Annotated in this window: 48 protein-coding genes, 3 tRNA genes and 1 pseudogene; 22 read left to right on the top strand and 30 right to left on the bottom strand. The window is 44.9% G+C overall.

From position 1 onward, the window contains the following. The first annotated feature begins 28 nt into the window (after positions 1 to 28). The 4 genes from A6D97_RS16810 (at position 29) to A6D97_RS16795 (ending at position 2,831) form a co-directional block, all read left to right on the top strand. Positions 29 to 256: a YejL family protein gene (locus A6D97_RS16810; RefSeq protein WP_004734063.1), complete on the top strand. Its 228-nt coding sequence runs from the start codon at positions 29 to 31 to the stop codon at positions 254 to 256. 28 nt (positions 257 to 284) lie between these two features. Continuing rightward, entirely contained in the window at positions 285 to 2,093 is a 1,809-nt protein-coding gene (locus tag A6D97_RS16805; protein ID WP_065584411.1) for a DUF3413 domain-containing protein, read from the top strand. A gap of 138 nt (positions 2,094 to 2,231) precedes the next feature. Beyond that, positions 2,232 to 2,322, top strand: a tRNA-Ser gene (locus A6D97_RS16800). Between the two features lie 418 nt (positions 2,323 to 2,740). After that, a tRNA-Ser gene (locus A6D97_RS16795) sits at positions 2,741 to 2,831 on the top strand. A 75-nt stretch (positions 2,832 to 2,906) separates the two neighbouring features. Here the strand turns inward: A6D97_RS16795 and A6D97_RS16790 are convergent. Both A6D97_RS16790 and A6D97_RS16785 read right to left on the bottom strand, forming a co-directional pair. Beyond that, positions 2,907 to 5,033 (bottom strand): methyl-accepting chemotaxis protein, encoded by a 2,127-nt coding sequence (locus A6D97_RS16790; RefSeq protein WP_065584858.1) that lies wholly within the window; start codon positions 5,031 to 5,033, stop codon positions 2,907 to 2,909. Positions 5,034 to 5,226: 193 nt separating this feature from the next. After that, the gene (locus tag A6D97_RS16785) at positions 5,227 to 6,147 is read right to left on the bottom strand and encodes a histone deacetylase (protein WP_065584857.1); all 921 of its coding nucleotides are present in this window, start codon (positions 6,145 to 6,147) and stop codon (positions 5,227 to 5,229) included. A gap of 262 nt (positions 6,148 to 6,409) precedes the next feature. On the opposite strand from A6D97_RS16785, the gene A6D97_RS16780 reads away from it, so the two are divergent. Together A6D97_RS16780 and A6D97_RS16775 are read left to right on the top strand one after the other, a co-directional pair. After that, positions 6,410 to 7,096 carry an SDR family oxidoreductase gene (locus tag A6D97_RS16780; RefSeq protein WP_017059372.1) on the top strand — a complete coding sequence of 229 codons (687 nt, stop codon included), beginning with the start codon at positions 6,410 to 6,412 and terminating at the stop codon, positions 7,094 to 7,096. Positions 7,097 to 7,103: 7 nt separating this feature from the next. Further along, positions 7,104 to 8,105 carry a DUF3080 domain-containing protein gene (locus A6D97_RS16775; RefSeq protein ID WP_032546440.1) on the top strand — a complete coding sequence of 334 codons (1,002 nt, stop codon included), beginning with the start codon at positions 7,104 to 7,106 and terminating at the stop codon, positions 8,103 to 8,105. Between the two features lie 18 nt (positions 8,106 to 8,123). Here A6D97_RS16775 and A6D97_RS16770 read toward each other — a convergent pair whose 3' ends face one another. The 3 genes from A6D97_RS16770 to A6D97_RS16760 all read right to left on the bottom strand — a co-directional run bounded on the left by A6D97_RS16770 (position 8,124) and on the right by A6D97_RS16760 (position 12,999). Beyond that, entirely contained in the window at positions 8,124 to 10,118 is a 1,995-nt protein-coding gene (locus tag A6D97_RS16770; protein ID WP_017063444.1) for a DNA topoisomerase III, read from the bottom strand. Between the two features lie 115 nt (positions 10,119 to 10,233). Then, complete coding sequence (locus A6D97_RS16765) at positions 10,234 to 10,782, bottom strand: NAD(P)H nitroreductase (RefSeq protein WP_017059376.1); 549 nt, start codon at positions 10,780 to 10,782, stop codon at positions 10,234 to 10,236. Between the two features lie 207 nt (positions 10,783 to 10,989). After that, the gene (locus A6D97_RS16760; RefSeq protein WP_065584856.1) at positions 10,990 to 12,999 is read right to left on the bottom strand and encodes an NADPH-dependent 2,4-dienoyl-CoA reductase; all 2,010 of its coding nucleotides are present in this window, start codon (positions 12,997 to 12,999) and stop codon (positions 10,990 to 10,992) included. Between the two features lie 279 nt (positions 13,000 to 13,278). Here A6D97_RS16760 and sppA point away from each other — a divergent pair, with 279 nt between their 5' ends. Continuing rightward, positions 13,279 to 15,129, top strand: coding sequence for a signal peptide peptidase SppA (gene sppA / locus A6D97_RS16755; protein WP_065584855.1), 1,851 nt, complete (start codon positions 13,279 to 13,281; stop codon positions 15,127 to 15,129). A 118-nt stretch (positions 15,130 to 15,247) separates the two neighbouring features. Further along, positions 15,248 to 16,264, top strand: a complete 1,017-nt coding sequence (gene ansA / locus A6D97_RS16750; RefSeq protein ID WP_017059379.1) for an asparaginase — start codon at positions 15,248 to 15,250, stop codon at positions 16,262 to 16,264. A 143-nt stretch (positions 16,265 to 16,407) separates the two neighbouring features. Here the strand turns inward: ansA and A6D97_RS16745 are convergent, their stop codons facing one another. Next, positions 16,408 to 16,689, bottom strand: a complete 282-nt coding sequence (locus A6D97_RS16745) for a DUF1315 family protein (RefSeq protein ID WP_010437067.1) — start codon at positions 16,687 to 16,689, stop codon at positions 16,408 to 16,410. Positions 16,690 to 16,802: 113 nt separating this feature from the next. Between A6D97_RS16745 and A6D97_RS16740 the strand changes: the two genes are divergently transcribed. Then, positions 16,803 to 17,609 (top strand): DUF2989 domain-containing protein, encoded by an 807-nt coding sequence (locus tag A6D97_RS16740; protein ID WP_017059380.1) that lies wholly within the window; start codon positions 16,803 to 16,805, stop codon positions 17,607 to 17,609. A gap of 175 nt (positions 17,610 to 17,784) precedes the next feature. On the opposite strand, the gene msrB is transcribed toward A6D97_RS16740, so the two are convergent. Beyond that, positions 17,785 to 18,222 (bottom strand): peptide-methionine (R)-S-oxide reductase MsrB, encoded by a 438-nt coding sequence (gene msrB, locus A6D97_RS16735; protein ID WP_080582205.1) that lies wholly within the window; start codon positions 18,220 to 18,222, stop codon positions 17,785 to 17,787. Between the two features lie 319 nt (positions 18,223 to 18,541). On the opposite strand from msrB, the gene gap reads away from it, so the two are divergent. The 6 genes from gap to A6D97_RS16705 all read left to right on the top strand — a co-directional run bounded on the left by gap (position 18,542) and on the right by A6D97_RS16705 (position 25,259). Beyond that, positions 18,542 to 19,537: a type I glyceraldehyde-3-phosphate dehydrogenase gene (gene gap / locus A6D97_RS16730; RefSeq protein WP_017059382.1), complete on the top strand. Its 996-nt coding sequence runs from the start codon at positions 18,542 to 18,544 to the stop codon at positions 19,535 to 19,537. Positions 19,538 to 19,779: 242 nt separating this feature from the next. After that, the gene (locus A6D97_RS16725; protein ID WP_017059383.1) at positions 19,780 to 20,664 is read left to right on the top strand and encodes a D-hexose-6-phosphate mutarotase; all 885 of its coding nucleotides are present in this window, start codon (positions 19,780 to 19,782) and stop codon (positions 20,662 to 20,664) included. Positions 20,665 to 20,775: 111 nt separating this feature from the next. Further along, entirely contained in the window at positions 20,776 to 21,591 is an 816-nt protein-coding gene (rlmA, locus tag A6D97_RS16720) for a 23S rRNA (guanine(745)-N(1))-methyltransferase (RefSeq protein ID WP_017059384.1), read from the top strand. Positions 21,592 to 21,666: 75 nt separating this feature from the next. Further along, positions 21,667 to 22,620 carry a ChaN family lipoprotein gene (locus tag A6D97_RS16715; RefSeq protein WP_017059385.1) on the top strand — a complete coding sequence of 318 codons (954 nt, stop codon included), beginning with the start codon at positions 21,667 to 21,669 and terminating at the stop codon, positions 22,618 to 22,620. Between the two features lie 276 nt (positions 22,621 to 22,896). Then, positions 22,897 to 23,250, top strand: a complete 354-nt coding sequence (locus A6D97_RS16710; protein WP_065584854.1) for a hypothetical protein — start codon at positions 22,897 to 22,899, stop codon at positions 23,248 to 23,250. A 122-nt stretch (positions 23,251 to 23,372) separates the two neighbouring features. Then, positions 23,373 to 25,259 carry a BCCT family transporter gene (locus A6D97_RS16705; protein ID WP_017059387.1) on the top strand — a complete coding sequence of 629 codons (1,887 nt, stop codon included), beginning with the start codon at positions 23,373 to 23,375 and terminating at the stop codon, positions 25,257 to 25,259. Positions 25,260 to 25,365: 106 nt separating this feature from the next. Here A6D97_RS16705 and A6D97_RS16700 read toward each other — a convergent pair whose 3' ends face one another. Continuing rightward, a complete protein-coding gene (locus A6D97_RS16700; RefSeq protein WP_017067609.1) occupies positions 25,366 to 25,803 on the bottom strand; it encodes a YcgN family cysteine cluster protein in 438 nt (145 codons plus the stop codon). Between the two features lie 159 nt (positions 25,804 to 25,962). Here A6D97_RS16700 and A6D97_RS16695 point away from each other — a divergent pair, with 159 nt between their 5' ends. The 3 genes from A6D97_RS16695 (at position 25,963) to A6D97_RS16685 (ending at position 28,039) form a co-directional block, all read left to right on the top strand. After that, complete coding sequence (locus A6D97_RS16695; protein ID WP_004734153.1) at positions 25,963 to 26,211, top strand: YkgJ family cysteine cluster protein; 249 nt, start codon at positions 25,963 to 25,965, stop codon at positions 26,209 to 26,211. 93 nt (positions 26,212 to 26,304) lie between these two features. Then, the gene (gene aqpZ / locus A6D97_RS16690; RefSeq protein WP_065584853.1) at positions 26,305 to 26,994 is read left to right on the top strand and encodes an aquaporin Z; all 690 of its coding nucleotides are present in this window, start codon (positions 26,305 to 26,307) and stop codon (positions 26,992 to 26,994) included. A gap of 373 nt (positions 26,995 to 27,367) precedes the next feature. After that, positions 27,368 to 28,039 carry an outer membrane beta-barrel protein gene (locus tag A6D97_RS16685; protein ID WP_065584852.1) on the top strand — a complete coding sequence of 224 codons (672 nt, stop codon included), beginning with the start codon at positions 27,368 to 27,370 and terminating at the stop codon, positions 28,037 to 28,039. Between the two features lie 54 nt (positions 28,040 to 28,093). On the opposite strand, the gene recR is transcribed toward A6D97_RS16685, so the two are convergent. From recR to A6D97_RS16655, 7 genes are all read right to left on the bottom strand, one after another. Continuing rightward, positions 28,094 to 28,693 (bottom strand): recombination mediator RecR, encoded by a 600-nt coding sequence (gene recR / locus A6D97_RS16680; RefSeq protein WP_019823189.1) that lies wholly within the window; start codon positions 28,691 to 28,693, stop codon positions 28,094 to 28,096. 77 nt (positions 28,694 to 28,770) lie between these two features. Next, positions 28,771 to 29,100: a YbaB/EbfC family nucleoid-associated protein gene (locus A6D97_RS16675; RefSeq protein WP_017062338.1), complete on the bottom strand. Its 330-nt coding sequence runs from the start codon at positions 29,098 to 29,100 to the stop codon at positions 28,771 to 28,773. 152 nt (positions 29,101 to 29,252) lie between these two features. Beyond that, the gene (gene dnaX, locus A6D97_RS16670) at positions 29,253 to 31,469 is read right to left on the bottom strand and encodes a DNA polymerase III subunit gamma/tau (protein ID WP_065584851.1); all 2,217 of its coding nucleotides are present in this window, start codon (positions 31,467 to 31,469) and stop codon (positions 29,253 to 29,255) included. Positions 31,470 to 31,487: 18 nt separating this feature from the next. Further along, a complete protein-coding gene (gene apt / locus A6D97_RS16665) occupies positions 31,488 to 32,033 on the bottom strand; it encodes an adenine phosphoribosyltransferase (RefSeq protein ID WP_017062340.1) in 546 nt (181 codons plus the stop codon). 161 nt (positions 32,034 to 32,194) lie between these two features. Continuing rightward, positions 32,195 to 32,566 (bottom strand): YbaN family protein, encoded by a 372-nt coding sequence (locus A6D97_RS16660; protein ID WP_029225617.1) that lies wholly within the window; start codon positions 32,564 to 32,566, stop codon positions 32,195 to 32,197. Between the two features lie 74 nt (positions 32,567 to 32,640). Beyond that, positions 32,641 to 32,778: a hypothetical protein gene (locus A6D97_RS22070; protein ID WP_017067606.1), complete on the bottom strand. Its 138-nt coding sequence runs from the start codon at positions 32,776 to 32,778 to the stop codon at positions 32,641 to 32,643. Between the two features lie 148 nt (positions 32,779 to 32,926). After that, positions 32,927 to 34,030: a response regulator gene (locus tag A6D97_RS16655; RefSeq protein ID WP_065584850.1), complete on the bottom strand. Its 1,104-nt coding sequence runs from the start codon at positions 34,028 to 34,030 to the stop codon at positions 32,927 to 32,929. A gap of 228 nt (positions 34,031 to 34,258) precedes the next feature. Between A6D97_RS16655 and A6D97_RS16650 the strand changes: the two genes are divergently transcribed. After that, entirely contained in the window at positions 34,259 to 35,134 is an 876-nt protein-coding gene (locus A6D97_RS16650; protein ID WP_017062344.1) for a LysR family transcriptional regulator, read from the top strand. Positions 35,135 to 35,233: 99 nt separating this feature from the next. On the opposite strand, the gene purF is transcribed toward A6D97_RS16650, so the two are convergent. The 10 genes and pseudogenes from purF to fabB all read right to left on the bottom strand — a co-directional run bounded on the left by purF (position 35,234) and on the right by fabB (position 50,190). Next, the gene (gene purF, locus A6D97_RS16645; RefSeq protein ID WP_017062345.1) at positions 35,234 to 36,748 is read right to left on the bottom strand and encodes an amidophosphoribosyltransferase; all 1,515 of its coding nucleotides are present in this window, start codon (positions 36,746 to 36,748) and stop codon (positions 35,234 to 35,236) included. 34 nt (positions 36,749 to 36,782) lie between these two features. Beyond that, entirely contained in the window at positions 36,783 to 37,274 is a 492-nt protein-coding gene (locus A6D97_RS16640) for a CvpA family protein (protein ID WP_009848678.1), read from the bottom strand. Positions 37,275 to 37,335: 61 nt separating this feature from the next. Further along, complete coding sequence (locus A6D97_RS16635; protein WP_017063432.1) at positions 37,336 to 37,911, bottom strand: SPOR domain-containing protein; 576 nt, start codon at positions 37,909 to 37,911, stop codon at positions 37,336 to 37,338. Further along, positions 37,912 to 39,174: a bifunctional tetrahydrofolate synthase/dihydrofolate synthase gene (gene folC / locus A6D97_RS16630; protein WP_065584849.1), complete on the bottom strand. Its 1,263-nt coding sequence runs from the start codon at positions 39,172 to 39,174 to the stop codon at positions 37,912 to 37,914. Positions 39,175 to 39,216: 42 nt separating this feature from the next. Continuing rightward, entirely contained in the window at positions 39,217 to 40,143 is a 927-nt protein-coding gene (gene accD, locus A6D97_RS16625; RefSeq protein ID WP_017062348.1) for an acetyl-CoA carboxylase, carboxyltransferase subunit beta, read from the bottom strand. A 176-nt stretch (positions 40,144 to 40,319) separates the two neighbouring features. Further along, a complete protein-coding gene (truA, locus tag A6D97_RS16620; RefSeq protein ID WP_004734161.1) occupies positions 40,320 to 41,114 on the bottom strand; it encodes a tRNA pseudouridine(38-40) synthase TruA in 795 nt (264 codons plus the stop codon). Positions 41,115 to 41,308: 194 nt separating this feature from the next. Continuing rightward, positions 41,309 to 46,128, bottom strand: a pseudogene (locus A6D97_RS16615) (FimV/HubP family polar landmark protein). A gap of 207 nt (positions 46,129 to 46,335) precedes the next feature. Beyond that, a complete protein-coding gene (locus A6D97_RS16610; RefSeq protein ID WP_017062350.1) occupies positions 46,336 to 47,349 on the bottom strand; it encodes an aspartate-semialdehyde dehydrogenase in 1,014 nt (337 codons plus the stop codon). A gap of 12 nt (positions 47,350 to 47,361) precedes the next feature. Further along, complete coding sequence (locus tag A6D97_RS16605; protein ID WP_017062351.1) at positions 47,362 to 48,495, bottom strand: 4-phosphoerythronate dehydrogenase; 1,134 nt, start codon at positions 48,493 to 48,495, stop codon at positions 47,362 to 47,364. 483 nt (positions 48,496 to 48,978) lie between these two features. Further along, positions 48,979 to 50,190, bottom strand: coding sequence for a beta-ketoacyl-ACP synthase I (gene fabB, locus A6D97_RS16600; RefSeq protein WP_017062353.1), 1,212 nt, complete (start codon positions 50,188 to 50,190; stop codon positions 48,979 to 48,981). Positions 50,191 to 50,318: 128 nt separating this feature from the next. On the opposite strand from fabB, the gene mnmC reads away from it, so the two are divergent. After that, positions 50,319 to 52,397, top strand: a complete 2,079-nt coding sequence (gene mnmC, locus A6D97_RS16595) for a bifunctional tRNA (5-methylaminomethyl-2-thiouridine)(34)-methyltransferase MnmD/FAD-dependent 5-carboxymethylaminomethyl-2-thiouridine(34) oxidoreductase MnmC (RefSeq protein WP_065584848.1) — start codon at positions 50,319 to 50,321, stop codon at positions 52,395 to 52,397. A 150-nt stretch (positions 52,398 to 52,547) separates the two neighbouring features. Here the strand turns inward: mnmC and A6D97_RS16590 are convergent, their stop codons facing one another. The 3 genes from A6D97_RS16590 to A6D97_RS16580 form a co-directional block, all read right to left on the bottom strand. Further along, positions 52,548 to 53,069 carry an NADPH-dependent FMN reductase gene (locus tag A6D97_RS16590; protein ID WP_017070306.1) on the bottom strand — a complete coding sequence of 174 codons (522 nt, stop codon included), beginning with the start codon at positions 53,067 to 53,069 and terminating at the stop codon, positions 52,548 to 52,550. A 176-nt stretch (positions 53,070 to 53,245) separates the two neighbouring features. Next, positions 53,246 to 53,509 carry a YfcL family protein gene (locus tag A6D97_RS16585; protein ID WP_017063425.1) on the bottom strand — a complete coding sequence of 88 codons (264 nt, stop codon included), beginning with the start codon at positions 53,507 to 53,509 and terminating at the stop codon, positions 53,246 to 53,248. A gap of 9 nt (positions 53,510 to 53,518) precedes the next feature. Further along, entirely contained in the window at positions 53,519 to 54,049 is a 531-nt protein-coding gene (locus tag A6D97_RS16580; RefSeq protein WP_065584847.1) for an elongation factor P hydroxylase, read from the bottom strand. Between the two features lie 298 nt (positions 54,050 to 54,347). Between A6D97_RS16580 and A6D97_RS16575 the strand changes: the two genes are divergently transcribed. After that, positions 54,348 to 54,971, top strand: coding sequence for a trimeric intracellular cation channel family protein (locus A6D97_RS16575; protein ID WP_017062358.1), 624 nt, complete (start codon positions 54,348 to 54,350; stop codon positions 54,969 to 54,971). 150 nt (positions 54,972 to 55,121) lie between these two features. Here the strand turns inward: A6D97_RS16575 and aroC are convergent, their stop codons facing one another. Both aroC and A6D97_RS16565 read right to left on the bottom strand, forming a co-directional pair. After that, positions 55,122 to 56,207 carry a chorismate synthase gene (gene aroC / locus A6D97_RS16570; protein ID WP_065584859.1) on the bottom strand — a complete coding sequence of 362 codons (1,086 nt, stop codon included), beginning with the start codon at positions 56,205 to 56,207 and terminating at the stop codon, positions 55,122 to 55,124. 269 nt (positions 56,208 to 56,476) lie between these two features. Next, positions 56,477 to 56,553, bottom strand: a tRNA-Arg gene (locus tag A6D97_RS16565). Positions 56,554 to 56,764: 211 nt separating this feature from the next. On the opposite strand from A6D97_RS16565, the gene folD reads away from it, so the two are divergent. Then, on the top strand, positions 56,765 to 57,622 hold the full coding sequence (gene folD, locus A6D97_RS16560) for a bifunctional methylenetetrahydrofolate dehydrogenase/methenyltetrahydrofolate cyclohydrolase FolD (RefSeq protein ID WP_017062367.1): 858 nt from the start codon (positions 56,765 to 56,767) through the stop codon (positions 57,620 to 57,622). The last annotated feature ends 49 nt before the right edge of the window (positions 57,623 to 57,671 follow it).

Below are 57,671 nucleotides of genomic sequence, written 5' to 3'. Positions count from 1 at the left end.
CGCTTTTACTATCATTATTAGAGTCCTTATGCCGATTATATCTAAATACACAGATGATCAAGTTGAAAAAATCCTAGCTGAAGTAGGTGCTGTACTAACTAAGCACAAAGCTTCGCCAGAACTTTCACTGATGATCGCTGGAAATATCGCAACCAATGTCTTAAATCAGAATGTTGCTGCTTCACAACGCAAAGGAATTGCTGAAAAATTTGCCGAGGCTTTAATTTCTTCTCTTGAAGATAAAAAGTCTCACTAAATTTGATTGACGGATAAAAGAATTATAAATGGTAGACAGCGCAAACTCATATAGCGATCGTGTATCTCGACTGGTTGGTTGGGGTCACTGGTTTGCATTTTTCAACATCATTGCTGCGATGTTGATTGGTACTCGTTATATTACTCAATCTGCTTGGCCAGAAACCTTGCTAGGCCAATTCTATTTGGCTGCATCGTGGGTTGGTCATTTTGGCTTTTTAGTGTTCGCGCTCTATCTATTAGTGCTGTTCCCGCTCACTTTTATTCTTCCGTCGAGGAAGTTATTACGTTTGGTTGCCGTTATCTTCGCGACCATAGGTTTAACTGTCCTACTGATTGATACCCAAACGTATCAAAATATAAACCTTCACCTGACGCCTGTCGTGTGGGAGGTTTTATTCAGTGGAGAGGAATCTGCATTCACGTCTGATTTGCAGCACCTCTTCATTGTTATGCCGCTTATCTTCTTGCTGCAACTCGGTCTATCTGAGTGGGTTTGGCGTAAGCAGCGTAAACTGTCTCATAAACACATTGGCCGTCCGATTACTGCCGTCTTCTTCTTGTGTTTCATCAGCAGCCACTTGACCTACATGTGGGCTGATGCGTACTTCTATAACCCAATTACTAGCCAGAAAGCGAACTTCCCACTGTCTTACCCAATGACAGCGAAAAGCTTTATGGAAAAACATGGCCTATTAGACCGTGAAGAGTACCTTGAGCGTTTAGAAGCGAACAAAGAGAATGTAAACCTAGTTAGCTACCCGCTAGAAAAAATTCAATACAACCGCCGCAGTGATGATCTTAATATCCTGATGGTGAGTGTGAACAACCTTCGCTCTGACGCTCTTAATGCGACAGCGATGCCAAACAGCTATGCCTACGCACAACAGTCGATCAACTTCACCAACCACTACAGTTCAAGTAACGATATGTTTGGTATTTTTGGCTTGTTCTACGGCCTACCGAGCAGCTACGCAAGCAGCATTGAAGCTCAGGGGTCAAGCGCAGTATTGCTCGATGTTTTAGAGAATCACGATTACAAGTTCTCTGCTTTCAGTGGCGACAACTTTAGTGATGCACTGTACTCGGATATCATCTTCCGAGGCCGTGATGTGATGCCAGAGCAAGCAACTTATGATGACCAGAGTGCCATAAAAGCTTGGTCTAACTGGATTCAATCACCGCAAGCTAAACGCCCTTGGTTTAACTTTATTGAATTAACCACACTGGATAACTTCGCCAGCTACGATTCAAGTTCAGAGTCGGACTCTACGCTAACGACAGCAGAGCGTTTTGCAGCAGACTATCAAAAGTCGGCGACAGCGGCCGATGCTCAGCTAGCAACTATCTACGCTGAACTGGAACGCTTAGAGCTTGCCGATAACACGGTGGTTATCATTACCTCTAACCACGGTACTGAGTTTAACGAAACCAAAACCAACAGCTGGGGTGCAAACTCCAACTACAGTCGTTATCAGTTACAAGTACCACTGTTTATCAGCTGGCCTGGCAAGTCTGCTTCTGAATACACCCACCGTTCTAGTCATCTAGACGTGTCAGTAACACTGATGCAAGAGCTATTGGGTGTATCTTCGAACCCAACAGATTTCAGTAGTGGTCGCAGCCTGTTTAATGAACGTAACAGAAAGTGGATTCTCGCGGGCGACTCTCGTGAACTTGCTCTTGTTACTGACCAGCAAACAACGGTGTTGGATAAATTTGGTAACTACAAATTGTACGACCAAAATTACAAGCGCCTGAAAAACGTAAGCCCTCGCTTACCTGTGTTGATGCAAGGCCTGACAGAGCTACAGCGTTTCTACACAAAAAATGACTAAATAATCAGCAAACAGCAAAGGGAAGCCAATGGCTTCCCTTTTTTATTGCCGTGAATGATTAGAAAACAAGCAACAAAACAAAATTATGAAAATTAAGGGTTTACAAGATCCTCCACCCCTTATATTATTCACGCCACTGGAGGGATGGCTGAGTGGTCGAAAGCACCGGTCTTGAAAACCGGCAACCGTTAATAGCGGTTCTAGGGTTCAAATCCCTATCCCTCCACCACTTTAAAGAAAGCCGCTGAGAAATCAGCGGCTTTTTTGCATCTGAAGCTTTTTAAAATATAAAGCTCATCTAACAAAACTCTCTACAGTCCCAGTTTCAAACCCATTCACTTTATACCTAGTTTTAAATTCCGATCTCACCGTTCTAAACTAAAAGTTCATGCGCCTAAGCCACTCCCCTCATAACTTTACCTGCAAGCCAATTAGATACTTTCTTTTTTAATAGCACAGAAACACTTCACGTATAACAAAAGTTGGGAATACTTGGCTTATTGAATATTAGATTTTGTCGGCTTCTTAATAAACCGAACAATAAATAATCATTCAGAACAAAAACACCAAAAAGCGTTCATAAAAAAGGCAGTCAGTTAATAAGGGTATTTACAAGCGAAAGCCACCCTTATATTATACGCGCCATTGGAGGGATGGCTGAGTGGTCGAAAGCACCGGTCTTGAAAACCGGCAACCGTTAATAGCGGTTCTAGGGTTCAAATCCCTATCCCTCCACCACATTAAAGAAAGCCGCTGAGAAATCAGCGGCTTTTTTGTATCTGGCGTTTGCGTAAAGAACTTACGTATTTTCCACTACGCCACCTTTCGGCTCACTTCAAAACGCCCAATCAATTGGTCTAAACGGCTCAATGCATTGCCCATCAAGGACACTCGACGTGCGAGTTGCTTAGTAGACAGTTGTAAGTCAGATATTGAACGTTGGGCTTTATCTGCCGTTTGTCCATTTTTCTGACTGTTTTCATCTAAGTTAGACATCGTGGTAAAGAGGTCACTCACCGCTGATTGAATTTGCTCACTGCGAGCATTTGAGTCGACTGTTAAGTTTCCTTTACTCACATTCTCGACACCTCGCTCCATGGACTCAACAGCACTGCGAGACTTACTATGCAGCTCTTTCATTAGGTCACTAATATGGTTAGCAGCTTGTGAAGTTCGGTCAGCCAGAGTTCTTACTTCAGAAGCGACGACAGAGAACCCTCTCCCGTGTTCACCTGCTCTTGCCGACTCAATGGCCGCATTCAAGGCCAAAAGGTTAGTCTGCGCGGTAATGTCAGTAATGATATCTATAATGTCAGACACCTTAGTCATTTCATTATTCACCTCATTCACGCTATGCGCCGAGCTTTCTACGATATTGCGAACAATCTCCATGCCTTCGACGGACTGATTGTACTCCTTCTCTGCGCTCAGGACGGCTTGTTTCATCACCGTGTCCATTTGCGTTGCTGAGACACTCGCATGAGTAATTTCGCTCTGTTGATACTGACTCAACTGAAGCATATTGCTTAACGCTTGTGATGCATCATCACTGGTTTGCTTCATCACGACACTGCGACGAAACATCGATTCCGAAACCTCTCTAACTTCGTGACTCGCATGGATCAACTCACTCACCGTGTTATCTAAATTGTCGATAAAACTGTTAGTCCAGCGCCCTAAGTTGCCAAGTTCATTATGACTGAATGTGGTGGGATCAAGTCTCCGACTTAAGTTGCCATCACCTTCAGCTAAGGTCTGCATTACCCCGGTCATTTCATGAATCTTCTTCGCTAGTGGTTTGGCGCTAACTAAACGGAATAAGCCCAATGAAAGCAACGCGCAAGCGAACATAATGCCACTCTGCATAAAAGGTGTGAGTGTATAAAGGTTGGCAAACAGTAATGGAACAAATAGAGGCAGTAGCATGCAGCTGATAAAGTGCTTAGATAAGGTATAACTTAGACTTCGGTCTCTGTAGACCTCTTCTAAATCGGACTCACACATCATGCCAAAGGTATCTGGTGAACCATCCAATTGAAAAGTGATACCTTTGCCAATAACGGGTATGTGGCGATAGTCAGAATACCCCGGATAACCAATAAACAAGTTATTGCCATTTTTAATGGTTTCTCTTACGCCTGGGTGAAGCTGATTAGTGGCTGGGTCTGTAAAGCGAATCTCAAATTCGGTGTGGTGCTGGATCTTAACCGTTCCCCAATCAGTATGAATCCCTTGCTTTAAGTTCTCGCCGTGTGAAAAGGTATTATCTTCAAAGCGAGAACGAGAGAGCGCAACACCCGGCTGAGTATGAGGATCATGAATGGAGTCGACCATAAAGATATAGTTATCACCCGACTCGCTATAAATATGCCCCGCTTCTCTTTGAATAATGTCACCAATAACATCATTTGGAACACGACCACATAGGAATTGCGGCGCCCCTTCATCCCGAGAAAAGGGGACATAAAACATCAGCGTTACTTGGTCATGAAACGATGAACTCGAAGCCCCTACGTTCAACGTGCGCTGATCCATATACGGCCCATGCAGATAACGCTTTGAAGCCCCTTCAACTAAAGCCTTCTTGTCTCCAAGGTTAACCCCTACATGCTCATGATAACTCGATGCTTGTGCTATCCCCTTAGCATCGACGATCGCCAACTCAGAAAAATCCGTACTGCGTTTAAGAAGGCTAGCTAACGTCCCCTGAGCTTGTTCTTCCGTTCGACTTGCTAAATAAACCGCAGAGTCTTCTAAAAAATCCCATTGATTCTTGACCCAGTTATGCAGAAGTTGAACTCGCGTGTGAGCAATACTTTCAAAAGCTTGTTCAAGCTCTTCCGTCCTACTTCGATTGAGGAAACAAGCTCTGCGCATAGCCAGTTTTCCTGTTGCGCCAAACCAATTAAGCCAACTACGTTCCTTGTCCGTCAGGTTCATTTTTATCCCTTGTGTTTTTATAGACACATGGGTCAAGCAATTTACAGACCACAATTAATCACACAAATACGTAACTAATTAATAAAAAAGCACTTTATATGAATCACAATGGTGCAACCGTGTCTTTTATGGTGCAAGATACGCTTATTTCACACCATCATTTCAATGAGCTATCAGGCGCTAATTTGAGAGGTTAACCGTAAACATGATAAGCCGCTTTTAACAGCTGCATGTGAATCGGCACCAAATCTTGATGTTGAGTTCGATATCCGCCACCGACTACGCAGGCCATCGGAATAGACTCTGATTTCGCTAACTCAATCATGAAACAGTCGCGTTCAAATATCCCTTTTGTCGAAACATTCAAGTAACCCAATTCATCGTCTTGATGGATATCGATCCCCGCATCATAAATAATCAGATCAGGTTGATGGTGAGCAATCGCTAACTTAGTGACTTGTTCAAAACAACGTAAGAACTCTTCATCCTCTGTTTCACGACTTAACGGCACATCTAAATCAGATAGCGGTTTTCGTGCAGGGAAGTTTTTGTCGCAGTGGAACGACAAAGTAATGATGTCGTCATTCTCTTGGCAAAGAGTTGCTGTGCCATCGCCATGATGAACATCGCTGTCGACGATCAGTACTTTATCGATATGTTCAAAGGTCAGCGCGTGTTTTGCCGCTAAAACCAAATCGTTCAACAAACAAAAGCCACTGCCAAAATCATGATGCGCGTGATGATAACCACCACTCAAATGAATCGCTAAACCACTCTCTATTGCCATTTCAGCGGCCAAGCAGGTTCCACCACTTGAGTAGAGTGTTCTCTCAATAAGTTGTTCACTCCAGGGGAAACCGATACGTCTCATCTTTGCTGCGGGCAAATTACCAGAAACAAGCAAATCCACATACTCACTATCGTGAACCTGTTTTACCTGTTCAACCGAAACTGGCGTTGGTTGGAACATTTCAAACTGACTCTTCCATAGAGGATCTCTATCCATTAATGCTTCAACGGCACTGTGTAACAACTGATATTTGTTAATCGGGTAACGGTGACCTTCTGGTAAAGGTAACTGCGAATAGATTGGGTGGTAAATTAAAGGAATCATAATCAGGCTAATTGCGTATCTTTCTCAAAATCATAACAGCCTCAAACTTGGCGACAACCTTAATTAATGATAATGGTTATCATTGTTATTAATTATAAAGTAGAGACCATAATGAAAAACGTAATACTCATCTTTGGGGTGATCTTCGGCTCAGCGGCAGCAGTAATGATTTTTGTAGGAATGCTAATAGCCAGTTGGTGGAGCGTTGATTTTCTCGTGTTAAGCCATCAAACTTAACTAATTGAACTGAAAAGGAATCACCATGAGCGTTATTTTTATTACTGGAGCGAACCGCGGCATTGGCTTAAGCCTGACTCGACAATACTTGGAAAGTAATCACAAGGTGTACGCGACTTATCGTGATGACAATTCAGCAAAAGAACTGCTCTCACTCGCAGACCACAACACCAACCTTACCTGTATTCAATTAGAGATAACCGATTACCAAGCAGTAAGCCAACTCCCTTCGCAAATAGAGTCGATTGATATCTTGATCAACAACGCTGGCTACTATGGCCCTAAAGGCTACGGGCTGGGTAATACCGATGTTGAAGAGTGGCGTCGTGTATTCGAAGTCAACACCATCGCTCCACTAAAGCTTGTCGAAACGCTATTGCCTTTACTCAAAGACAGCGATATCAAAAAGGTCGCTTGTTTATCCTCTAGAGTCGGCAGTATGTCAGAGAACACCTCAGGCGGCGGTTACATCTATCGCTCCTCTAAAGCCGCTCTAAACTCCGTGGTGAAGAGCCTAAGCAACGACTTAACCGATGATGGCTTTACGGTGTTAGCACTGCATCCAGGTTGGGTGCAGACTGAAATGGGTGGCCCTAATGCTCTGATCGACACCGACACTTCAGCTTCCGGCCTGATTGAAGTCATCGAGTCAGCGAATACCGAAGTGAGTGGTCACTTCTTCAATTTCGATGGCAGCGAAATTGACTGGTAATCCACAGATGAATGCAGGGCATCTCTCAAACCTAGTTAAGCACTCAACGCTGTTTTGTCTAACAGTGATGCTAGCTGGCTGTTTCAGTGATGGCCCCGGCGACTTGTTCGATGACTATCAAACAAAGATAGCCAGAGTACAAGATGCTGACGAGATAATAGAGGAATGGGAATTTGAAAGCCTACCGAGAAAACGAGAACTGCTGCTTGACGTGCCCTCACTCTCTATCGGCCTCATCGACAGCTACCAGCTTCGTCAGTGTGGATTGTTCAATCTGATTGCAGAAAGAAATTCGGTTCTGGGCAAGGTCGCGGATGAGTTTCGTAATTACGATTATCAAGTCGCGCTACTTGAAGGCGTGGGCAAATGTTTATCCAGTAATGAATTAGACCCAGAGATCGTAGAATTACTAAGAGAAATTGAGCAACAGAAACTCGCACAGTTTCCACTGCATCAATGGAATCTCATCTATGCCAGCGATGCTATGCAGTCACAAATGCGGGGTAGTCAGTGGTTACGCGCTGATATAGGCGATCAGGTACGACAAACCAGTGATGCGTTAGAACACATCAATCAAGCGTTAAACACATCGCTCGTTTCCGGCAAAACCACTGAGGTTCAAGAAGTATTAGAGAAGAGTTCGACCCTTGGGGATTTATACTACTCGCTCGCTCGGGCGTCAGTTGAGCTTGATACCATCACCAAACAGCTGACAACTTTTGATGACAAGATCATCTGTGGTAAACAACGAGACACCACTAAGTTCCGCTATCTCAACAATGTGTTCGAGCAACAATACATAGGTAAGGTTCAGCCTTACATGGCGCAACTGGATGGCTACTATCAGCACATAGCCCCGCAACTAGGAATGTTTGACGCGCAACCTGAACTGCACAGTTATTACTTTCCCATCCAAGATGCACATCAAGCCTTTCGATCATCCACTCGTCGCCATGTTGACTATTGGCAGCAACTGTTTAAACGTTGTGGCCGTAAAGTCGGTCGCTAATCCTAACCTCAATAAGTCTTAGCTTTTAGTGCTCTTTTTAGCGGAAGTACCTTTCTTAGCATACGTACCTGTCTTGGCGTAAGACTTCTTCGCCCCACCGCCTTTACGGCGTTTGAAGGCAGGTCTCTCGACTTTAGGAAGGTGGCGGAGTGATTCAGGAACTTCTCCCGTTTTTACTTTACCCATTAAACCATCAATCTTGCTTTCTAACGCTTGCATGAAAGGCTGATACGCTTGGTTTCGTTCAGCCATGCCTTGCAGCTGGTGCTCCCAATGTGCCGTCATGTCTGGGAAGGTAGAATCCTCAGGTAAGGCATGAATCAAGCCTCTGCCCGCAGGGCTACTGTGAATACTCTTACCTTGGCGCGTTAGCAGCTGCCTTTTGAATAGAGTATCTAGAATACCCGCACGGGTTGCTTCTGTGCCAAGGCCATCGGTTTCTTTCAAAATGGCTTTGAGATCTTTGTTCGCAACAAAACGCGCGATACCTGTCATCGCTTGAAGCAATGTCGCTTCCGTGAAGTGTTTTGGTGGCTCAGTTTTCTTATCACCAATCACGCCTTCACGGCACGTCAACACCGTACCTTTATCCAATGGAGGAACCGTATCCGTGCCATCCCCTTTTTCTTCGGTATCCGTTTTACCCATCAACACCTTCCAACCCGGGTTGATAAGCTGACGCCCTTTTGCGATGAACACGCCACCAGCGATATCAAAGACCAGCTTAGCATCAGCAAAAACCGCAGGTGGGTAAAACTGCATTAGATACTGACGAGCGATTTGCTGATAGATTTTCATCTCGTTGGCAGACAGGCCGTTCACCGATGACTTCTTCGGAGTAGGAATAATCGCGTGGTGAGCATCGACCTTACTGTCGTTCCATGCTTTTGATTTAAGAGAAAGGTCCGCACCTTGAGCGCCACTTTGCAGCTCTTTCGCATTGTTAGCGATAGCATCAACGATCGATTCTCGCTGCGAGTAGTGCTCTTTAGGTAGATAGCGGCTATCAGAACGTGGGTAAGTGATGAGTTTGTGTTTCTCGTACAATGACTGACACGTATCTAACACCTGTTGAGCACTCATACCAAAACGCTTAGACGCATCAATCTGCAAGGCTGACAGCGAGTAAGGCAGTGGCGCAGCTTGTTTACTTTGCTTTTGCTCTGATTCCGTCACCGTCGCGGGTTGATTCGCAATTCGGTTAGCCACATTCTCAACCAGCTTTCGATTGAGCACGCGCCCTTCTTCATCTTGCCATGGTTTACATGCTTCGCTTGGCTTCCAACGCGCACGAATATCAAAGCTCTGGCCGTGATTTTGATAAGGGATCAAAGCGTGCAAAGTGAAGTAATCTTTCGGAATAAAGTTTTCGATCTCTTCATCGCGCCTTACCACCAAACCAAGTACAGGCGTTTGTACTCGCCCGACCGACAACACACCTTGGTAGCCAGCCTTTTGACCGAGTAAGGTATAAGCACGAGTCATGTTCATGCCATACAGCCAATCGGCTCTAGAGCGCGCTAATGCGGAAATAGAAAGCGGAATAAAGTCTCGGTTACTGCGCATTTGAGAGAGCGCACGCTTCACGGCTGGTAAGTTCAAATCGCTGATCAGCAGCCTGTCCATCGACTCTTTCTTGGCCTTGGATACCTTGCAGTAGTCGATCACTTCATCAACTAGCAGTTGCCCTTCTCTATCCGGGTCACCCGCATGGACAATTTGGGTCGCGTCCTTCAATAGCTTTCGGATCACTGTGAGCTGTTTGCTTGACGTCTTACGAGGTCTTAGTTGCCATTGCTCTGGCACGATAGGAAGATCGGCTAAGTTCCACTTCTTATAACGGTCGTCATAAGCGTCCGGCTCAACCTGCTCCAATAAGTGTCCAATACACCAAGTCACCACATCCCCATTGCCACATTTGATAAACCCTTGGTCTTTCTTCTGTGGATTCGGTAGTGCGGCGGCAATCGCGCGGCCGAGGCTTGGTTTTTCAGCAATGATAAGACGAGACATGTTTTTCCAGATGCTACAAACAATTAGGGCCACATTATCTAATGTGGCTCTAATAAATCAAGAAAAACTGGTTGTTTATACAGTTAGCATTCCACTATTCAAGCTTCAGCTTTCTTTATAAAAACTCAACGAACTTAGAGAAGTCGCGCTCTGGCACTTTCATTGGTGTACAGCCTGGAGTGCCTAGGTATAGGAAGCCAACAATTTCATCGTCGCCTTCTAGGCCAAATGCTTGGTGTACTTCTGGGTGGAACATCCATTTACCTGAGCGCCAAAAGCCTTGGAAACCTTGTGCGACTGCGGCCATTTGCATCGCCTGTGCAGCACAACCCGCAGACAGATGTTGTTCGATAGCAGGCACTTTCTCGTGCTCAGTTACTTTGGCAATCACAGTAATCACCATCGGAGCTCGGAACGGCGCTTTTTTTACTTTCTCGATAACCGCTTCTTCGCTGTCATCCGCTTCAGCGGCGCGCACCAAGATGTCTGAAAGCTTTTGTAGGCCTGAACCTTGCGCGATAACAAAGCGCCATGGTGTTAGTGCACCGTGGTCTGGAGCACGCAGCCCTGCTTTGATGATGTTTTCTAACGCCACACCTTCAGGTGCCGGATCAGAGAGTTTTGCGATTGAGCGTCTGTTGAGCAATAGATCCAAAGCATCCATTTGAAGTCCTTACTATTTCTTTATTATTTGTATACTTGAACTTTAGCACAGAATACAAACGATAATAAATCTCAACGGCTGTCAATTTGGGCTAGATTAGAAACAATAAAGGCTCCTAAATCTATGACTTAGGAGCCTTGTTCAAAATCTAGCTCAGCAAATTAAGTAACAATATCTACCGATAAGATTACAGTTTGATAGATGATTCTATAACTTAATAGCTAACTCAACACCTTGACGGATAGCACGTACTGCATCCAGCTCACCGGCATAATCAGCACCGCCTATCACGTGCAGTTTGCCACCAAACTCTTGCCACATATCTTCAAATGGACGAACTGACACCTGACCTGCACACACGATAACGGAATCGGCATCGAGGACCTGTTCTTTCTTGCCAATACTGATATGCAGACCTTGGTCATCAATCTTGTTGTAGCTTACACCGCCCAGTAGATTCACACCTCGTTTCTCTAGCGTGCGTTTGTGAATCCAGCCCGTTGTTTTGCCCGGACCTTTACCAACGCGCCCCGCTTTACGCTGCATCACCCAAACCGTTTTGTCGCTGAATGAATCCGGGTAAGGATACAAACCACCTGGGTGTTCCATGTTCTTATCGATGCCCCACTCATGCAGCCAATCATCTAGGCTGTGTGACGCCGGCTCGGTGAGCATGGTTGCCACATCGACACCGATACCACCAGCACCAACAATCGCGACCTTTTCGCCTACTGGTGTCTTTTCGCGAATCAAGGTTTGGTAATCGACCACGTTTTCTTGGTCAATGCCCTCAATATCGAGCTTTCTTGGCTCTACGCCAGCCGCCATCACGACTTCATCGTACTTCAACAACATCTCAAACGTTGCCTCAGTATCCAGTTTCAGGTTCACGCCTGATGCGTCGATTTGGTTAGCAAAGTAGCGAATCGTTTCTCTGAATTCTTCTTTACCCGGAATCTGCATTGCCAATCTAAACTGACCGCCGATACGGTCATTTTTCTCAATCAAGTCAACCTTATGCCCACGCTGAGCTAAAGTCGTTGCACAGGCTAAACCGGCTGGGCCTGCGCCGACAACCGCAATGGTCTTAGTCGCTTGCGCTGGCTGAACAACAATTTCAGTCTCGTAACAAGCGCGTGGGTTCACCAAACAGCTCGCACGTTTACCTTTAAACACGTTATCAAGGCAAGCTTGGTTACAACCGATACAGGTATTGATGAACTGAGCTTGGTCTTGAGCTGCTTTATTAACAAAATCCGGGTCTGCCAAGAATGGACGCGCCATAGACACCATATCAGCCTGCCCAGAGCTAAGAATACGTTCGGCCTCTTCTGGCGTATTAATTCGGTTACATGTCACCACTGGGATCGACACGTATGGTTTCACTTTTTCCGTCACCCAAGAGAATGCACCACGTGGTACTTGTGTCGCGATAGTCGGAACACGCGCTTCATGCCAACCGATGCCGGTATTGATAATAGTCACGCCTGCTTCTTCCAGCTTTTGAGCCAATAGAACAACATCTTCAAAGGTGCTGCCTTGCTCAACCAAATCCAGCATCGACAGTCGGAAAATAATAATGAAGTCGTCACCCACTGCTTCGCGAATCGATTTAACAATCTCCAGCGGGAAACGCATGCGCTTCTCATAAGAACCGCCCCATTCGTCGTAACGCATATTGGTACGTTTACAGATGAATTGGTTAATCAAGTAACCTTCAGATCCCATAATCTCAATGCCGTCGTAACCCGCGACTTGGGCGAGTTCGGCACTGTTGGCAAAGGCACCAATGGTCTTTTTAATCTGACGAGGGCTCATCTCACTTGGAGCGAACTTAGCGATAGGCGCTTTAATGCCAGACGCACTTTGCGCAAATGGGTGCATCGCATAACGACCTGCATGCAACAATTGAAGCGCAATTTTACCGCCGTGCTTGTGGACGGCTTCGGTAACAACTTGGTGCGCTTTAGCGTGCTTTACTTTACTGAATTCAGCACTGAATGGGGTTAATCTGCCACGTAAATTAGGAGAGAAACCACCAGTAACAATAAGGCCAACGCCTCCTTTTGCTCGCTCTTCATAAAACGCGGCGAGTTTGTGGAGACCTTCTTTATTTTCTTCTAAACCTGTATGCATTGATCCCATCAATACACGGTTACGTAACTGGGTAAATCCAAGATCGAGTGGTTCAAGTAAATGTGGGTACATGGCAGACATCACTTCTATTATTTTATCCTTGTGGTCTGACCACAGTATAGTTCAATCACCAAAAGTTCAAACAACCGTTTACATTTTTGTAACACCGATCATAATGCTGCACGTATTAATCGTTCAGAAGCCCTTAATTTGACTACACTTAATGAGAATATATATCGATTAACAATTCTTGGTGTAGTTTGAGCTTGGGAATTATCGTAGGATACTAAGCAGTTCATATTATTGAGATTAATGGTACTACGGCTTGTTAAAGCGACGTGATCTCACTGCGGAGACAGAATGAAAAAAATATTCAAATTTATAGGCATGTTCTTTAAAGGGATTTGGAAGCTCATTACGTTTGTACGTCTTGCGCTGGTTAACCTAGTCTTTTTACTCAGTATCGCCATCATCTACTTTGTGTACTTCCATTCAGATACGGCTCAACCGACGGTTCCTCAGGATTCGGCTTTAGTGCTTAACCTGTCTGGCCCTATTGTGGAACAAAGCCGCTATATCAATCCGATGGATTCGGTCACAGGTTCACTGCTTGGCAAAGACCTTCCAAAAGAGAACATCCTGTTTGATATCGTTGAAACGATTCGCTACGCAAAAGACGATGACAAGGTTACTGGTATCGTTTTAGCACTCAAAGAGCTGCCAGAAACCAACCTGACCAAGCTGCGCTACATTGCTAAAGCATTGAATGAGTTCAAAGCAACAGGCAAACCGATTTATGCGGTGGGTGACTTTTACAACCAAAGCCAATACTACCTAGCCAGCTACGCAACTAAGGTCTTCCTATCACCAGATGGTGGGGTTCTTCTTAAAGGCTATAGCGCTTACTCGCTTTACTACAAAACGTTGTTAGAGAAACTAGACGTAAACACGCACGTGTTCCGTGTGGGCACTTATAAGTCAGCTATTGAGCCTTTCATTCGTGATGACATGTCAGACGCAGCGAAAGAGTCCGCTTTTCGTTGGTTAAGCCAACTATGGGGTGCGTACGTTGATGACGTCAGCAACAACCGTCAAATAGACGCTAAGACACTGAACCCAAGCATGGACACCTTCTTGAAAGAACTTGAGTCTGTGGACGGTGACATTGCAAAACTGGCCGAGAAACTTGGCTTAGTGGATGAGCTAGCGACACGCCAGCAAGTTCGACTAGAGCTTGCCGATGTTTTCGGCAGTGACGGCCAAGACAGCTACAACGCGTTTGGTTACTACGAATACCGTACAACCATGCTTCCAGACATGACCAGTGAATCACACGACGTCGCTGTGATTGTTGCCAGCGGCGCTATTATGGATGGCAAGCAACCACGTGGCACCGTTGGCGGAGATACCACTGCAGCCCTACTTCGCCAAGCACGTAACGACGACAAAGTGAAAGCGGTTGTACTTCGTGTCGATAGCCCAGGTGGCAGTGCCTTTGCATCTGAAGTTATCCGTAATGAAATAGAAGCGATCAAGCAAGCGGGTAAACCGGTTGTTGTGTCGATGTCGAGCCTTGCTGCTTCGGGTGGTTACTGGATCTCGATGGGTGCGGATAAGATCTTAGCTCAACCAACCACACTAACGGGTTCGATTGGTATCTTCAGTGTTATCACCACCTTCGAAAAAGGGCTGAATGATATTGGTGTCTACACAGATGGCGTTGGTACCTCACCTTTCTCAGGTCTTGGTATTACAACTGGGCTTAGCGATGGCGCGAAAGACGCGTTCCAAATGGGCATTGAAAACGGATACCGCCGATTCATCAGCCTAGTTGGAGAAAATCGCGGTCTGGAAGTCGATGCTGTCGACAAGATTGCTCAAGGTCGAGTTTGGACAGGTCAAGATGCGATTCAGAAGGGCTTAGTCGATGAGATTGGTGATTTCGATGATGCGGTTGCAGCTGCGGCTTCACTTGCAGAGCTTGAAAGCTACAACATCTACTGGGTAGAAGAGCCACTTTCGGCCACTGAACAATTTATTCAAGAATTTATGAACCAAGTTCAGATGTCGATAGGCCTAGATATTCAATCGATGATACCAAGCAGTTTACAGCCTGTTACTCAGCAGTTAGCTCAAGATAGCCAGCTGTTAGGCAGCTTTAACGACCCACAAGGCCGATACGCTTTCTGCTTAAATTGCCAAGTTCAATAAGTTGAGCCAATAACTCAATGACTAAGGGGTACCTCTGTGTGAGGTGCCTCTTTTTATTGCATGATAATTCGCTATAATCGCCCCCCTGTTCCCTACATCACACTAAGTATTAATCGCCATGGAAAGAAAACACATCTATATCGCGTACACCGGCGGCACAATTGGCATGCAGAAGTCTATTGACCACGGCTATGTTCCAGTCGCAGGTTTCATGGATAAGCAGCTAGCTGGCATGCCTGAATTCCATCGCCCAGAGATGCCTGAGTACACCATTCACGAATACTCTCCATTAATGGACTCTTCAGATATGACGCCACTTGATTGGCAAACTATCGCTGATGACATTCGCGCGAACTACGATAAGTACGATGGTTTCGTTATCCTGCATGGCACAGACACTATGGCTTACACTGCCTCTGCACTGTCTTTCATGCTTGAAAACCTCGGCAAACCTGTGATTGTTACGGGCTCTCAGATCCCATTAGCAGAGCTTCGTTCAGACGGACAAGCAAACCTGCTGAATGCGCTACACATTGCAGCAAACTACCCAATCAACGAAGTGACACTGTTCTTCAACAACAAGTTGATGCGTGGTAATCGCAGCACAAAATCACACGCAGATGGCTTCAATGCGTTTACCTCTCCAAACCTGAATCCATTGCTAGAAGCGGGTATCAATATCCAACTTAGCAATAACGTAAAGGTAAACGAACAACCTAAAGGTGCTTTCAAGGTTCATAACATTACTCCGCAACCTATCGGCGTAATCACAATGTACCCAGGCATCTCACACGAAGTTATCCGTAACACGCTATTACAACCTGTTAACGCGATGATTCTGCTTACTTTCGGTGTGGGTAACGCACCACAAAACCCAGAACTGCTTCAGCACCTGAAAGATGCCTCAGAGCGCGGTGTTATTGTGGTGAACCTAACTCAATGTTTGGCTGGTAAAGTCAACATGGGTGGTTACGCGACAGGTTGTGCACTAGCAGAAGCGGGCGTGGTGAGTGGTTACGATATGACACCAGAAGCGGCACTGGCGAAATTGCATTATCTATTAAGCCAAAACCTAGGCTACGAAGAAGTGAAGGCTCAGATGCAACAAGTATTGCGCGGTGAGATGAGCTTATAACCTGTTCAAGGATTCACGTTAAAGCCAGTTATTCTATGAAAGTAACGGCGGCTTAACGTGAACTAAATCGTTTTATTGCTTATAAATAAACGAGTTAAACTAAAAGGGGTGGCACATTGCCACCCCTTTGTTGTAATTTAAGCTTAATGATTCGGGTTAACCCTAACAATGTCTTCTTGATCTGACTTAAACTGTTTCTTTAGTTCAGACTTAGATTTAAAGCTAATCTCACCACCAGCTGCAATTGTCATATGTTGAGCTTCAGAGTTATGTTTAGATTGGTATAACATAACCGCTTGCATACACGAGTCGCGCTGTTCTTTTGAGAGCGCCGTACCTTCTGGCCATTTACCCGTTTCAACTGCGTAGGTTAAACGTTCGTAGACCTCGGGTGTCATTGCGCTAAGAAGTTGTTCTGCATCCATGGTAAAGCCTTAGTTTTAACAATTTTCACCAGAAAATAACCCGTAACAGAATTGAGTCAAGAACCTGACCAATAATAAGTGCATCTGATCACAAGTGAAGGAATATGAAAATTATGAAATGGTTGGCGATTAGCCTATTGCCTTTCACTCTGGTTGGGTGTCTTGAAGGGAACAAAAATACCGATCAACTGTGCCAAAGCAATCCGGGTCTTCAGTGTGAACAATTGAACATGAACGATGGGCAATGTCGTGTCGCACGTACCGACCTCATCTGGCATCGATTTGAAGTTCAGAAGCAACCCACCGAAATCAACAAAATTAAAGAATTCGAATTAGTCACTGCCTACAAAAAGTGCCTAGAGCTCGCGGCACAGATCGAAACGATCGATCAATCTAAGCTGCAAGAGCGTCGCTTTACCTCTTTAATGCACAGTATCGAAGAGTCTGAGCGCATTGTTGATGAGCTATCGAAATCTGATACACCGGAAACGCTTTACTTCTTGTGGTCGCAAACTGGGGACACCAATGCCAGACGCAGTTTCCTACAACTAGAAGGCTCTGAAGCGTTAAACACAGCTGAGATGCAATATGCCTTGGCAACCTTCTATACCACCCGCAATCATATAAAGACACTTAAGCTACTCAATAATGCGCTAACGCTTTCTAATGGCTCGGTAGCCAACACTGAAATCTTCAAGTCGATGGCCAGTATCAACCACAGCCTGGGACATATGGAAAAAGCGTACGTTTGGGCAATGGTTGCCAAAGACTTTGACGTGCCGATTGCTTCTGAAGCCGAGCTCACGGTGTTGTACCATTTCGACAAGGCAACCTATAAGAAGCTAAATAAAGACGCAGATAACATCGTCGAAGCGATTGAGGATGGAATTTACAGCCCTTCAATCGTCCCGAGTTACTGATCGCTTCATTTATAGTGTTCTTACTTAAGCTTGTTACTCACCTGCTTTCAAATAAAAACAGCTACCTTTTTGGTAGCTGTTTTTATTTGTACTAGAGTTAAATCTGAAATCTTGGGCGTTTCAGCATTCCTAAATCGACAAATGCGACCTGTAAGGATTAGACAATAGTTACAAGTTATTTCGTACTTTCGTCATTTTTGTTGAAAATTAACGACACTGAATTAACACAGAACCGTTCACCTGTGGTCTTCGGGCCATCTGGAAAAACGTGACCTAAATGGCTATCACAGGCGGTACAACGGATCTCTACACGCTTCATTCCGTGACTTAGATCTTCTATATAGCGTACTGCTTCATCATTCACTGGGGCATCAAAGCTTGGCCAACCACACCCAGAGTCATATTTGTTATCCGACAGAAACAAAGGGCTTTCACAGCATGTGCAGCTATAGACGCCAGTCTTATGGTTGTGCAGTAACTTGCCGCTATATGGGGCTTCAGTACCACGCTCACGACACACTGAAAATTCGTCGTCCGTTAGGCGCTCACGCCAGTATTCATCAGGCTTTATCATATTTCCTCCCTTTTGAATCACGTTAATATCTCTCCACATTCTCAGTTATTATATTTACTTTTTTCTATAAAGGCTTGCATATGAGTCGTTTTGTAGCACATACTTTCTCACCAGGAAACATTGTACATATACACTCATAAGTGAATCATCATTTAGGGGTATTTTACCCAACTGGAAGGGTACAGAGCCACTTGCAATGGTCAATTTTCAACCACTTACACCCAATTGTTAAGAAAAGCGTCGCTTTTTTTTGACATTAAACAAGTTAAGTCGGATTATCTATTGCAGATGTATACTGGATTCTGTAATTTTACTACCAGTTATCTTTAATCAGAAATTAAGTTGTGGAGCAACTACAATGACTATCAAAGTAGGTATTAACGGTTTTGGCCGTATCGGCCGTTTCGTATTCCGCGCAGCTCAAGAGCGTGCAGACATCGAAGTAGTAGGTATTAACGATCTAATCGACGTAGAGTACATGGCATACATGCTTAAGTACGACTCAACTCACGGCCGTTTCAACGGTACTGTTGAAGTTGAAGGCGGTAACCTAATCGTTAACGGTAAAACTGTACGTGTTACAGCTGAGCGTAACCCAGAAGACCTTAAGTGGGATGCTATCGACGTAGACGTAGTTGCTGAAGCAACTGGTCTTTTCCTAACTGACGAGACTGCACGTAAGCACATCACTGCTGGCGCTAAGAAAGTAGTTCTTACTGGTCCTTCTAAAGATGCAACTCCAATGTTCGTAATGGGCGTTAACCAAGCATCTTACGCTGGTCAAGACATCGTTTCTAACGCTTCTTGTACTACTAACTGTCTTGCACCTATCGCTAAAGTACTTAACGATAAGTGGGGCATTGAGTCTGGTCTTATGACTACAGTTCACGCTACTACAGCAACTCAAAAAACTGTAGATGGCCCTTCTGCTAAAGACTGGCGCGGTGGCCGTGGTGCTTCTCAAAACATCATCCCATCTTCAACTGGTGCTGCTAAAGCTGTAGGCGTTGTTCTTCCAGAACTAAACGGCCTTCTAACTGGTATGGCTTTCCGTGTACCAACTGCTAACGTATCTGTAGTTGACCTAACAGTTAACCTAAAAGAAGCTGCATCTTACGAAGAAATTTGTGCTGCAATGAAAGAAGCTTCTGAAGGCGAAATGGCTGGCGTTCTTGGTTACACTGAAGACCAAGTAGTATCACAAGATTTCATCGGTGAAGTTCAAACTTCAGTATTCGATGCTAAAGCTGGTGTTGCTCTAACTGACAAATTCGTTAAAGTTGTATCTTGGTACGACAACGAAATCGGTTACTCAAACAAAGTTCTAGACCTAATCGCTCACATCTCTAAGTAATTTCTTTTTAGAAATCGCTTTAGATAAGCATTAGCGAAGACTGTTTTGAGCAGACTTTGAAAAAGGCGACCTTAGTGTCGCCTTTTTAATGCCTGCTATCTTTTAAACCGCGTCTGTCTAAGCTCATCAAGATAGCCCAAACGCAAAATTCAATTCTAATACTGACTCTGCTTGTTACTCATGAAAACACAAGCATCACTCTAGTCAGCATTTGAATTCAATTTCCTTAGAAGGATCATGTAATGGATTTATCTACTCTACCTGCACTGGCGGTACTTTCTGACAACGTCACTATCGTTGAACACGAAGGTGTAAAACTGGTTCGCGTTATCCACGATAAAGCAAACGCAGCGATTTCACTGTTTGGCGGCCATGTGGTGTCATTCCAACCGCAAGGTCAAGAAGACCTAATTTGGATGAGCCAACAAGCTAAGTTCGATGGTAAAACGGCTCTGCGTGGTGGTATTCCAGTATGTTGGCCTTGGTTTGGTCGCATTGCAGCACCAGCACATGGTTTTGCCCGTTCAAGTGAATGGCAATTGGTTGAACACCGTGAAAGCGAAGCTGGCGTGATTGTTAGCTTAGGTCTGAAGCCAAGCGAAGAGACGCTAGCAGTATGGCCTCATCAGTTTGATGCTCGCTTGAATGTTGAGATCGGCGAACAACTAAAAGTAACGCTGGACGTGAAGAACACTGATTCTCAGCCATGGACTTTCTCTGGTGCACTACACACTTACCTAAACGTTGGCGATATCCACAACACAACCACCACTGGTATGGGTGCTGAGTACATTGATAGCCTGCAAGGTGGCAAGAACTGCCAAGGTGGATCTGAACTGGTACTGACCGACACGATTGACCGCGTTTACACGCAACCAGAAGCGCAAATCTTTGTTGCTGACAAGAAGCTGGATCGCACGCTAACAGTTGAAAACCACGGTCATAACTCTGCAGTACTGTGGAACCCGTGGGCAGAAGGCGCTGCAAGTATGGGCGACATGCAAGACGATGGTTACCTAACTATGATGTGCGTAGAATCAACACTGCACGCGCCAAGCCTAGAAGCCGGTAAAACACTCCGGCCGGGTGAAAACCACCAACTGATCACTGTGATTAGTGCCCAATAACCGTATAAATACAGTTATAAAAAACGATTTTTGAGCGGCTTTATGTCGCTCTTTTACTTTTTGGTTTTAGCTCGTTACACTTGCGCTGTCTATTCTCCTTTAGAGGTCTCCATGACTTACCAATGCCCTTTGTGTCACCAACCTTTATCTCAAAACGATCGTACGTTTAAGTGTGAAAAGAACCATCAGTTCGACCTAGCGAAAGAAGGCTACGTCAATTTGATGCCTGCGCACCACAAACGCTCAAAAGATCCAGGTGACAACAAAGAGATGATGCAGGCACGTCGTCGCTTCCTTGAAGGTAACCACTATGACCCAATGCGCCAAGCGGTGGTGACGTTGTGTTCTCGCTATCTACCAGAAGAGACGCCTAGCCTATTGGATATTGGTTGTGGCGAAGGTTATTACACCAACGAAATTGCTGTGAATCTTCAAGAAAAGAAAGGGGCTACTTTTGGCCTAGACATTTCTAAGATTGCTATCAAATACGCCGCTAAACGCTACCCTGCTGTCGACTTCTCAGTTGCATCAAGCCATCGCCTACCCTTTGCTGAAAACAGCTTAGACGGAATTCTACGCATTTACGCGCCTTGCAAGGCTGAAGAGTTACAACGCACCATCAAAGATAATGGTGTGGTGATCACCGTGACACCAGCTAGCCGACACCTGTATCAACTGCGTGATGCAATTTATGATGGCGTTCGCTTGCACGACGAAGATCCAGAAGTGATCGAAGGTTTTACGCTTGAGCATCAAGAGCAACTAAACTATATGATGGAACTATCGGGGTCAGATGCATTCGACCTGCTACAGATGACGCCGTTTGCTTGGAAGGCGAGTGAAGAGTTTAAACTACAACTCACCGAGGCAGAGCAATTCAACTGTGAAGCTGACTTTATGCTGCGAGTGTACCGCAAACAAATTTAATTGATATTGATTATCGTTTGCATTGAAATCTTATCTTGCCTCCTTTAGTATGCGTGTTCTTCAAGGAGGCATTTCATGCAACGTATTATTCTTATCGGATTAGCTACTCTTCTCACGGCTTGTGCTAGTCAACCTGCAAAAGACACTTCTCAAAAAGTGGCTCAAACGGAATCCGTTTCCACATTCTATGACTACCAGTTCGCTTCTCCACAAGGCGAAACACTTTCTCTCGATGCATTACCCGAGCAGCTGATTGACGCTGATGTGGTTCTAATTGGCGAATGGCACACGCATTCTGCCATTCACCGCTTCCAAACCGACTTCTTAAAAGCGCGCCGCAACGCAACATCAAACATTGCGCTTTCAATGGAACAGTTCACTCGAGAGCACCAAGCCACACTTGACCAATACTTAAACGGCGAAATTGGCGAACAAATTCTCATGTCTCAAGCGGCAGCTTGGCCAAATTACGAAAGTGATTACCGCGCGTTAGTTGAGTTCGCAAAAGCCAACGACGTCGATGTTATTGCGGCAAATGCACCAAAGCCATTCGTGCAGTGTATTGGCCGTAAAGGATTGCCTTACCTAGACCAATTATCGACCGAGCAACGCCAATGGATTGCTGCCGAAGTGGATACTGGCGATAGCCCTTACAAAGAAAAGTTCATGGCTTCTATGCATCACGGTACGCCAGAGCAAACAGAAAAGCAGTTTGCCGCTCAGGTTACCTGGGACGAAACCATGGCTGAGTCGATTGTGGATTACCTAGCATCAAACCCTGATAAACAAGTGATTCACGTGGCTGGCAAGTTCCACACCGAGGGTGGTTTAGGGACGGCGGCATCAATTCTACGTCGTAACCCTGATTTAAAAATCGCCATCATCAGCCCGGTTGAAGCGATCTCATCGGATAGCGGTGATTATCAGCTTGAAGTGCTTTCGCCGCCGGCTCGCTTTGTAAAAAAAGAGAACCGAATGAAGGCATACAAGCATCTGTCAAAACGTAGCGCTAGCCTAGAGTGTGAGTAGGATCTGTTGATCCACTCTTCTAAGCTAAAGAGTCGATGGGCTAATCCTAGATAATTAGCCCATCGTCACAACTTGATCACGTTCCCGTCATTCATCCTAACTCTATCTAAAATCAAACATTCTTATCGGCACAAGACTTGCTTAGTAAATAGACGATTTAACCAAGCAGACGAAAATGTAATGTGCGAATAAAAAAACATCACTATCGATGATTAATTGCACAAGTTTTTCACACCTCTGCCGATACTATATTTAAGGATAGGTAAGGAGAGCTATATGACGCCAGTAGGAACGAGTAATACTCAGCTGTATTCGCCTTCGCAGATGAACGCTAAGAGTTCAGCTAACGAAGCTGAAAAGCCTACACCGCTTAAGGTTGAGCAAAATACGGTTAGGCTTTCTGATGAAGGCAAAGCACTCTTATCTGTCCTAAAAGAAATTGATAAAGAAGCGAAGAAAGTCGAAGCAGAAAACGCGACAGTTACCGATAAAGTTGAGTCATTCGCTCATGGTGCCTTGGGTATGGATCACCCAGATAAGATTGAAGAAGAAGATGATGGTTCTTATTCAGCGGGGCAATACCTGTCCGCAGCGGCAACCGTAGGCGGTATTCTTCTCGCACTCATTTAGCCTTGCCAACCTATCGCATTCTCTAGAATAAAAGCGATTTATCGTTACGACAATAGACCCGATTAGGTCTAAAAAACGAGTTCATTCCATAATTCCGCTCTCATTTTAATGGAATAATACTCGTGAAAAACACTTTTGAGCTTATCGATAAGCCAACCTTTTTTGGTGCTATAGCACTCCTACTCACGATAGTTTTCCCGCTCATTTTGTTCCCTGCACAGGGCGCAGACTGGATTGCGGTTGCGAAAACATTCATGACTGATCAACTCGGATTCCTGTATCTTGCTCTAGGTCTCGCAGCCTGTGCATTTATGGTGTACGTAGTATTCAGTGATATGGGACAAATTAAACTGGGCGAAGCTGATGAAGAGCCTGAGTTTAAAACTGCATCATGGGCTGCCATGCTATTTTGTGGCGGTATCGGTGCAAGTATCTTGTATTGGGGCTGTATTGAGTGGGCTTACTACTACCAATCACCGCCTTTCCAACTAGAACCTGGCAGTGAAGAAGCAGTACGCTGGGCTGCGACCTACGGCCTATTCCACTGGGGACCAATCGCATGGTCTATCTACCTAATCCCGGCAATTCCTATCGCTTACTTCTTCTACGTACGTAAACAACCTGTTCTAAAGATTTCAAGCGCATTAATGCCTGTTCTTGGTGAACACCGTTGTAAAGGCGTACCAGGAAAAATCGTTGATATCCTATTCATTTTCGGTCTATTAGGCGGCGCTGCAACAACATTAGGTTTAGCCGCTCCTCTGATCACTGAAGGTCTAAATCACCTATTTGGTCTACCTAAAAATAACCTAACGCAAGTGATGGTGCTTTTAGTGTGTACTGCGATTTTTGCTTACTCATCTTATGCTGGATTGGAAAAAGGCATCAAGATCCTAAGTAACATCAACTTCTGGGGTGCGATGGGTCTACTGGCTTTCGTTCTGATCGCGGGTCCAACAATCTTCATGTTAGAAACAGGCTTAGACTCAATTGGTCGTCTACTGTCTAACTTCTTCGTGATGGCAACGTGGGCTGAACCATTTGGTGGTTACGGTACATTCGAAAACACTCACTTCCCACAAGACTGGACGATTTTCTACTGGGCATGGTGGCTAGTATTTGCACCGAGTATGGGTCTGTTTGTTGCGCGTATCTCTCGCGGCAGAACCATCAAACAAATGGTGTCAGGGTCGATCTTCTTTGGTTCTCTAGGTTGTTTCCTGTTCTTCATGATCTTAGGTAACTACGGCCTATCACTGCAGCTTTCTGGTGAGCTAGATGTCGTTGCCATTTTGAATGCGGAAGGCGCAACCAAAGCTATCTTCTCGATGCTTGCACAATTACCAATGAGCACGCTGGTTATCGCTGTATTTACAATGCTGTGTATCATTTTCACGGCAACAACATTTGACTCTATCTCATACATCCTAGCGTCTGTTGTACAAAATAACGTGACCGAAGAACCAATGCGCTGGAACCGTATGTTCTGGGCATTTACTCTGTCGTTCTTACCAACGATTCTAATGTTCTTAGGCGGTCTAAGTACGCTACAAACGGCGGCGATTGTTGGTGGCTTACCACTGCTTGCTATCTCTGTGATGCTGATGATTTCAGCGGTTCGTGCGACTAACCTCGACCTACGCCATCAAGATGCGTATATCGAGCCAACGATCAACATCGAAGAACTGCCAGACATGGACCCTTGGTCTGCTGAAGGTATGGCGTTGGCTCAGTTTGAGAAAGAAAGAGATGCAGCACAAGAAGCCGCAGAACTTGAGCGTGTTGCTTACACAGAACTTGCCGCAGTGAAGAAAGAAATTCGCGCTTATGTGTTAGAACAAGGTTCACAAATGGAAACTCACGAGTTACCAGAGAACCTACAACAAGCACTTGAGCAGGCCGAGAGTAATCTTAGTGCCGCACAAGCGAAAAAGATCGAGTTATCTGAGCAAGCTCAGAATGCTCGTATCACGTTCAATCAGGTGGTTGCAGACTTACCGCTTGCTTGACATTAGCCATGACACAGTCCATTGATTTGGACCCTCCTAAATACGACAAAGGCTCACAGAAATGTGAGCCTTTTTTTTATTCGGGTGATTGACTAGTCTTCGTTAACTAGCGGTTCGGGTGGTTCAAGATGTGATCTTCCCAATCGACAACATCGATTTCGTATACCACTTTGTTACGAACACTTTCACCTGCAGCATGCATCTCTGATTTAGAACCCGTAATCAATGGGTGCCACTCAGGAATCGGTTTAGATTCAGATAGAAGACGGTAAGCACAAGTATCTGGTAGCCAATGGAATTCATGAATCTTGTCACGAGTCAGCTTCAAACACTCTTCACCTGAAGTGAAGCGGTTCGGGTAGTCTTTACAAGAACATGTTTTGTCGTTTAACCAGCTGCACGCCACGTTGGTGTAGTAAACTTCATCACTATCTTCATCCATTAGTTTATGCAGGCAACACTTACCACAACCGTCACACAGTGATTCCCACTCGTTCTCGGTCATTTGCTCTAGTGTCTTTTCTTGCCAAAATGGATTCGTCATAGGATTACTTCTTACTCTTTTACTGGGGTGCGTGTTATACCGCTAGCCCATAAAAAGTTCAAGGATAATAATTGTTCATTCTTTGATTCAATCAACAGCTGTCACTCTCATCATTTTTTGCTACTATCGCGCACCCTGTTATTTAGTGAGTTTAATTTGATGGAATGTCGCCTAGGTTGTGGAGCTTGTTGTATCGCTCCAAGTATTACATCTGCTATTCCTGGAATGCCTAATGGTAAGCCTGCTGGCGTACGCTGCATTCAATTAAATGAGCAAGATCTATGCAAATTATTTGGTCAACCTTCACGCCCGAAGGTATGTCACCAGTTCAAAGCCTGCCCTATCATCTGTGGTAAAACAGACCAAGAAGCGCTTGATAACCTTATTGAGCTCGAAGCAATAACTTAACAATACTTTTCTTCTTATATATGCCCAAGATTTCACAACTTTGATAGAACTAAACTATCTTATTGATACTGGTAAAGATTAATAAGGATAGTTATGAATAAGTATATCGCAGAAATATTCGGTACATTTTGGTTGGTGTTAGGTGGTTGTGGTAGTGCCGTCTTAGCCGCTGCTTTTCCCGATGTAGGTATCGGCTTACTCGGGGTTTCCCTCGCGTTTGGTTTAACCGTACTCACCATGGCTTTTGCTATTGGCCATATATCCGGCTGTCATCTCAACCCTGCTGTTACAATTGGTCTTTGGAGCGGTGGCCGCTTTGATGCCAAAGACGTCGCACCTTACATTATTGCCCAGGTCATTGGCGGTATTATCGCGGGTGGTGTGTTATTTGTGATTGCTTCAGGCCAAGCAGGCTTTGACGCTGCGGCATCTGGCTTTGCTTCAAATGGTTATGGTGAACACTCACCGGGCGGCTACTCGCTCACAGCAGCTCTCGTTTGTGAAGTGGTCATGACCATGGTGTTCCTATTCGTGATTATGGGCGCGACGGATTCGAAAGCACCCGCTGGGTTTGCACCTATCGCAATTGGTCTTTGTTTGACCCTAATTCACCTTATCAGTATCCCTGTAACCAATACCTCGGTGAATCCTGCGCGAAGTACTGGTGTAGCCGTATTTGTCGGTGATTGGGCCGTTTCGCAATTGTGGCTATTCTGGATTGCACCGATTATTGGTGCCGTGATTGGCGCGATGATATACAAAGCGGTGAGAGGTTCAGATTAGTGTACAACTAACTTATTGTAATCAGTTAAGTTTAATCTATTGAAGCAGCTTAACTGATTACATATTCCTAAAGAATCAACCACCTCTATCCGGCAACTCAATATTATCATCGCTACACAGGTGGATAGTAAAAGCCATTAGATACAAAGCTCTAATTTCACACTAATTAAATAGAATTATTGTTCTAAATCACAAACTTTAAAACACACCTATAAACCTTACCCAATGTTGTATATTTCTCTTGAGTATTCAAATACATATGAAATAAGTCATTACAATAACAAAATCAAAAACAGTAATAAAAACAAAAGATTACCACTATCATTCCGTTCGACCGCAGTGGTCTACATAACTAAAGCTATCGGAATATACAGTGAAAAAAACAATTATAGCGCTAAGCACTTTGGCATTGGCTTCAACTTCAGTTTCTGCATTTGACCTTAACCCTGAATTTTTTGTTGGTGGCGGTGTTGGTTATCACCATGCAAAGTTTGAATATAAATTTAATGAAGTTGATGAAGTTGACGGTAACGCCTCTGGTAAAGAGTCAAACACAGCGAAAGGTGCAGCTTTTAGTGTACGTACAGGCGCTTACTTAACTCCAAATCATCGTGTAACGTTGACTGCAAATTTTACAGGTGATAACGAGCTTTACTCTGATAGTGATGAGTATGGTAAATATACTGAAAACCTAAAGCAGTCAGAGTACCTTGCGTCGTATGACTATTTACATTATCTGACTTCTGAATTTGCACTATTTGCAGGTGCTACAGCTGGCGTTGTACAAAATACTCTTACTTTTGAAGACAAATACAACGGAGAAACTTCTAAAGATAAATACAAAGAAACCGACTTCACATATGGTCTACAGGTAGGTGCTCAATATAAGATCAATTCAAATTGGTCTGCAGATCTTCAATACCGTCATATGTTTGAGTCAACTTCGGTTTCTCAATCAGAGTCTTGGGACAATGGTCACTACAAAGATACACACACTGTGAAAAACCACGGCGAGTTGACACTGAGCGTAGATTACCGTTTCTAATTTTCGCTAGCAATTCCCCCAAAAATACAAAAAGCCGCTCAATGAGCGGCTTTTTTAGATCTTATGACGACCGAGTAAGGAGTGCGAAAGCGTGGTGCCATCCACCAGCTCTAGCTCACCACCAACGGGAACACCATGAGCGATACGGCTAGCGTTCACTTCATGGGCATTACATAGCTCAGCAATGTAGTGCGCTGTCGCTTCCCCTTCAACTGTTGGGTTAGTCGCTAGGATTACTTCCGAGATATCACCACGACGCAGGCGGTAGTCCAAAACATCGAGACCGATGTCACTTGGACCAATACCATCAAGTGGTGAAAGGTGGCCCATCAATACAAAGTAACGGCCTGAATATTGTCCTGTCGCTTCTATTGCTGCAATGTCTGCTGGGCTCTCTACTACACAGATTTGACCATTTTCCTGACGTTTAGGATTGGTACAAATGTGGCAAGTATCTTCTTCAGTAAAAGTACGGCACTCATTACAGTGACCAATTTCGGTCATTGCTTGGCTAAGAGCTTCAGCCAACTGTAGGCCGCCTTTTCTATCGCGCTGTAACAAATGAAAGGCCATACGCTGCGCCGACTTGGGGCCAACCCCAGGTAGACAACGTAAGGCCTCCATCAAATGCTCCAGCATATGACTGGTACGCATATTTAACCGTTCTAATTTTCAAGTAACGATTTACTCAAGATAAACCGCAGCTTGAATAAACCTTTAGAAATAGTTTCTTAGAAAGGCATCTTCATACCTGGTGGAAGTTGCATTCCGCCAGTTACGCTAGCCATTTTCTCTTTTTGAGTTTCTTCAACGCGACGAGCCGCATCGTTGAAAGCAGCAGCGATAAGATCTTCAAGCATCTCTTTATCGTCTTCCATTAGGCTTTCATCGATATCAACACGGCGAACGCTGTGGCTACCAGTGATCGTTACTTTTACAAGGCCAGCACCTGACTCACCTGTAACTTCCATATTTGCGATTTCTTCTTGAAGCTTTTGCATGCGCTCTTGCATTTGCTGGGCTTGCTTCATCATGTTGCCCATACCGCCTTTACCAAACATGTTAATACTCTCTGGTCTAATTGGTTTATTAAAATTAATTAAGCTATACGAGCTTAAATGGGGGTTAAAACAGTGTGATTCAACCCCTCGATGTTCAGTTCTCAGATTTGCTTATCTGGGATGATATGCCGGTCACTAAACAAGAAAACGTTCTAGATAGGACGAACGCTGTCTCTGTCGAGTTCAGCGGCAAAACGTCTTTCAATGAACTGTACGTTGGCATCGTTTTCTAAAGCGGTAAACGCGTCTTTCAACTTACCTTGATACAGTCGTTCTCGTAATTCTAGCGGCGTTTCTCCACCATCACCGATTTCAACACTCAAATGACACTCTTCTCCAAGCACAGTATTGAGAGACTGCAATAGCTCACTCTGCGCACGGTCGGTATTCAAATGAGCTTGGCTCGCTCTTAACGTTAAAGTGATTGATGTGTCGTTTTTAGCAAACACTGAGTTCAATGCTAACTGTTCAACAAGCTTGGCTGTCTCTAGCTTTTGAATCGTGGCTGACCATTCATCTTGAGCAATCGACTCTTGAAGCAATTTATCGACCATTTCTGGTGTCTTAATATGCTCCAACGCACGCTTGATCTGAGTAGGTGTAAGCTCTTTGCTTACCTCTTTCACTACAGGTTTAGACGGTTTCCAGCGATAAGGTTCATTATCGTTGGTCACATTTTCTGTCGAAGAGGATGATAAAGAAGCTGGCGACACCCGCTCAGAACCACCGTGTTGCTGAGCAACTCGATCAAGAACTGAAGTTTTAGCTGGTGTCGCTTTAGCCTTTTTTGGCGCCGAGCCTTTGTTTTCTGTTGCCGAACTGCCTCTACGTTGAGAACGTAATTGGTGGCGTAAACCACTCACAGGCGAAGTTGCACGCGCTGGCTGCTCTTGCGGAGCAGAAGGTGCAGCGCTTGGCTGTTGAACCGGACTCTGGTTTTGATAATTCGTTTGTTGCTGCTGAGGCTGCTCTGCACCGTAGCTTGGACGCTCATCATAAGCAGGAGGCGCGTCATACTGGCTATGCGGGTAATCCTGCTCAGGATAACCTTGGTTGCCTGAATGTTCAGCGTAACCTTGCAAATCTGAATACTGTGCTGGATTCTGCTGCACGGGTGGCTGCTGCATAGCTTGCTGTTGAGGCGCCTGTTGTTGCATCTGAGGCTGTCTCGGAGCTGCCATTGGCGCAGGTTGACTCACTGACTGAGCAACGTTCTGAGCTTGAGCTGCTGGAACTGGCGCTGGGCTTGCCGACTGAGTCGAGATTGCCGTAGCAACCGCTTGTTCAGCTGGTCTAAATGCCAACATGCGTAAAACCACCATCTCAATACCAACGCGAGCGGTTGGCGACAATGGTAAGTCTTCACGACCTTTCAATACGATCTGGTAGTAGAGTTGAATGTCTTGTGGGCTAAGCGCTTTGCTCAGTAGTTCAAGCTTCTCAGCGTCAGGCTGTGCCTTATCTAATGTAGATGGCAAAGCTTGGAACATCGCAAGACGATGCAGTTGGGCCGCAAGCTGATTCAGCAAACCATCCCACTCGACACCGTTCTCAGCAAGGCTTTGGATACACGCCATCGCTTGCTGTGGCTGCTTACTGCTAATCGCTTCAAGCAAGTGGATAGCTTGGTCGGTATCCAGTGTTCCGAGCATGTGAGCAACAGTATCTGTTACGACATTGCCATTACCCAATGCGATAGCTTGGTCTGTAAGGCTTAGCGCATCACGCATACTGCCATCAGCAGCATGAGCAATCATTCCAAGCGCACGAGATTCAGACGTCACATCTTCTTGTTCAAGAATATGATCGAGCTGCTCGTGAATATTATCAACGCTGATCGGCTTAAGATGGAACTGCAAACAACGCGACAAGATCGTTACTGGAAGCTTCTGTGGATCCGTTGTTGCGAGCAAGAATTTCACATACTCAGGCGGCTCTTCTAAGGTCTTTAGAAGCGCATTAAAGCTGTGCCTAGAAAGCATGTGGACTTCATCGATTAGGTAAACCTTGAAGCGACCACGTGCAGGCTTGTACTGAACATTGTCCAGAAGCTCGCGGGTATCTTCTACCTTAGTACGTGATGCCGCATCAATCTCAAGTAGGTCAACAAAACGACCTTCATCGATTTCTTTACAGGTTGCACATTCACCACAAGGTGTTGAGGTAATGCCTGTTTCACAGTTGAGCCCTTTAGCAAACAAACGGCCGATGGTCGTTTTACCGACACCTCGTGTACCGCTGAACAGGTATGCATGGTGCAACCTGTTCTGGCTAAGGGCATTCTCTAATGCTGTTAAAACATGGGCTTGACCAACCACTTCTTTGAATTTGGTTGGTCGCCATTTTCGCGCTAACGCAAGATAGCTCATGAATAATTCCGAAAAGGATTAGTGACCGTCGAATTCGCAGATGCTAAACACTTCTAGACCTAAGCCTTGTAAGCGCTTGTCACCACCGATTTCTGGAAGGTTAATAACAAATGCAGCGTGTTCTACCACACCACCAAGCTGACGAATCAACTTTGTTGTTGCTTCAATCGTACCGCCCGTTGCTAGCAAATCATCAACCATCAACACTTTATCGCCTTCAACGATAGCATCAGTATGGATTTCTAGAGTGTCGGTGCCGTACTCAAGCTCATAAGATTGTGCCACAGTTTGACGAGGCAGCTTGCCCGGCTTACGAACAGGAATGAAGCCAACACCTAGCTCAAGTGCCAAAGGCGCACCAAATAGGAAACCACGAGCTTCAGTACCAACGATCTTAGTAAAGCCCATGTCCTTGTATGTTTCCGCTAGCAGGTCGATAGTCGCTTTGTAAGCTACTGGATCTTCCATCAAGCTTGTTACGTCACGGAACAAAATACCCGCTTTAGGGTAATCAGGAATGCTTTTGATGCTTGCTTTGATCAGAGAGATTTTTTCTGTGTTCATAATCTTATGCACTTCATTAGGCCGCTTTCCAAACTCTCGTTAACGAATCAAACATCAACGCTCGGAATTAAGGAAAGGTACGATTGGTATTCATTGCAACGAGAGTCATAACTCTGATTGCTGAAATAATAAACGCCCGCTATACAAGCAGGCACACTGGCTTAATGGTAGTGATTTTCTTTGCTGTCAGCAACCAACTCATGGGTTGGAAGTCGCATAAACCATGTGAGAAGAATAACAAGTACACAAATTAGGAAAGCCTTGACCCAAATGATAGGGGCAAAGTAGATGGATAACGCAAAACTCAACAAGATAAAGAATACGCCACGCGTTTTAACTTGTTTGGTGACGGCACCGTGTTGATACCAATTGTTCAGCAAAGGACCCAGCGTTTTGTGCTCATGCATCCATTTATGAACTTTCGGATTGCTTCGCATGAAGCATGCGCTGGCAAGAAGGAGAAAAGGAGTGGTTGGCAGAACGGGCAAAACTATCCCTAGAACTGCGAGAAATATACAAAGGCCACCAGCAATATTGAGGCTTAAAACTCGAACGCTAATTGTGGCCTCCTTGAGTTAGCTATCACCAATCGGCGACGACAGCTTAACTAGAATGTTGCGTAACCATTGAATACACGGATCAACGTAAGTGTTGCTGGTAGCAATGGAATCATTAAAAATGCGGCTAAAAATCCTAAAAAGTAGAATACATTAAACGGGTCTTGAAAGTCTTTGTTATCTGCCATGATTGCTTCTTGTTTTTGTTAGTGAAGGTAAGTATCCGGCGAACCAAACCCGCTTTGCTAAATCGACATTTAACAAAAAAGGCATAGCCACACCATTTGCGCAACTATACCTTAATCAATTATTCACAAAAACCGAGGAAATATAGGGTTAATCAGTAGACCCTTGGTGTATGTCTAAACTAAAACTTGCCGCTCCAAGTAGGCTCAACGACAGTTGGCAGCCCTGTTCGATCGGAAGGTCCCGCGTAATAAAGTTCTTCTTGCAGTTCTCACCCAAGCGCTCACCTGCTGCAATATATTGATTCAATTCACCATTCGACCATTGCCCGTCTAGACCCGCAGGCAAAATGGAGATGGTTCCCTCGGCAAGGTCAGCAACACCAAACAAGGCATTCACTGGGGTGGAGCATTTAGAGCAACGAATCCCCTTCTCTAAGATTTCAGCAATATCTTTGAGATCAACATTAAAATCTTTTCTGTTTCTTATGTAATCGTGGAACAGCGCTCTCACTAACAATGTTGTCGCGGAGCCGCCATTATCAGACGACGATGAATCGACGAGGTAAAAAGCAAACTGCCCGTTCATCATCCACGCATAGTCAAACACAAGTGGCATCATCTCTGTTGATTGCAGTAACCGGTAACTGCAACGCCATGAGCCTTGTCGCGTATCTTTCTCTGGAAGCAGCGCATGCAGTAAGTCTTTTGCTGCGCTTGGGTTATCTTGAAGGTAATTCAGGTGCCAATGCAGTTCTTGGTCTTCAGGGATCTCTCCCCCATCATCCACACAGAACCATTGGCTCGAAAAATCTCGTTGGTCTGAAATGTTATCGAACGAATCTGTCAATGTATTCGCAATCGCACTTCCCAGGTGACGGTGATCCTCTAACGGCTTCGCCAAGAAGTCTTTAATACCAAATCGCAAGGCTTTCGCCACGTCAGACATATCATCAGTGCCAGACACAACGATCATAGGCAGTGACGGGTACTCTAAACTGAGCTCTTCCACAAGCTCTATGCCATCAAGTATTGGCATTGATAAGTCACACACAATTAAATCTGGCGCTGAGTCTCTAAGTTTCTGCAAAGCGTCCAGTCCATTTTCAGCCTCAACCACTTTATAACCGACCTTGTCTAGGTACGCGCTGGTTATACGGCGAAAAATAGGATCATCATCAACCAACATCACGCATTTTTGGTTAATTACTTCCTGAGCCAAGGTCATTACTGGCTGACTGTGAGTTTTGTACATAATCTATAACCTCACAAAACTAAGTCGAATTATTATTGTTATCTGTTCTAAGAACTAATATAAAACTTAGTAATAAAATGCTAAATACACAAATTTGCACTCTTTACTGGTAATTCGTGACGAGGGTTGGAATACTTGTAAATAGTGCAACGAGTTGACGTAACGCAAACATTGATCTCACTGTTACGTATAAATTAGATGAGATTGTAAACAAATGTGTCTGGATTTATGAAATTAGATGATTTAAACCTCTTTCGACTCGTCGTTGAAAATGGGAGCTACACCGCAACATCGCGCAAGACTATGATTCCGGTTGCGACCATCACACGACGCATCCAAGCCTTAGAAGATTCTTTGAACCTTAGGCTTCTCAATAGACACGCGCGTAAACTTTCTTTAACAGAGGCAGGCGAACGTTTCTTCAATGAATGCTCTCCGCTGTTGCAACGTCTCTCTTCTACTGCAGAAGAGTTAACTGACGTGTGCAAAGGCGCTTCCGGTAAGATTCGTATTACGGCACCCTCAAACCTGACCAAGCGCATGATGATGCCAATGTTCAGTGAATTCATGATTCAATACCCTGATATCAATATTGAGCTGATGATGAACAACCAAGCGGATCAGCTGGATCCAACGGAGTGGGACGTAATTTTCCGAGTCGGCCCTCAGCGTGATTCAAGCCTAATCGCTCGAAAAATCAGTGAAGTCAAAGATATTCTTATCGCGAGCCCTGAGTACTTAGCGAAGAACCCAGCTCCAAGCCATGCTGAAGAGCTAGCGAACCATTCGCTACTCAAAGGCTACCCGCTGATTAAGTGGCAGCTGAGTAATTCGAATGAAGAGACGGTGGTGAATAGCGAGAAAGGCCGTTTCAACGCCAATGCGCTTAATGTCGTAAGACAAGCGTGCTCAGAAGGCCTAGGTATCACCCTGATGCCTGACGTGATGATTCGTGAATACATTGAAGATGGCAGCTTAGTGCAAGTCTTAGAAGACTGGAGCGCTAACCCTCGTGATATTTACATGCTTTATAACCACAAAGACCATCTACCAGAGAAAGTGAGATTGTTTATTGATTTTGTGATCGCATACCACATTCATTAGGTCAATCCCCTTCTCTATAAACAAAAAACCAGAGCCGATGCTCTGGTTTTTTATTTTCTGTATCGCTAGCGAAACTCTGTATGACTAACGAAACGCTAGTTAAGCGCCTTCGTTGTGTAGCTCTAAGTTAGCAAGATCTTGTTGAATCTCACGCTGAACCTTTGAGTCGTCATTACGCAAAGAGTCTAGGAAATCTAGGTACACTTGGTCGATATCGCCCGTTACATACTCGCCGTTAAATACAGAAGTATCAAAACGAGAGATGTCTTGATTGCCCATGCCCACTGCAGAAATCAGATCTGGTAGCGTTTGGAAAATCAAGGCGTCTGCGCCAATCTGCTTACAAATCGTTTCGTTATCACGACCATGAGCAATCAACTCTGTCGCGCTCGGCATATCAATGCCGTAAACGTTAGGGAAGCGAACCTCTGGAGCAGCTGAAACCATGAAGACCTTATTTGCGCCAGAATCACGAGCCATCTCAATGATCTGCTCTGATGTTGTGCCGCGAACGATAGAATCGTCAACCAGAAGAACGTTCTTACCTTTAAACTCAGAGCGAATTGCGTTGAGCTTACGGCGAACCGACTTCTTACGTTGTTGCTGACCTGGCATGATGAATGTGCGGCCAACATAGCGGTTTTTCACGAAACCTTGACGGTATGGCTTATTGATCGCTTGAGCGATTCGTAGCGCAATATCGTTTGATGTTTCAGGGATTGGAATAACTACATCAATGTCTAAGTCTGCGTACTCTTCTTTAATACGCATACCAAGCATCTCACCCATCTCAACGCGTGCGCTGTAAACCGAGATTTTGTCGATGAATGAATCTGGGCGTGCAAAGTATACAAACTCAAAGATACATGGGTTTAGTTGTGGGTTGTCTGCACATTGCTTAGTGAAAAGCTCACCGTCAAACGTTGCGTAGATAGCTTCACCTGGTGCTACGTCGCGCATGAAGTCGAAACCAACAGCATCGAGTGCTACCGATTCAGACGCAACCATGTACTCTGTTTTACCTTGAACTTCACGCTTACCAAGACACAATGGACGAATACCATGTGGGTCACGGAATGCGATCATACCGTGGCCGATGATCATCGCCGTTACGGCGTAAGCACCACGAATTGTACGATGCACATTTGCCACAGCGCGGAAAACGTCATCTGAAGTTACGTTACCTTTAACAGTATCGATCTCATGAGCTAATACGTTCAGTAGAACTTCAGAGTCAGAGGTTGTGTTTACATGACGACGGTCTTTTTCGAACAACTTCTCACGAACTTCGTTTGCGTTCGTCAGGTTACCGTTGTGCGCCAACGTAATGCCAAAAGGAGAGTTTACGTAGAAAGGCTGAGCTTCAGACGCACTTGAACTACCCGCAGTAGGATAACGAACATGGCCAATACCAACTTCACCTTGTAGGCGCTGCATGTGTTTTGCTTCAAAAACATCTTTTACTAAACCGTTCGCCTTACGCAGACGGAAACGATTGCTTTCTATGGTACAAATACCAGCGGCATCTTGGCCACGATGCTGCAATACCGTTAAAGCGTCATAAATAGACTGGTTTACAGGTGTTGAACCCACGATTCCAACAATACCACACATGTCCTAATCCTCGATTTTTCGACATTAACTGGCGCTAGAGCGCGCCAGATAAGAAACTAGATGTTGCTTGTAAATGCTCGAAGAACGGCGCAATGATTCGACTAAATTCTGGAACCAATTGCGAATTCTTCCACCACTCAGAACTTGGGAATGCAGTAAACGCATCCATGAAAAACAACACTGCAGAAACAATCAAAACACCACGTAAGCCACCAAAGACGACACCGAGGATTCTGTCTGTACCTGACAGGCCTGTTTTCTGAACTAGTTGACCGATGACATAGTTAACTAAGGCACCCACAACTAACGTTGCAACAAACAATGCTGCTATCGCAGTTCCGTTTCGAAACATCTCATCTTCGATATTGGTGAAGTACATCGCTAATTTAGCGTAGTACTGGCTAGCAATAAAAAATGCTCCAAACCAAATAACGAGTGACAAGGCTTCTTTAGCGAAACCACGAACTAAACTGATCACGGCAGAGAAGCCGATCACGCCTAAAATGACAAAATCTAACCAATTCATGAATTCTTCATCTTAAGTTGGCGCGCATTTTAACAGAAAAAATGCTGACGCAAACGTTTTCTTATGGATTTAACGGTTTAAATTTGAGCAACTGGCCTTTTGAACCCGTAATTTTTTCTAATTCCTTAATTTGTCGCTCAAGTTTGGATTTAGAGACATCCGGGCCAATAATTACTCGCGTAAAAGTTTTTTCTTGCTTGGTGTGAGCCTGATAACCGCGCTTTTGCAGATCCTTAACAACGTTTTTTGCGTTGTCAGCATTCTTCAAAGCCATCAATTGAATAATCCAAGCACTGTCTTGGTATTCATTTTTTTCAGGTACCGGCTTAACCACAACTGCCACTTTGTCTGCTTCTTTATCATTAGAAGAAGACGCGGTTTGCGTGTTTGAATTATCAGTACGACCACTTTCAACCACTTGCTCAACCGGAGAATCCGGTAGCGCTATCTGATCTTCAACGGGATCGAGTACTTCAAACACTTCAACATTACTATCAAGCTCAGGCTTAATTGGAATGCTTGCAAACTCTTCTTTGTAGTGGAGCTTCTTACCATCTAGTACATCGGGCAATACAATCACGCCAATGGCCACTAAAATGATGGTGCCGACTAACCGGCTTTGGAATTTACTTGCCATTTAGTTTCCTTTTTTCTGCCAATGCTCCAACACTTCACCCACTGTATGGAAAGAACCGACAACCAACACAACATCGTCACCTTTAACAGAAGCTAAAGCCGCTTCAAACGCTACAACAGGGTTTGAATACCGCTCTACACCTTCAGGTAAGCTTTGACACAATTCAGCGGCTGTTGCGGCTCGTGGGCCGTTCAGCGAAGCTGGGTACCAATGTGTTGTTATTGGAGCTAATACTTCCAATGTCGCGGGGATATCTTTGTCATGAAGCATGGCGACTACAACGTGTAAATTTTTGCCTGCATACTTCTTCGCGACTTGCTGCGCAAAGTACTCAGCAGAATGCGGGTTGTGTGCTACATCAAGCACAATCACCGGTTGTTCGCTAATTTGCTGCATACGCCCAGGAAGCTGCGTATTCTTCATGCCGTTAACCACGTTCACGTCGCTAATACTAAGCTCTGATGTGCCCAATGCCATCAACGCTGTTGCAGCGTTAGGTAACGGCAGGCTTGGAATAGGTAGCGATTCTAGTTGGAATGCACCACTGCGCCAGTTCCACGTATCACCGTCAACATCATAAGTGTATTGAATACCGACTTGGTAGAACTCAGCCTTAATGTCATCAGCGTGCGCTGCAACCGTAGCCGGTGGCTTGGGTTGACCACAGATAGCGGGTTTACCGCTACGATAAATGCCCGCTTTCTCAAAACCAATCACATTGATGTCATCACCTAGCCAGTCAACATGGTCGACAGCCAAACTAGTAATCACAGAAACATCATGCTCAACGATATTGGTCGCGTCTAAACGCCCGCCTAAACCCACTTCTAAAAGCACAACATCAACCGCTTCAGTTTGAAATGCACGTAACGCCGCTAAAGTGCCATATTCGAAAAAACTCAGGCTGATTTCGCCACGCTCTTTCTCAATGAAATCGAAAGACTGAACCATCTTTTCATCAGATAGATCTTGGCCGTTGATACGAACACGTTCGTTATAGCGAATTAAGTGAGGAGAGCTGTAGACACCAACTGAGTAACCAGCGTCCAATAGAATCGCTTCCATCAGTGCACATGTTGAGCCTTTGCCATTGGTTCCGGCAACAGTAATAACATGTTGAGCAGGTTTGGTGAGGTTTGCCTTAGAGGCGACGGCCTGAACTCGGTCTAATCCAAGATCAATAGCGCTTGTGTGGATGTTTGATAAATAATCAAGCCACATCTCCAAAGAGGATGTGGCTTGAGGAATAGGTTGTTGACTCATCTAACTCATAACCATAATTAAGTTGGTTTGTTAGAAGGTACTTTACCCTTTTTCTGGCGCTTCTGGTACTTCATAAGTAGCTTCATTCGGTGAATCGTTCACAGAAACTACTAATGGTGAAGGCTGGTTGGTCATTTTAGCAACAAGGCTTGCAACGCGCTGACGCATCTCACGACGGTCAACAATCATGTCGATAGCACCGTGGTCTAGTAGGAACTCACTGCGTTGGAAACCTTCAGGAAGGTCTTCACGTACCGTTTGTTCGATTACACGACGTCCAGCAAAACCGATCAGTGCTTTTGGTTCACCAATATTGATATCGCCAAGCATTGCCAAACTTGCAGAAACACCACCCATTGTTGGATCAGTCATAACTGAAACAAACGGTAGGCCTTTCGCAGATAAACGCTCAAGCGCAGCACTGGTTTTCGCCATTTGCATTAGAGACATCAATGCCTCTTGCATACGAGCACCACCACTTGCAGAGAAACACACTAAACCACAGTTGTTCTCGATAGCAGCATCTACCGCTTTCACGAAACGAGCACCAACAACAGAACCCATTGAGCCGCCCATGAATGAGAATTCAAAAGCACACGCTACGATAGGTAAACCCAATAGTTCGCCTTTCATTGCAACTAATGCGTCTGTTTCACCACTGTTCTTTTGAGCAGCAGAGATACGTTCTTTGTAACGCTTAGAGTCTTTAAACTTCAGCTTGTCTTGTGGCTCAAGATCAGCACCTAGTTCAACACGCTCACCTTTGTCTAGGAATGTATCCAGACGACGACGTGCTTTCATGCGCATGTGATGGTCACATTTTGGACATACTTCTAGGTTACGCTCTAGTTCAGCATGGTACAGAACCTGCTCACAAGAAGTACATTTCGTCCAAACACCCTCAGGGATAGACGCTTTACGAGATGTTACGATGTTGCTTTTTTCTAAAATCTTTTCAAGCCAACTCATGGAAGACCTTTTTGTTTCGATTCTTCCGCTTGATTGCGAAAGAAATAAATTTGGGAATTATGCGTGGGAATTAAAGCACATAAAACAGCGACTGTAGATAAAAAACTGGTTGTACCTATTTTCTGGGACTATCTTACGCACTAAACCGTAATAATTTTTGAACCTAAGTCTCACATTTAGTTCAAATTATCCGGTAAAAATAGAGGACCAATTGGCTCTCGTGGTAGCTCAAAATGTTCAGGATAATCAACATCCACCAGATACAAACCTTCCGCTTTTGCAGTTGCGCCGGCTACTTTTCGATCTTTAGCTTCTAAAAGCCACTGGATCCACTCTGGTTTCTGCTCACCTTTACCTACGGCAATAAGGCTACCCGTAATATTCCTCACCATGTGGTGAACAAACGCATTCGCTTTAATATCGATCACAATGTAGTGTCCATGACGAGTCACGTTCAAGTGAATCATGTTTCTCCATGGGCTACGAGATTGACAGTGTGTTGCCCTGAACGAAGTGAAGTCATTCTCACCAAGTAAGTACTGACCCGCTTCATGCATTTTTTTCTCATCAAGATGACCATGATAATGGCTCACACCTGAATTCAAAATGCCTGGGCGTAGTGCATGGTTAAAGATAATGTAGCGATAACGGCGGGCAGTAGCCGAGAAACGAGCATGGAAATCCTCATTCACTTCTGTCGCCCAACGAACCGCAATATCTTTTGGCATGTTGGCATTCGCGCCCATTGTCCATGCCACCATTTTACGATCGACATTAGTTTCAAAGTGAACGACTTGTCCCGTACCGTGAACACCGGCATCTGTACGACCTGCGCACATAACTTCTACAGGGTGATTCGCGACAACTGAAAGAGCCTTTTCCAATTCTTCTTGGACACTTTTCACGTCTCGTTGGCGCTGCCAACCAAAGTAGTGGGTACCGTTATATTCAATACCTAAAGCAATTTTCATGTTCTTGTTCTCTTTGAAAATGGGCGAGAAGTATATACGGAAATCAGTGCTAGCCCAAATAGGATGGGGCTAAAACTTCAATAAACAATCAGCATCGACCGAGACGATGCTGTTGAAAAACCAAATGAAACGATAGCGCTCTGTATCGCCTTAAAATAAAGGGTAGCCAACGCTACCCTTTCTGATTTGTAAATTTATCGACCGTTTAACGTATCGATAAGATTTTTTGCCTCTCGACGAATATCATCGCTGCCGTCAACGATTGCCTCTTCTAGAAGCTTAATTGCCCCTTGCGAGTCACTCATCTCGATGTAGATTTTGGCCAAATCAAGCTTACCCGCAGCTTCTGCATTGCTGTCGACATCATAATTGCCAATATCACCGATAACATCAGGGAATTCGTTAAGACCCACATCCAGTTTAAGCTCTTCATCGTCTGGATTAATGACTTCTTCACCTTCTTGCTCGACTTGAGCCATTAGCTCATCAATCGTCATGTACTGCTTATCACGACTGTTGCCTGATTCGGTTAGATTGTCTTGTTCAGCCCAATTCTCTTCTTTGATTTTCGGTTCAGCTTGCTGTTCAGCCGATGCCCAAATCTCTTGTTGGTCATCAGGCACATCATTATGCATGCTCGATTGTTGTTCTGGCGCTAGGTTAAAGCCTTTCCAGTCTTCGCCGCCGACTTCAAGCATGGCGTCAATATCTAACCCTGCGCTATCAATCGAAGTTGCGTCCAATGGCTTATCGAACATGTTGTCGACAGAGTCTTGAACATCTTCAGAAAGCAACTCAGCTAATGCTGTCTCATCAAAGTCATCAAAGCCTTCTAGTGGCTCGTCTTGAACCGCTGCAGGCGTTGAGTTTGGCTCTGAAGCCGCGCTCAGTGATTGTTCTGGCTGTGCAAAACCAGCCGGTTCAGAGTCTTCAGCATTCGAGAAATCATCAGCCTGACTATAGCTCTGCGGATTTGAGAACAGATCATGCAACGCATCTTGCTCTTCGCCTTGTGGGCTGAAAGAAGTCAGTGGTGTTGGCTTCTCAGCAAACGCATCAGAGATGGCTTCATCTTCACCATATTCCGGTAAATCAAACTCATCGAACTCTACGCCTTGGGCTTCCGCCACCGGCTCGGCATTGCTTTGCTCAATATCATCTAAAACAGAGTCTGCTTTTGCGCTTTCTTCATCGTACTCCGGAAGATCAAGGTCATCGAACTCGAACTTCTCTGTGTCAGGCGCTAAGTCTTGCTCTAACTGTGCTTCATCTGGTTCACTCACCACTTCCGCTAACGCATCGTCTTCACCAAACTCTGGTAGTTCGAAGTCATCAAGCGAGAATTCTTCTTCGCTTTCTGGTTTCGCAGTTTCAACTTGTGGTGCAGCATCTAACTGAGGCTCAGCGGTAGGTTGCGATTCAACACTTGATTGAGAGTCTATAGCAGGCGTTGCTGGCTCTGTTGTTGATTCAGCATCAGCTTCCGCTAGTGCGTCTTCTTCACTAAACTCTGGTAAGTCGAAATCATCAAACGAAAACTCTTCGTCGTCTTGCGCCTGAGCTATAACTTGGGCTTCAGTTTGAGGCTCAACACTTGGTTGAGCATCAATAGCTGGCGTTACTGGTTCTGGTGTTGATTCAGCATCAGCTTCCGCTAGTGCATCTTCTTCATTAAACTCTGGCAATTCGAAGTCATCAAACGAGAATTCTTCTTCGCCTTCTTGTCCTAGAACTTCCGCTTGTGGTGTAGCTTCAACTTTCGGTTCAGCGACAGGTGTCACTAGCTCTGGTGTTACGTCAGTTTCCGCTAATGCTTCTGGTTCAGACGCCTCATCTTCAATCAGCCAATCATCGTCTTCTGGCACACCAAATTCATTTGGAATGATCTCTGGCATGTTTGCAGCACGAACTGGCCTGGCTCTGGCTCTGGCTCTGGCTCTGGCTCTGGCTCTGGCTCTGGCTCTGGCAAGGATTCAACGACATCTTCAAGCTGATCGCTACCTTGGATTTTCGGTTCAAAGTCAAAATCAGAGTCAATGTTCGCTGGCGACTCTACATCGTCGATGGCTTCAGCTAACCAGTCTTCAACCGTTTCTTCTTCATCTTCAGAGATATCGTTCAAAGACGATGGCGAAGCTTGCTCTTGTACGTCGGCTTCTTTCGGCTCTGGTTCTTGTTGTGCGGTTTCTTCTTTAACTCGCTCTTCAAAATCTGGTTTGTCAAAATCAGAATTCTCAGATAACAGCGAGTCGATATCCAGTTCATCATCTTCAACCGATGATGCGGTTTCTTGCGCTGATACTTCGTCGCTGTCTAAAAGAGACGCTTGCTCTGGTTCAACCGTATTGTCAATTGATGGTTCAACAGGCTCTTCTATTGCTGGCAACAAATCATTGTCATCAGAAGTCATTAACTCATCAATCAACGCTTCGTCTGTTGTTTCTAGCGAGTCATCAAGCAAAGCATCCGTTGCCGGTGCGACACCGAACAAATCATCGATAAAACCATCACGATTAAAGGCTTCATCATTTTCTGGCTTAATGTCAGAACTTTCTTGAGTCATTTCAGAATCTAACGATTCATCAGTAACGACTTCAGGTTGTGGTGTTTCACTAATGTCCGGATCTTGCTCAGGCTCACCTTCAGAGGTTAACGGAGTAAGCTCAACGTCTGAGTCCTTTTCAGGCTCCTCATTGGCGTTGTCCGAACCAAAGGCTGCGTCTAACTCTTTATCAAACGTCTTATCTTCAGATTCAAGCTCGTCTTCAATGCCACTTGTCAGTAAGTCATCAAATGGGCCTAGAGATTCTGATTTTGATGCATCCGCTAAAAGCTCATCATCTGACAATTCACTATCAAGGAAATCATCCAATAAGTCGGTACTTTCGGCGTCGAGTTCGAAATCATCCTCGTCAGAGTCACCTATTAATTCATCCAAGGTTTCCGTGCTGTCTTCTGCGATGTTGAGGTCATCATCGGTCGATAAACCAGAAAGCTCTTCAAGCTCAGACAGAGAATCAAAGCCAAGAGGTTCGCTTTCAGACTCATCATCCGAATCGTCCCCTAGCATCTCATCAAGAAGGTCTGTCGAGTTACTTAGGTCTACGTCATCGCCTGCCAGTTGCTCATCAAGCAGATCAACGCTGTCTTGAGGTTCTTCATTTACGATGGGCTTATCGAACTGAGACAGAATGTTTTCGATATCATCATCAGACGCCAAACCACTGTTTAGGTTAGTGGCAATCTCATCGTCGCTATCGAGGTTGAAAGGGTCATTCGCTTGATCGTTCTGAGCAGCAACTTGGGCAAAGATGTCATCAATATCATCATTCGCTGTCGGTGAAGCTGGCTCAGGGGACTGTTGTTCAGAGATTAGAGCATCAATATCAAAATCGTCATTGCTCAAATCAACAGGCTTAGTCTCACTTTGTTGCTCAGAGATAAGCGCATCGATGTCAAAATCATCGCTTGCTGGTGTTTCAGTGCTAGAAGGCGAATCATTTTGCTCTTCCGAAATCAGAGCATCAATATCGAAGCTGTCGTCATCTTCGTCATCAAGAGCAAACAGATCATCTAATAAAGATTGGTCTAGCTCGTTGGAACCGAGATCTTCAGTTTCAGACTCTTGAGATAGTAAAGCTTCAATGTCATCAGCAGACATTGCGTTATCATCAGAAAGATCAAAGTCGACATCATCAGTATCGACGGCGCTTTCCGCTGTTTTGTCTAGCGCACGTTCCATCTCTTCAAGGCCAAGCGCTTTCTCTTCGCCATTAACACTAATGCCGTTGCTGCTGTCTAAATCTAGATCGTCGAAGTTGGTGTCTAAATCACCGTTTTCGCCAATGCTAGCAAATGGGTCATCGTCTTCACCATCTAGATTGAAATCGAGATCAGATTCATCTAAACCAGCAAAGACATCATCCTCTTCGGCTAGCGCTTGATCGTCAAACAGCTTGTTGGCGTCATCTTCCGTACCAAACAAGTCATCATCTAAAGACAGCTCGTTAAGGTCGTCCATCTCGTCGCCCAATGTAATAGGTGCAACGGTACTTGGTTCTGGCTGGAGCGGTTGTTCTTGAGTCGTCTGCTGTTGCTCATCATTTTTAGAACGACGGCCTAACAGCATCACAACGATCAAACCAATGAGCAGACCTGGAATAATCGCAAGAGCCGCCACTAACCAACCATTCGATAACAGTTCGTCCATGACACTTGGTGCCATCTTTTCAATTTCGGCGTTCTTTCTGCGCTCTTCATCAAGCAGCTTTTCCACTTCGCTACGAATGCGGTCTTCATCACTGAGCTCTGTTTTTAGCTCATCCACTTCCGATTGAACATTCGATAACATCAAACGAAGTTGGTGATTTTTCTCTTCAAGTGACAGCAGTTCAGTTTCTGAAAGCTCTAGCTGCTTCTCTAACTTGTTCATATCTTGGGTTGGTGCAGATTGAGCTAGAGATGATTGAGTTGGAGACAATGGCTTTTTAGCAGTTTCAGTAGTGCTTACTTGCTTAGCAGGAGTAACATTTTTTGCATCAGAACTCGGCGCTTTGGGTTTTGAAGCGACAGGCTTACTTGCAGGAGCATCAAGCTTAGCAAGATGTGAGTTCATGATGTTGATAGCTTGCTGCGTCGAGCTTGCACGTGCTTGCTCTAAAGAAGGCACGCGTAGATTGCTCGCAGGCAGCAGGCTATGGATATTCTGGTTTTCAAACGCTTGTGGGTTTAAGCGATAAATAGCCAACAGAGTTTGTTGGACTGAAACGGAGTTATCAGGGCGTAACTTTGAGGCAATAGACCACAATGTTTCTGAGCCGCGAGTTGGACCATAGAAACGTGAAGGCTCAGCGCTATTTGATTGCGCTCTTTGAAGTGGTTCTGAAAACGTAGGCGCTGATTGTATCTGGCCATTAGGCCCTACAACTCGAATGGAATCTGCACGAACAACGGAAATCTGAGTCGCAATGATAAAGGCAAAAGGCATTAACCACGGCTTGAAAATTTGAAACATAAAAGGCTCAGCTAGGTGCTTAAATTCGGAAAAGTGATGATCTATTAAATATATCGGATAAATGACGTAAAACTATAGAGATGAAAACAAAAAATGTGTTGCAGCAACAATATTCGCAGCAATTTCACACAATTTGACTAACAATATTTTTAATCGATTAAAAAAGCCCCACTAAAGAGTGAGGCTTTTTTATCAAAGCAATAAAGCTTAGAAGTAATCGCGAATCAGAACTTCAGCGATTTGAACTGCGTTTGTTGCTGCGCCTTTACGAACGTTATCAGCGACAACCCACATGTTTACGCCACTGTGATGGCTGATGTCGTTACGAATACGACCAACCATTACGTGGTCTTTACCACCTGCATCACGAACTTGAGTTGGGAAGTCTAGCGCTTGGAATACTTCAACACCTTCTGTGTTCTCTAGAAGCTGAACCACTTGCTCTGCACCGATTGGTGCGCGAGTTTCAATGTGTAGAGATTCTGCGTGACCGTAAAATACTGGTACGCGGACACAAGTCGGGTTCACTGTGATTGAAGAGTCAGCAAAGATTTTTTGAGTTTCCCAAACCATCTTCATCTCTTCACGCGTGTAGCCATTCTCTGTAAATTCATCGATTTGAGGAATACAGTTGAAAGCGATTTGTTGTGAGAACGCTGAGTTTTCAGCTGGCATACCGTTAAGAAGCTTAGCCGTTTGACCCGCTAGCTCATCGATACCTGGCTTACCTGCACCAGACACAGATTGGTAAGTTGAAACGTTAATACGCTCAAGGCCCACTTCATCGTGAATTGGTTTTAGCGCTACTACCATTTGGATAGTCGAGCAGTTAGGGTTCGCGATGATGTTACGGTTACGGAACTCAGCAATCGCTTCAGGGTTCACTTCAGGAACAACCAGAGGAACATCGTATTCGTAACGGAAGCGTGATGTGTTATCGATGACAACCACACCTTCATCAGCCGCAATTGGAGCCCAACGCTCTGAAAGCTCGCTACCTGCAGAGAAAAACGCAATATGTACTTGAGACCAATCGAAGTCTTCTACGTTTTGTACTTGTATTGTTTTGCCGTTAAAACGGGAAGTTTTGCCTTCACTACGTTCACTTGCTAGTAAGTGCATTTCACCGACAGGGAATTTACGCTCTTTAAGTACTTCAAGAATGGTTTCACCAACCGCACCAGTCGCACCTAAAATAGCAATATTAAATTCTTGGCTCATTGTTTCTCTCTTTTATAAAGTTGGCTTTACCATAAAACCGAGTTTAGATAACGGCGTTAAATTACAAGATTCGTCGCCCGTTAACTCGACTGCACTGTACTCTCTGCGGTCCCAATATTCTTTACGCATCTTGTCAAAAGAACCCGGCGTAACGATATTGCGACGGAATAAGGCGTCGTCTTTGCGCACATCATAGATCAACTGAGTCAAATTGTGCAGTGTTGCTTCATCCCAAGCTCTATCTAATTTCATTTGAGGTACAGGCGCTGTCGGCAATAAGTCGCTTGCATACGCACGCTGTTCAGTACCTAAAAATTCACAATAACTGTTGAAGATCATCGTGGTACCACGCGCTTTACCTTCTAAACCGTAGCCCGCTACGTGAGGCGTTGCAAAAGCGAGTAACGGAAGAAGCTCAAAGTCGACTTCAGGTTCAAACTCAAACACATCAAGCACTGCAGTGAAACCATCGGCTTTTTGCAGGCGAGCTTTTAGCGCTTGGTTATCAACAACTGGGCCACGAGCCGCATTAATCAGGATTTGATCAGCACGTAAGTTGTTCAGCACTTGCTCACTGATCAAGTGATGCGTTGGATACTCACCCGTCTTAGTGATTGGCGTGTGTAATGTAATAACGTCTGATTGTTCAAGCAAAGTCTCTAACTCAGTAAATTCGCGAGTATCACCCTCTTGCTGTTTTAGAGGGTCGTTCAGCAGAACTTTGATACCAATACCTTCAAGGCACTTCGCTAAGTAACTGCCCACTTGACCACAGCCGATAATACCAACCGTTTTATCAAAAACAGAAAAGCCTTGTTGCTGCGCAAGCACCATCATCGCACTGAACGCGTACTCAGCAACACCCACCTTGTTACAACCAGGTGCCGCAGTAAAGAAAATACCACGCTCTTTCATCAACTCTTGGTCAACGTGATCCATGCCAGCCGTCGCAGTACCAACAAACTTCAGCTTATTGGCTTTGCTGATCAATGACTCGTTTACCTTGGTAACAGAGCGAATCATCAATGCGTCTACGTCAACTAGGTCGTCAGCTGTTAATGTGCGACCAGACTTCATTGTCACTTCCCCTAGCTGGCTAAAAAGCGCTTCAGCGTAAGGCATATTTTCGTCGATTAAGATTTTCATTTGGCGAGTACTTTTGTTGGGGTCTATCGACCTAAATGTGAATTGAAATGATTGTGCAAAATTCCACACACGGTGTCGAGTAGCAATTGGAATACATTATAAATAAAGGGCTGAATCACTGAGTCTGCACAAACAACAGGCATAAGATTCCATACCCAAATCTCAAACGGCTAAAACGAAAAATGCCCGATTGAATAAACAATCGGGCAAACATCCAGAACAAAAGGATCCTATCTCGCTCTCCAGGAGACAGAGTCTTGCGTCTGTTCAACCAGTACTAACCAAAGTCAGTACTGGTCAAGCTCTGGAAACCTTTCAATCTCTAAACCCAGATTTAAAAACTATGTTCAAAAAACACGTTTACCAACCTGCGTCTAAAAACTTTGTTCTGATGGTCATTATTACTGGGTGACCTGTGCGTGTTGAATCGGCACTAGCGCAACCCTTTAACGATTAACCTTGTCTCTGTAACTCAAGCTTAAGTTAAGCTTGGTACTTTTTGATTACTAGTGTTGCGTTCGTACCGCCGAAACCAAAACTGTTAGACATAACTGTAGTTAGCTCTTGATCACGAGCTTCAGTTACGATGTCTAGGCCAGCAGCAGCTTCGTCTAGGTTCGAAACGTTAATGCTTGGAGCGATAAAGCCGTTATCTAGCATTAGCGTTGAGTAAATAGCTTCGTGTACGCCAGCAGCACCTAGAGCGTGACCTGTCATCGCTTTAGTTGCAGAAATTGCTGGGCTGTTGCCACCAAATACTTCTTGGATAGCGCCTAGCTCTTTAACGTCGCCAACTGGAGTTGAAGTACCGTGAGTGTTCACGTAATCAACGCCATCAACGTTTTGCATCGCCATCTTCATACAACGAACCGCACCTTCACCAGAAGGAGCAACCATGTCGTAGCCATCTGAAGTTGCGCCGTAGCCTACGATTTCACCGTAGATTTTTGCGCCACGAGCAACAGCGTGCTCAAGCTCTTCGATAACTAACATGCCGCCGCCACCAGAGATAACGAAACCATCACGGTCTGCATCGTAGGTACGAGAAGCCAGCTCTGGCGTATCGTTGTACTTAGTAGAAAGTGCGCCCATTGCGTCGAACATCATAGTCAGAGACCAATCCAGTTCTTCACCGCCACCAGCGAATACAACGTCTTGCTTACCAAGTTGGATAAGCTCCATTGCGTGACCAATACAGTGTGCAGATGTCGCACATGCAGAGCTCATAGAGTAGTTCACACCACGGATTTTGAAAGGAGTTGCTAGACAAGCAGAAACCGTAGAAGCCATTGTACGTGGAACCATGTATGGACCAACGCGCTTCACGCCTTTCTCACGGATGATGTCTACCGCGTTTACTTGGTTTAGAGATGAAGCACCACCTGAACCCGCAACGATACCCGTGCGGTCATTAGATACTTGATCTTCAGTTAAGCCAGAATCAGCAATTGCTTGCTCCATTGAAAGATAAGCGAATGCCGCTGCATCACCCATAAAGCGCATTTTTTTGCGATCGATATGGTCAGCAGGGTTCATTTTTAGGTTACCCCATACTTGAGAGCGCAAGCCATTTTCCTTGAACTGCTCTGAAGCGGTAATACCAGATTTACCCTCTTTCAGTGATGCTAAAACTTCTTCGACGTTGTTACCGATACTTGAAACAATACCCATACCGGTGATTACGACTCGTTTCATGTGACATTCCTATAATTCTAAATTCAGCTAGATGATAACTAAGAAGCCTAACAAAAGTGGTCAGCTTTCCTAGAAATTCGTACAATCCCTACCAACATATCGCTTCAAATCACAAAATGATAGATTTTATGACTTCAATTACTAATGCAGAACTGGAATGGAATGAGTCTGGCACGCCAGTTTCAGACCAATTTGACGACGTTTACTTCTCCAATGTTAACGGTTTAGAAGAAACTCGCTACGTCTTTTTAAAGCAAAACCACCTTCCAGAGCGTTGGCTTGAACATGAACAACGCCGCTTTGTGATTGCTGAAACCGGCTTTGGCACAGGTTTGAACTTTCTTGCAGTTTGGCAATGGTTCGATGCTTTTCTTAAAGATAACCCACAAGCGATGACCAAAGAGTTACATTTCATCAGTTTTGAAAAATATCCTTTAAATAAAGAGGATCTCATCAAAGCACACCAATCGTGGCCAGAATTAGCCGAGTATGCGACGCAACTCCAAGAACACTACCCTATTGCTCTACCTGAATGTCACCGCATTGTGCTGGGCGACGGTGCAATCACGCTTGATTTGTGGTTTGGCGATATTAAAGATTGCATGCCCAACGTACCAACCCCGCGTGAAGGTTTGGTTGATGCTTGGTTCTTAGACGGTTTTGCTCCGAGCAAGAACCCAGAGATGTGGAATCAAAACCTATTCAACGGCATGGCTAAGCTCGCTAAGCAAGATTGTAGCTGCGCCACCTTCACCGCTGCTGGCTTTGTTCGCCGTGGCTTAATTGAAGCTGGCTTTGAAATGAAAAAGGTCAAAGGCTTTGGTACTAAGCGAGAAATGGTCGCCGGCCGACTTGGCGAAAAGCACGCTCACACCAACATCAAACCTTGGTATGGCCTCGCTCAACACACTGAATCCCAAGACATTGCGATCATTGGTGGTGGTGTCGCCAGTGCTGCATTAGCCAAAACGCTAAGCCGTCGTGGTAAAAACATCACCCTTTATTGTGAACATCCACAAGCTGCGGGCAATGCCTCAGGTAACAACCAAGGTGCGATTTACCCGCTATTAAGCGAAGCGACCTCGAACGTGTCTCGCGTGTTTGGCCCGGGATTACTGTTTGCTCGTCAATTTATTAATCAAGCGGCTCAGTCTATTCAATTTGATCACAGTTGGTGTGGCGTGAACATCTTGATGTGGGATCAAGGCTCCACTAAAAAGCTCAACCGCATGTTGGAAGGCAACTTCCACACCGACCTGATTCAGCGTTTATCGCCAGAGCAAGCCAACGAAAAGATTGGCTTACCCGTCGATAAAGAGAGTGTTTACTTTCCGCTGGGTGGTTGGCTAAGCCCTCTGCAACTGACTCAAGGCTTGATTAGCAAGTTAGAAGAGAACAACCAAGTAAGCGCGCACTATCAACATCAAGTAACGCAACTTGAGTGGCTCGAAGCTGAACAACAATGGATACTGACGATGGATACACCTCAAGGTGAGATTCAAACCAAGCACGACCAAGTAGTTGTCGCAAACGGACACAAGTTCACTCAGTTTGAACAAACTCAGCCAGTACCACTGACTCCGGTTAAAGGCCAAGTGAGCCATATTCCGACCACGGAAAATCTCAGCCAGCTAAAAACCGTGTTGTGCTTTGATGGCTATTTGACGCCACAGAACCCCAACAATGGTCATCACTGTATTGGTGCGAACTACGACAAAACCAATATCGACCAAGAATTTGATATTGAGGTTCAGCAGCACAATGGCGAGCGCCTACATGGGTCACTACCAGACCAAGCATGGACAAAAGATGTCGATACCAGTGACAACTTAGCGCGCCAAGGTATCCGAAGCGTAAGCCGTGACCACCTTCCGTTTGTCGGAAACGTTGGTGACTTTGAAGCCATTAAGGAGCAGTACCAAGATCTCCACAACTTCAACCCGCAGCGTGACTCGGTTGAGGATGTAGAAACGGTAACAAGCTTCCCTAACCTTTATTGCTTTATCGGACTGGGTTCACGTGGTTTGAGCTCTGCACCATTATTGGCTGAAGTATTAGCATCACAGATCTGTGGCGATCCGCTGCCCTTGCCTGTTGATGTGCTTGAGGCGATTCACCCAAGTCGAATGTGGGTACGCAGACTGCGTAAAGGTAAGGCATTAACGGCTGGATGGGTTGCTGACAAGCATTCTAAATCAAAGCCGTAGTTTCTAGTTCAGCTATTTTGAACATCTGAAATTTCTGAATATCTGAAACTAATAAGTTAAAAGCTAAAAAGCCCTACGTGACTAAGTTAAGTCGCTCGGTTTTTTTGTTATTCGTGTTGATCTAAACTGATGTTCTAAATGGAGCAGTATTTACAGCTTAGCAACCGCGTCTTTAATCTGTAGAGCAATCTCTTCGTTGCTGATAGAGCCCGACTCAAAATCAAAGTTATCGTAGAAGCTTGGTACTGAAACTGACGCTTGCACGTTGCCACCGAAGTAAGGTGCAGAACCTGTCGCTGCACCAAGTACCGTTTGTGCGCCACCAGGGCCCGGTGAAGTCGCTAGGTAAACCGCCGGCTTCTCGCCAAACACTGAACGCTCAATACGTGTCGCCCAGTCAAATAGGTTTTTATACGCTGCTGGGTAGTGACCATTGTGTTCTGCGAACGAGATAACAAACGCATCAGCTTCAGCTAGGTCGCGTAGGAATGCTTGAGCACCTTCCGCTTGGCCAATCTCTTTTTCAGTGTCTTCACTGAACATAGGAACATTGTAATCGTTGATGTCTAGGACTTTTACTTCAGCACCTTCAATCAAGTTTGCTGCGTAAGTTGCTAGTGTTTTGTTGATTGAGGTAGAACTTGTGCTTGCGCCAAATGCGATAACTTTCATGATGTGACCTTTCTGTAATTCCGTTAAGTGGGATTAGAATAACGTAGTAAGAAAATGTAACCATCACAAGAAATGAACGGACTCATTCAAAAATTTCGAACGAGTCTCAAATAAACCAGTTCGCTCAGCAAAATGGGAAAGGAAGGGACTGAGCGGATAGTATTAATACATCGAGATTAAGCTTGGTTTTGTAGCTCAACCCAAAGGTCATTAACGATAGTGCGGTCTGCTGGTGTTAGTTCAGAGCGAGCGTCGTCTAGGCTCTGTTCAATACGAGCTTTTACTTCAGCCACATCTTCAATGCCTTCTTCTTCACATGAAGCCACTGAAAGAGAAATATGACCACGTAAGTAACCACCAGCAAACAGTTCATCGTCTGATGCGTTTTCAATGCGAGCATCAATTACTTCAAGTAGTTTTTCTTCAAATTCGATAATCATAATATTCTCTTATTTCACAATAAATTGGCTAGTACATAAAGGTTCTACATCGTAGAAGCTGCGCAATGCTTCAGAGAGCATTTTTACTCGAGGCGGAAGACCAGCGTCAAAGATACCCATGACTTCACTGTGTACTTTATTCATAAAGGCCAAACGATCTGGCTCAAAATCGCCGTGTAGATTGTCACAGCTGACATTAAAAGGAAAGCCCGCACTCATCGCAATTATCCATTCATACGCTTGTGGGCGAATTTCTACTTTTTCAAACTCAGCTTGAACCGCCTCAGTTCGACCATCAGGCTCATACCAATAGCCAAAATCTTCCAGTAAACGACGCTCAGGCCCAGCAACGCACCAGTGTGCGATCTCATGGAGTGCAGAGGCGTAAAAGCCACGTGCGAACACGATTCGATGGTGTGGGATAGTATCATCAGCAGGCAAATAGATCGGCTCATCAGCCCCTAGCTCTAGTTTGGTATTAAAGCTTTCAAAAAAGGTCTGATTGAAGATATCGATAATGTCTGAGTATTGGTGTGTCATAAAATCAAATTTAAGTAAAAATAACTGGGGCATTTTGCTTTTTTTTAAGCGCTCGGTAAAGCCCTATCAAGCGTAATGACATCGGGTTCGCCATTATACTTTGCAGTGACAATCGATTGCCATTCCCAGATTACACCACTTTAAGGTGAATGATTAGTTTAGCTAATCTGAAACGCCCATTCACGGTACAAATATTCATTCGTCAACAAGCATTTTTACTACTACACTCGCGCTTCATTTTATATCCCTAAGGCCTATAAGACTCGAGTTTATAGACCTAAATTATAGAGCTACAGCAATGCTACTAAGTGTTTTGTATATCATTGGCATCACGGCAGAAGCCATGACCGGCGCTCTCAGTGCAGGCAAACAAAAAATGGATTGGTTTGGTGTAATGTTGGTTGCGAGCGCAACGGCAATTGGCGGCGGTACAGTACGCGATATCTTACTTGGCCATTACCCTTTAGGTTGGGTTGAAAACCCTCAGTATCTGGCCATCACCTGTATAGCAGGTGTTATTACAACCGGGTTGGCGAAATGGGTTATCAAGCTAAAAGGTTTGTTTATTCGCTTGGATGCCTTAGGCCTAATCGTATTCAGTATCATTGGTACCAAAGTAGCGATGACCATGGGTCTGCACCCGATGATTTGCATGGTATCGGCATTAGTGACAGGTGTCTTTGGTGGTTTGTTACGTGACCTTATCTGTCGTCAAACACCATTGGTGTTACATGAAGAGCTGTATGCCTCTGTCGCACTTGTCGCTTCAGGTTTGTACCTAGGTTTGCTTGAGCTTGGCATCAACGACGTCACGGCGACAATTGTGACGCTTGTAGTTGGTTACTTGCTGCGCATGGCGGCTGTAAGATTCAAATGGAGTTTGCCTTCGTTCCAGCTTGATCCTGAAAGTTCAGTGCATTAATGGATTAAGAGCCTTAAGCTGCTAGCTGTCTTTAATGACGATAGTCGCTAACCGGACGAATAATCCTGCTAATGTGAAAAAGGGTTACTTCATTACGAAGCAACCCTTTTTTGTTTCTACCAATTCTATTCTAAATAAAAAGAAGCAGAATTAGATTTGTGGTGTTTCAGTTGTCACACCAAAGTTTTGACCACGATGACGTAGCAAGTGGTCAAGCAGCACGATAGCCAGCATTGCTTCTGCAATAGGTACCGCACGGATGCCAACACATGGATCGTGACGACCTTTCGTGATTAGCTGCGTTGCTTCACCATCTTTCGTGATTGTGTCACCAGGTACAGTGATGCTTGATGTTGGTTTAAGCGCGATGCTTGCCACAATATCTTGGCCAGTAGAAATACCACCTAAGATACCGCCAGCATGGTTGCTGCTGAAACCTTCTGGAGTTAATGGATCACGGTGTTCACTACCGCGTTGATTAACCACATCAAAACCATCACCAATCTCAACACCTTTCACCGCATTGATGCTCATTAGAGCGTGCGCGATGTCTGCATCTAGACGGTCAAAGATTGGCTCACCAAGGCCTACAGGCACTTTAGTCGCAACCACTTGAATCTTCGCACCGATCGAGTTGCCTTCTTTTAGCAAGTCACGAATCAGTTGATCAAATTCTGGTACTTTGTCGGCATCTGGACAGAAGAAAGCGTTGTTTTCAATCTCGTTCCAATCCACTTTATCAATTGAGATATCACCCATTTGAGAAAGGTAAGCTTGGATTTCAACACCAAATTCTTGTTTTAGGTATTTCTTCGCAATTGCACCTGCAGCAACACGCATTGCAGTTTCACGAGCTGAAGAACGACCACCACCTCGGTAATCACGCACACCGTACTTTTGATGGTACGTATAGTCAGCGTGGCCAGGGCGGAACTTGTCTTTAATTTCGGAATAGTCTTTAGAGCGTTGGTCTGTATTTTCAATCAATAGACCAATAGAAGTACCCGTAGTTTGGCCTTCAAATACACCTGATAAGATTTTCACTTCATCCGCTTCACGACGAGCCGTTGTATAGCGAGAAGTGCCCGGACGACGACGGTCCAGATCTTTCTGCAGATCTTCTTCGGTAATTTCTAATCCTGGTGGGCACCCGTCTACGATACATCCTAGTGCGATACCGTGACTCTCTCCGAATGTGGCCACTCGAAAGTGTTGTCCGATACTGTTTCCTGCCATTGCTTCCTCTAAATCAGCCATCAATCAGAAGGTTTGATTCCTAAACCGACTGGCTAATAGCTTTACTTGTCTATTCTTCGTGAATTCATAGTGGCTTTATTACCAAATGATGTAAACCCCAAAAAACGAACAATTTTAACTTTCTATTACATAAGCCGAATGAAACGAATAACAGAAGAAAATGAGTCGCGCTTGAAAAGAAGTGTTTTATGATATGTAAAATGCAAAAAACCCGACAACTCGGAGAGTTATCGGGTTTCTTTAAATAATGGCACGCCCTGAAGGATTCGAACCTTCGACCACCTCCTTAGAAGGGAGGTGCTCTATCCAGCTGAGCTAAGGGCGCGCTACAGGAACGAATTATACGAATTCGAATCAGTAAAGCAACGGCTTTATGTAACATTCTGATCTAAGTGGGTAAAAAAAGGCCAACAAACATATAAGTGTTGGAAAATAGAGCAAAGCAAACGTTTGCTTGATGGTAATCAAAAAGATTTTCTGGAATAATGCGCCAAAAACATCAGCCACTAACTTGAATATCAATACTAAGGAAATTCATGACTGCTCAAAATATTGATGGAAAGCTAATTTCTCAAACGGTTCGCTCCGAAGTTGCTGCACGTGTAAAAGCTCGTACTGAAGCTGGATTACGCGCTCCGGGCCTAGCGGTTGTTTTAGTGGGTGAAGACCCTGCTTCTCAGGTTTACGTTGGAAGTAAGCGTAAAGCGTGTGAAGAAGTTGGCTTCGTATCTAAATCTTACGACTTGCCAGCCACTGCGACAGAAGACGAATTGTTAACACTGGTAGACCAACTGAACGACGATCCAGAGATCGACGGTATTCTTGTTCAACTGCCTCTACCAGCTGGCATTGATAGCACTCACGTTCTTGAGCGTATCACGCCAGAAAAAGACGTTGATGGCTTCCACCCCTACAATGTCGGCCGTTTGGCTCAGCGCATGCCTAAGCTTCGCTCTTGCACGCCAAAAGGCATCATCACGCTGCTTGACCGTTACAACATCGACTTACGTGGTAAGCACGCGGTTGTGGTTGGCGCATCAAACATCGTAGGTCGCCCAATGACGCTAGAGCTTCTTCTAGCAGGTTGTACGACGACAACATGTCACCGCTTCACCAAAGACCTTGAAGGTCACGTGCGTCAAGCAGACGTTGTTGTAGTTGCCGTTGGTAAACCTAACTTCATTCCTGGCGCTTGGATTAAGAAAGGCGCTGTTGTGGTCGATGTGGGTATCAACCGTTTGGAATCTGGCAAACTAGTGGGTGACGTTGAATACGACGTAGCGAAAGAAAGCGCAAGCTTCATCACACCTGTGCCGGGTGGTGTTGGCCCAATGACGGTGGCGAGCCTAATCGAGAACACCATGATCGCTTGCGAGCAATTTCACTCGAAATAGTCCGCAGCGCATATAAATAAATTAGAAAGCCGCAACGTGATGAACGTTG

This window comes from Vibrio sp. ZF57 (genome assembly GCF_001691235.1).
Lineage (GTDB): Bacteria > Pseudomonadota > Gammaproteobacteria > Enterobacterales > Vibrionaceae > Vibrio > Vibrio crassostreae_C.
The sequence above is the reverse complement of the archived record's forward strand: the minus strand, read 5'-3'. Positions and strand labels throughout refer to the sequence as shown.

Bases quoted from the DNA above. Each gene is read 5' to 3' on its own strand.
- A6D97_RS16810 (WP_004734063.1), top strand. From the start codon at position 29: ATGCCGATTATATCTAAATACACAGATGATCAAGTTGAAAAAATCCTA.
- A6D97_RS16805 (WP_065584411.1), top strand. From the start codon at position 285: ATGGTAGACAGCGCAAACTCATATAGCGATCGTGTATCTCGACTGGTT.
- A6D97_RS16790 (WP_065584858.1), bottom strand. From the start codon at position 5,033: ATGAACCTGACGGACAAGGAACGTAGTTGGCTTAATTGGTTTGGCGCA.
- A6D97_RS16785 (WP_065584857.1), bottom strand. From the start codon at position 6,147: ATGATTCCTTTAATTTACCACCCAATCTATTCGCAGTTACCTTTACCA.
- A6D97_RS16780 (WP_017059372.1), top strand. From the start codon at position 6,410: ATGAGCGTTATTTTTATTACTGGAGCGAACCGCGGCATTGGCTTAAGC.
- A6D97_RS16775 (WP_032546440.1), top strand. From the start codon at position 7,104: ATGAATGCAGGGCATCTCTCAAACCTAGTTAAGCACTCAACGCTGTTT.
- A6D97_RS16770 (WP_017063444.1), bottom strand. From the start codon at position 10,118: ATGTCTCGTCTTATCATTGCTGAAAAACCAAGCCTCGGCCGCGCGATT.
- A6D97_RS16765 (WP_017059376.1), bottom strand. From the start codon at position 10,782: ATGGATGCTTTGGATCTATTGCTCAACAGACGCTCAATCGCAAAACTC.
- A6D97_RS16760 (WP_065584856.1), bottom strand. From the start codon at position 12,999: ATGTCTGCCATGTACCCACATTTACTTGAACCACTCGATCTTGGATTT.
- sppA (WP_065584855.1), top strand. From the start codon at position 13,279: ATGAAAAAAATATTCAAATTTATAGGCATGTTCTTTAAAGGGATTTGG.
- ansA (WP_017059379.1), top strand. From the start codon at position 15,248: ATGGAAAGAAAACACATCTATATCGCGTACACCGGCGGCACAATTGGC.
- A6D97_RS16745 (WP_010437067.1), bottom strand. From the start codon at position 16,689: ATGGATGCAGAACAACTTCTTAGCGCAATGACACCCGAGGTCTACGAA.
- A6D97_RS16740 (WP_017059380.1), top strand. From the start codon at position 16,803: ATGAAATGGTTGGCGATTAGCCTATTGCCTTTCACTCTGGTTGGGTGT.
- msrB (WP_080582205.1), bottom strand. From the start codon at position 18,222: ATGTGGAGAGATATTAACGTGATTCAAAAGGGAGGAAATATGATAAAG.
- gap (WP_017059382.1), top strand. From the start codon at position 18,542: ATGACTATCAAAGTAGGTATTAACGGTTTTGGCCGTATCGGCCGTTTC.
- A6D97_RS16725 (WP_017059383.1), top strand. From the start codon at position 19,780: ATGGATTTATCTACTCTACCTGCACTGGCGGTACTTTCTGACAACGTC.
- rlmA (WP_017059384.1), top strand. From the start codon at position 20,776: ATGACTTACCAATGCCCTTTGTGTCACCAACCTTTATCTCAAAACGAT.
- A6D97_RS16715 (WP_017059385.1), top strand. From the start codon at position 21,667: ATGCAACGTATTATTCTTATCGGATTAGCTACTCTTCTCACGGCTTGT.
- A6D97_RS16710 (WP_065584854.1), top strand. From the start codon at position 22,897: ATGACGCCAGTAGGAACGAGTAATACTCAGCTGTATTCGCCTTCGCAG.
- A6D97_RS16700 (WP_017067609.1), bottom strand. From the start codon at position 25,803: ATGACGAATCCATTTTGGCAAGAAAAGACACTAGAGCAAATGACCGAG.
- A6D97_RS16695 (WP_004734153.1), top strand. From the start codon at position 25,963: ATGGAATGTCGCCTAGGTTGTGGAGCTTGTTGTATCGCTCCAAGTATT.
- aqpZ (WP_065584853.1), top strand. From the start codon at position 26,305: ATGAATAAGTATATCGCAGAAATATTCGGTACATTTTGGTTGGTGTTA.
- recR (WP_019823189.1), bottom strand. From the start codon at position 28,693: ATGCGTACCAGTCATATGCTGGAGCATTTGATGGAGGCCTTACGTTGT.
- A6D97_RS16675 (WP_017062338.1), bottom strand. From the start codon at position 29,100: ATGTTTGGTAAAGGCGGTATGGGCAACATGATGAAGCAAGCCCAGCAA.
- dnaX (WP_065584851.1), bottom strand. From the start codon at position 31,469: ATGAGCTATCTTGCGTTAGCGCGAAAATGGCGACCAACCAAATTCAAA.
- apt (WP_017062340.1), bottom strand. From the start codon at position 32,033: ATGAACACAGAAAAAATCTCTCTGATCAAAGCAAGCATCAAAAGCATT.
- A6D97_RS22070 (WP_017067606.1), bottom strand. From the start codon at position 32,778: ATGGCAGATAACAAAGACTTTCAAGACCCGTTTAATGTATTCTACTTT.
- A6D97_RS16655 (WP_065584850.1), bottom strand. From the start codon at position 34,030: ATGTACAAAACTCACAGTCAGCCAGTAATGACCTTGGCTCAGGAAGTA.
- A6D97_RS16650 (WP_017062344.1), top strand. From the start codon at position 34,259: ATGAAATTAGATGATTTAAACCTCTTTCGACTCGTCGTTGAAAATGGG.
- purF (WP_017062345.1), bottom strand. From the start codon at position 36,748: ATGTGTGGTATTGTTGGAATCGTGGGTTCAACACCTGTAAACCAGTCT.
- A6D97_RS16640 (WP_009848678.1), bottom strand. From the start codon at position 37,274: ATGAATTGGTTAGATTTTGTCATTTTAGGCGTGATCGGCTTCTCTGCC.
- A6D97_RS16635 (WP_017063432.1), bottom strand. From the start codon at position 37,911: ATGGCAAGTAAATTCCAAAGCCGGTTAGTCGGCACCATCATTTTAGTG.
- folC (WP_065584849.1), bottom strand. From the start codon at position 39,174: ATGAGTCAACAACCTATTCCTCAAGCCACATCCTCTTTGGAGATGTGG.
- accD (WP_017062348.1), bottom strand. From the start codon at position 40,143: ATGAGTTGGCTTGAAAAGATTTTAGAAAAAAGCAACATCGTAACATCT.
- truA (WP_004734161.1), bottom strand. From the start codon at position 41,114: ATGAAAATTGCTTTAGGTATTGAATATAACGGTACCCACTACTTTGGT.
- A6D97_RS16610 (WP_017062350.1), bottom strand. From the start codon at position 47,349: ATGAGCCAAGAATTTAATATTGCTATTTTAGGTGCGACTGGTGCGGTT.
- A6D97_RS16605 (WP_017062351.1), bottom strand. From the start codon at position 48,495: ATGAAAATCTTAATCGACGAAAATATGCCTTACGCTGAAGCGCTTTTT.
- fabB (WP_017062353.1), bottom strand. From the start codon at position 50,190: ATGAAACGAGTCGTAATCACCGGTATGGGTATTGTTTCAAGTATCGGT.
- mnmC (WP_065584848.1), top strand. From the start codon at position 50,319: ATGACTTCAATTACTAATGCAGAACTGGAATGGAATGAGTCTGGCACG.
- A6D97_RS16590 (WP_017070306.1), bottom strand. From the start codon at position 53,069: ATGAAAGTTATCGCATTTGGCGCAAGCACAAGTTCTACCTCAATCAAC.
- A6D97_RS16585 (WP_017063425.1), bottom strand. From the start codon at position 53,509: ATGATTATCGAATTTGAAGAAAAACTACTTGAAGTAATTGATGCTCGC.
- A6D97_RS16580 (WP_065584847.1), bottom strand. From the start codon at position 54,049: ATGACACACCAATACTCAGACATTATCGATATCTTCAATCAGACCTTT.
- A6D97_RS16575 (WP_017062358.1), top strand. From the start codon at position 54,348: ATGCTACTAAGTGTTTTGTATATCATTGGCATCACGGCAGAAGCCATG.
- aroC (WP_065584859.1), bottom strand. From the start codon at position 56,207: ATGGCAGGAAACAGTATCGGACAACACTTTCGAGTGGCCACATTCGGA.
- folD (WP_017062367.1), top strand. From the start codon at position 56,765: ATGACTGCTCAAAATATTGATGGAAAGCTAATTTCTCAAACGGTTCGC.